The organism is Pseudomonas sp. FP1740 (assembly GCF_030687165.1).
Lineage (GTDB): Bacteria > Pseudomonadota > Gammaproteobacteria > Pseudomonadales > Pseudomonadaceae > Aquipseudomonas.
The window spans coordinates 1,120,001-1,177,671 of the sequence record NZ_CP117461.1 but is presented as its reverse complement, the minus strand read 5'-3'; the positions used below and the strand labels follow the sequence as shown (position 1 = coordinate 1,177,671).

At 58.8% G+C, this 57,671-nt stretch carries 49 protein-coding genes, 1 tRNA gene, 2 rRNA genes and 1 pseudogene (2 of these 53 running past the window's edge); 25 read left to right on the top strand and 28 right to left on the bottom strand.

What is annotated here, in order from left to right:
- The 5 genes and pseudogenes from PSH69_RS05105 to PSH69_RS05085 all read right to left on the bottom strand — a co-directional run.
- Positions 1-934, bottom strand: partial view of a protein-glutamate O-methyltransferase CheR gene (locus PSH69_RS05105; RefSeq protein WP_305411252.1) — the 5' portion only. 341 nt of this gene lie to the left of the window's left edge; only the first 934 of its 1,275 coding nucleotides appear in the window; its start codon is at positions 932-934; the stop codon falls past the left edge of the window.
- Positions 931-1,467, bottom strand: coding sequence for a chemotaxis protein CheW (locus tag PSH69_RS05100; protein ID WP_305411251.1), 537 nt, complete (start codon positions 1,465-1,467; stop codon positions 931-933). Before PSH69_RS05100 ends, PSH69_RS05105 begins: the two co-directional genes overlap by 4 nt.
- Positions 1,467-3,089: a methyl-accepting chemotaxis protein gene (locus tag PSH69_RS05095; protein ID WP_305411250.1), complete on the bottom strand. Its 1,623-nt coding sequence runs from the start codon at positions 3,087-3,089 to the stop codon at positions 1,467-1,469. The genes PSH69_RS05100 and PSH69_RS05095 overlap by 1 nt, the downstream gene beginning before the upstream one ends.
- Positions 3,090-3,471: 382 nt before the next feature.
- Entirely contained in the window at positions 3,472-5,886 is a 2,415-nt protein-coding gene (locus PSH69_RS05090) for a hypothetical protein (protein ID WP_305411249.1), read from the bottom strand.
- Between the two features lie 284 nt (positions 5,887-6,170).
- A pseudogene (locus tag PSH69_RS05085) lies at positions 6,171-6,293 on the bottom strand (DUF533 domain-containing protein); the annotation flags it as partial.
- Between the two features lie 214 nt (positions 6,294-6,507).
- On the opposite strand from PSH69_RS05085, the gene ydcS reads away from it, so the two are divergent.
- From ydcS to PSH69_RS05060, 5 genes are all read left to right on the top strand, one after another.
- Positions 6,508-7,659, top strand: a complete 1,152-nt coding sequence (gene ydcS / locus PSH69_RS05080; protein WP_305411248.1) for a putative ABC transporter substrate-binding protein YdcS — start codon at positions 6,508-6,510, stop codon at positions 7,657-7,659.
- Positions 7,660-7,815: 156 nt separating this feature from the next.
- Positions 7,816-8,853: an ABC transporter ATP-binding protein gene (locus PSH69_RS05075; RefSeq protein ID WP_258613162.1), complete on the top strand. Its 1,038-nt coding sequence runs from the start codon at positions 7,816-7,818 to the stop codon at positions 8,851-8,853.
- A gap of 1 nt (position 8,854) precedes the next feature.
- Positions 8,855-9,799 carry an ABC transporter permease gene (locus PSH69_RS05070; RefSeq protein ID WP_258613161.1) on the top strand — a complete coding sequence of 315 codons (945 nt, stop codon included), beginning with the start codon at positions 8,855-8,857 and terminating at the stop codon, positions 9,797-9,799.
- Positions 9,789-10,613 (top strand): ABC transporter permease, encoded by an 825-nt coding sequence (locus PSH69_RS05065; RefSeq protein ID WP_138866860.1) that lies wholly within the window; start codon positions 9,789-9,791, stop codon positions 10,611-10,613. The genes PSH69_RS05070 and PSH69_RS05065 overlap by 11 nt, the downstream gene beginning before the upstream one ends.
- Before the next feature lie 80 nt (positions 10,614-10,693).
- Positions 10,694-12,118, top strand: a complete 1,425-nt coding sequence (locus PSH69_RS05060) for a gamma-aminobutyraldehyde dehydrogenase (RefSeq protein WP_305411247.1) — start codon at positions 10,694-10,696, stop codon at positions 12,116-12,118.
- Positions 12,119-12,206: 88 nt separating this feature from the next.
- On the opposite strand, the gene PSH69_RS05055 is transcribed toward PSH69_RS05060, so the two are convergent.
- The gene (locus PSH69_RS05055; RefSeq protein ID WP_007940616.1) at positions 12,207-12,392 is read right to left on the bottom strand and encodes a hypothetical protein; all 186 of its coding nucleotides are present in this window, start codon (positions 12,390-12,392) and stop codon (positions 12,207-12,209) included.
- A 412-nt stretch (positions 12,393-12,804) separates the two neighbouring features.
- Here PSH69_RS05055 and PSH69_RS05050 point away from each other — a divergent pair, with 412 nt between their 5' ends.
- Positions 12,805-14,430 carry a glucan biosynthesis protein D gene (locus PSH69_RS05050; RefSeq protein ID WP_305411246.1) on the top strand — a complete coding sequence of 542 codons (1,626 nt, stop codon included), beginning with the start codon at positions 12,805-12,807 and terminating at the stop codon, positions 14,428-14,430.
- Positions 14,431-14,533: 103 nt separating this feature from the next.
- Here the strand turns inward: PSH69_RS05050 and PSH69_RS05045 are convergent, their stop codons facing one another.
- The 3 genes from PSH69_RS05045 to PSH69_RS05035 form a co-directional block, all read right to left on the bottom strand.
- A complete protein-coding gene (locus PSH69_RS05045; protein ID WP_305411245.1) occupies positions 14,534-15,640 on the bottom strand; it encodes an NADH:flavin oxidoreductase/NADH oxidase in 1,107 nt (368 codons plus the stop codon).
- 357 nt (positions 15,641-15,997) lie between these two features.
- Entirely contained in the window at positions 15,998-17,707 is a 1,710-nt protein-coding gene (gene recJ, locus PSH69_RS05040; RefSeq protein WP_064616237.1) for a single-stranded-DNA-specific exonuclease RecJ, read from the bottom strand.
- A gap of 67 nt (positions 17,708-17,774) precedes the next feature.
- Complete coding sequence (locus PSH69_RS05035) at positions 17,775-18,317, bottom strand: YaeQ family protein (RefSeq protein WP_007940622.1); 543 nt, start codon at positions 18,315-18,317, stop codon at positions 17,775-17,777.
- Positions 18,318-18,466: 149 nt separating this feature from the next.
- Between PSH69_RS05035 and PSH69_RS05030 the strand changes: the two genes are divergently transcribed.
- Both PSH69_RS05030 and PSH69_RS05025 read left to right on the top strand, forming a co-directional pair.
- Entirely contained in the window at positions 18,467-19,666 is a 1,200-nt protein-coding gene (locus PSH69_RS05030; RefSeq protein WP_007897613.1) for a CaiB/BaiF CoA-transferase family protein, read from the top strand.
- The gene (locus tag PSH69_RS05025; protein WP_305411244.1) at positions 19,647-20,573 is read left to right on the top strand and encodes a TIGR02285 family protein; all 927 of its coding nucleotides are present in this window, start codon (positions 19,647-19,649) and stop codon (positions 20,571-20,573) included. The genes PSH69_RS05030 and PSH69_RS05025 overlap by 20 nt, the downstream gene beginning before the upstream one ends.
- Before the next feature lie 171 nt (positions 20,574-20,744).
- Here PSH69_RS05025 and PSH69_RS05020 read toward each other — a convergent pair whose 3' ends face one another.
- The 12 genes from PSH69_RS05020 to queA form a co-directional block, all read right to left on the bottom strand.
- Positions 20,745-21,032, bottom strand: a complete 288-nt coding sequence (locus tag PSH69_RS05020) for a DUF3509 domain-containing protein (RefSeq protein WP_019581629.1) — start codon at positions 21,030-21,032, stop codon at positions 20,745-20,747.
- A 343-nt stretch (positions 21,033-21,375) separates the two neighbouring features.
- Positions 21,376-22,731 (bottom strand): transporter substrate-binding domain-containing protein, encoded by a 1,356-nt coding sequence (locus PSH69_RS05015; RefSeq protein ID WP_305411243.1) that lies wholly within the window; start codon positions 22,729-22,731, stop codon positions 21,376-21,378.
- A 133-nt stretch (positions 22,732-22,864) separates the two neighbouring features.
- On the bottom strand, positions 22,865-24,274 hold the full coding sequence (thrC, locus tag PSH69_RS05010) for a threonine synthase (RefSeq protein ID WP_019651847.1): 1,410 nt from the start codon (positions 24,272-24,274) through the stop codon (positions 22,865-22,867).
- A gap of 66 nt (positions 24,275-24,340) precedes the next feature.
- Positions 24,341-25,645, bottom strand: a complete 1,305-nt coding sequence (locus tag PSH69_RS05005) for a homoserine dehydrogenase (protein ID WP_018926703.1) — start codon at positions 25,643-25,645, stop codon at positions 24,341-24,343.
- 134 nt (positions 25,646-25,779) lie between these two features.
- Complete coding sequence (gene dsbC / locus PSH69_RS05000) at positions 25,780-26,511, bottom strand: bifunctional protein-disulfide isomerase/oxidoreductase DsbC (RefSeq protein WP_019581632.1); 732 nt, start codon at positions 26,509-26,511, stop codon at positions 25,780-25,782.
- A gap of 263 nt (positions 26,512-26,774) precedes the next feature.
- Positions 26,775-27,671: a site-specific tyrosine recombinase XerD gene (gene xerD, locus PSH69_RS04995; RefSeq protein WP_007934017.1), complete on the bottom strand. Its 897-nt coding sequence runs from the start codon at positions 27,669-27,671 to the stop codon at positions 26,775-26,777.
- Between the two features lie 137 nt (positions 27,672-27,808).
- Positions 27,809-28,357 carry a glycine zipper 2TM domain-containing protein gene (locus PSH69_RS04990; protein WP_018926705.1) on the bottom strand — a complete coding sequence of 183 codons (549 nt, stop codon included), beginning with the start codon at positions 28,355-28,357 and terminating at the stop codon, positions 27,809-27,811.
- Positions 28,358-28,477: 120 nt separating this feature from the next.
- The gene (gene secF / locus PSH69_RS04985) at positions 28,478-29,392 is read right to left on the bottom strand and encodes a protein translocase subunit SecF (protein WP_018926706.1); all 915 of its coding nucleotides are present in this window, start codon (positions 29,390-29,392) and stop codon (positions 28,478-28,480) included.
- Between the two features lie 9 nt (positions 29,393-29,401).
- Positions 29,402-31,270, bottom strand: coding sequence for a protein translocase subunit SecD (gene secD, locus PSH69_RS04980; RefSeq protein WP_018926707.1), 1,869 nt, complete (start codon positions 31,268-31,270; stop codon positions 29,402-29,404).
- A 63-nt stretch (positions 31,271-31,333) separates the two neighbouring features.
- Positions 31,334-31,669, bottom strand: coding sequence for a preprotein translocase subunit YajC (yajC, locus tag PSH69_RS04975; RefSeq protein ID WP_007934009.1), 336 nt, complete (start codon positions 31,667-31,669; stop codon positions 31,334-31,336).
- 43 nt (positions 31,670-31,712) lie between these two features.
- Complete coding sequence (gene tgt, locus PSH69_RS04970; RefSeq protein ID WP_019651852.1) at positions 31,713-32,828, bottom strand: tRNA guanosine(34) transglycosylase Tgt; 1,116 nt, start codon at positions 32,826-32,828, stop codon at positions 31,713-31,715.
- A 14-nt stretch (positions 32,829-32,842) separates the two neighbouring features.
- A complete protein-coding gene (gene queA / locus PSH69_RS04965) occupies positions 32,843-33,892 on the bottom strand; it encodes a tRNA preQ1(34) S-adenosylmethionine ribosyltransferase-isomerase QueA (protein WP_305411242.1) in 1,050 nt (349 codons plus the stop codon).
- Between the two features lie 107 nt (positions 33,893-33,999).
- Here queA and PSH69_RS04960 point away from each other — a divergent pair.
- From PSH69_RS04960 to PSH69_RS04920, 9 genes are all read left to right on the top strand, one after another.
- Positions 34,000-34,084 (top strand) — tRNA-Leu (locus PSH69_RS04960).
- Positions 34,085-34,293: 209 nt separating this feature from the next.
- Positions 34,294-35,499: an integrase arm-type DNA-binding domain-containing protein gene (locus PSH69_RS04955; protein ID WP_305411241.1), complete on the top strand. Its 1,206-nt coding sequence runs from the start codon at positions 34,294-34,296 to the stop codon at positions 35,497-35,499.
- A gap of 93 nt (positions 35,500-35,592) precedes the next feature.
- Positions 35,593-36,423 carry a DUF6387 family protein gene (locus PSH69_RS04950; RefSeq protein WP_305411240.1) on the top strand — a complete coding sequence of 277 codons (831 nt, stop codon included), beginning with the start codon at positions 35,593-35,595 and terminating at the stop codon, positions 36,421-36,423.
- Between the two features lie 117 nt (positions 36,424-36,540).
- Positions 36,541-36,750, top strand: a complete 210-nt coding sequence (locus tag PSH69_RS04945) for an AlpA family transcriptional regulator (protein ID WP_305411239.1) — start codon at positions 36,541-36,543, stop codon at positions 36,748-36,750.
- A gap of 562 nt (positions 36,751-37,312) precedes the next feature.
- Positions 37,313-38,107 (top strand): phage antirepressor protein, encoded by a 795-nt coding sequence (locus PSH69_RS04940; RefSeq protein WP_305411238.1) that lies wholly within the window; start codon positions 37,313-37,315, stop codon positions 38,105-38,107.
- A complete protein-coding gene (locus PSH69_RS04935; protein ID WP_305411237.1) occupies positions 38,104-38,973 on the top strand; it encodes a helix-turn-helix domain-containing protein in 870 nt (289 codons plus the stop codon). Before PSH69_RS04940 ends, PSH69_RS04935 begins: the two co-directional genes overlap by 4 nt.
- Positions 38,960-39,745: a hypothetical protein gene (locus PSH69_RS04930; protein ID WP_305411236.1), complete on the top strand. Its 786-nt coding sequence runs from the start codon at positions 38,960-38,962 to the stop codon at positions 39,743-39,745. Before PSH69_RS04935 ends, PSH69_RS04930 begins: the two co-directional genes overlap by 14 nt.
- Positions 39,738-40,961, top strand: a complete 1,224-nt coding sequence (locus tag PSH69_RS04925; RefSeq protein ID WP_305411235.1) for a site-specific integrase — start codon at positions 39,738-39,740, stop codon at positions 40,959-40,961. Before PSH69_RS04930 ends, PSH69_RS04925 begins: the two co-directional genes overlap by 8 nt.
- A 347-nt stretch (positions 40,962-41,308) precedes the next feature.
- Complete coding sequence (locus PSH69_RS04920) at positions 41,309-41,899, top strand: terminase small subunit (RefSeq protein WP_305411234.1); 591 nt, start codon at positions 41,309-41,311, stop codon at positions 41,897-41,899.
- On the opposite strand, the gene PSH69_RS04915 is transcribed toward PSH69_RS04920, so the two are convergent.
- Positions 41,896-43,046, bottom strand: a protein-coding gene (locus PSH69_RS04915) for an IS3 family transposase (RefSeq protein WP_305409271.1) whose coding sequence is annotated in 2 segments (ribosomal slippage) — positions 41,896-42,812 and positions 42,812-43,046 — 1,152 coding nt in all. Because the reading frame shifts where the segments join, the coding sequence is not laid out codon by codon here. The two genes, PSH69_RS04920 and PSH69_RS04915, sit on opposite strands and share 4 nt — an antisense overlap.
- Positions 43,047-43,559: 513 nt before the next feature.
- Between PSH69_RS04915 and PSH69_RS04910 the strand changes: the two genes are divergently transcribed.
- The 6 genes from PSH69_RS04910 (at position 43,560) to PSH69_RS04885 (ending at position 50,006) form a co-directional block, all read left to right on the top strand.
- Positions 43,560-43,889, top strand: coding sequence for a hypothetical protein (locus tag PSH69_RS04910; protein WP_019651854.1), 330 nt, complete (start codon positions 43,560-43,562; stop codon positions 43,887-43,889).
- A gap of 343 nt (positions 43,890-44,232) precedes the next feature.
- Positions 44,233-44,541 carry a hypothetical protein gene (locus tag PSH69_RS04905; RefSeq protein ID WP_305411233.1) on the top strand — a complete coding sequence of 103 codons (309 nt, stop codon included), beginning with the start codon at positions 44,233-44,235 and terminating at the stop codon, positions 44,539-44,541.
- 326 nt (positions 44,542-44,867) lie between these two features.
- Positions 44,868-45,344 carry a formate dehydrogenase subunit gamma gene (locus PSH69_RS04900; RefSeq protein ID WP_018926718.1) on the top strand — a complete coding sequence of 159 codons (477 nt, stop codon included), beginning with the start codon at positions 44,868-44,870 and terminating at the stop codon, positions 45,342-45,344.
- A complete protein-coding gene (locus PSH69_RS04895; protein WP_305411232.1) occupies positions 45,341-46,903 on the top strand; it encodes an NADH-quinone oxidoreductase subunit NuoF in 1,563 nt (520 codons plus the stop codon). The genes PSH69_RS04900 and PSH69_RS04895 overlap by 4 nt, the downstream gene beginning before the upstream one ends.
- Positions 46,900-49,788, top strand: a complete 2,889-nt coding sequence (gene fdhF / locus PSH69_RS04890) for a formate dehydrogenase subunit alpha (protein WP_305411231.1) — start codon at positions 46,900-46,902, stop codon at positions 49,786-49,788. The genes PSH69_RS04895 and fdhF overlap by 4 nt, the downstream gene beginning before the upstream one ends.
- Complete coding sequence (locus tag PSH69_RS04885) at positions 49,785-50,006, top strand: formate dehydrogenase subunit delta (RefSeq protein WP_018926721.1); 222 nt, start codon at positions 49,785-49,787, stop codon at positions 50,004-50,006. Before fdhF ends, PSH69_RS04885 begins: the two co-directional genes overlap by 4 nt.
- A gap of 109 nt (positions 50,007-50,115) precedes the next feature.
- Here PSH69_RS04885 and PSH69_RS04880 read toward each other — a convergent pair whose 3' ends face one another.
- Together PSH69_RS04880 and PSH69_RS04875 are read right to left on the bottom strand one after the other, a co-directional pair.
- Positions 50,116-51,468 (bottom strand): ATP-binding protein, encoded by a 1,353-nt coding sequence (locus PSH69_RS04880; protein ID WP_305411230.1) that lies wholly within the window; start codon positions 51,466-51,468, stop codon positions 50,116-50,118.
- Positions 51,465-52,175, bottom strand: coding sequence for a response regulator (locus PSH69_RS04875; RefSeq protein WP_305411229.1), 711 nt, complete (start codon positions 52,173-52,175; stop codon positions 51,465-51,467). Before PSH69_RS04875 ends, PSH69_RS04880 begins: the two co-directional genes overlap by 4 nt.
- Before the next feature lie 165 nt (positions 52,176-52,340).
- On the opposite strand from PSH69_RS04875, the gene PSH69_RS04870 reads away from it, so the two are divergent.
- Positions 52,341-53,132, top strand: a complete 792-nt coding sequence (locus tag PSH69_RS04870) for a VacJ family lipoprotein (RefSeq protein ID WP_305411228.1) — start codon at positions 52,341-52,343, stop codon at positions 53,130-53,132.
- On the top strand, positions 53,122-53,385 hold the full coding sequence (locus tag PSH69_RS04865) for a hypothetical protein (RefSeq protein ID WP_305411227.1): 264 nt from the start codon (positions 53,122-53,124) through the stop codon (positions 53,383-53,385). Before PSH69_RS04870 ends, PSH69_RS04865 begins: the two co-directional genes overlap by 11 nt.
- Positions 53,386-53,503: 118 nt before the next feature.
- Here PSH69_RS04865 and PSH69_RS04860 read toward each other — a convergent pair whose 3' ends face one another.
- From PSH69_RS04860 to PSH69_RS04845, 4 genes are all read right to left on the bottom strand, one after another.
- Positions 53,504-53,788, bottom strand: coding sequence for a gamma-glutamylcyclotransferase family protein (locus PSH69_RS04860; RefSeq protein WP_305412785.1), 285 nt, complete (start codon positions 53,786-53,788; stop codon positions 53,504-53,506).
- Positions 53,789-53,870: 82 nt separating this feature from the next.
- Entirely contained in the window at positions 53,871-54,536 is a 666-nt protein-coding gene (locus PSH69_RS04855) for a M24 family metallopeptidase (protein WP_305411226.1), read from the bottom strand.
- A gap of 153 nt (positions 54,537-54,689) precedes the next feature.
- A 5S ribosomal RNA gene (rrf, locus tag PSH69_RS04850) occupies positions 54,690-54,805 on the bottom strand.
- Between the two features lie 155 nt (positions 54,806-54,960).
- Positions 54,961-57,671, bottom strand: a 23S ribosomal RNA gene (locus PSH69_RS04845) (it continues 179 nt past the right edge of the window).

Below are 57,671 nucleotides of genomic sequence, written 5' to 3'. Positions count from 1 at the left end.
CCGAAGGGGTGGCGGCAGCCTGAGGTATCGGCACGACCGTCGCAAAAGGCCGACTGCGCACAGGCGGCGGAGTCACGCTGCGCAACGGTTGCTGCACGGGCAGCGACATCGGCGCGAAGGTCGCAAGCGGCTCGGGCGCGCTCTGGCGACTGAAGGCAAACGACTGCGGGATACCGATCGAGCGCATGCCGAAACGGCCGAGCAGACTGCCCTCGGCCGGGCCGATAAATAGCACGCCGTCGATGTGAGTCAGACGCTTGAGCACTTCGAACACTTGCTGCTGGGTCGGCTGGTCGAAATAAATCAGCAGGTTGCGACAGAACACGAAGTCATAGGGCGGCTCGTTGACCAGCAAGGTCGGATCCAGCAGGTTACCGACCTGTAAACGCACTTGTTCAAGCACGCGCCCGCTGAGGCGATAGTTATCGTGTTCAGCGGTGAAATGGCGCTCGCGAAACTCGAGGTCCTGGCCACGAAACGAATTTTTGCCGTACAGCGCGAGCCTGGCCTTTTCCACCGACAGCGGGCTGACGTCCATGCCGTCGACCTTGAACTGGTGCGGCGCCAGCCCCGCATCAAGCAATGCCATGGCGATCGAGTACGGTTCTTCGCCGGTAGAACACGGCAAGCTGAGAATCCGCAGGGCGCGCATGTTGTTGATCGCCGCCAGCCGCTTGGCCGCCAGCTTCGCCAGCGTGGCGAAGGATTCCGGGTAACGGAAAAACCAGGTTTCGGGGACGATCACCGCTTCGATCAGCGCCTGCTGTTCGTCGCGCGAGCCCAGCAAAGTGTGCCAGTACTCATCGGCCGTCCGCGCCCGAACCGCCGTGATGCGCTGGCGCACCGCGCGCTCGATGATCGCCGGGCCGACCGAGCCGACATCCAGGCCGATACGCTCCTTGAGGAAATCGAAAAACCGTTGATCGCTGCTCATCCCTGCTCCTCAAACTGCGCCAGGTCCAGCGGCGGCGAGGGAAACAATAAGGCGCGAACCTGTGCATCCAGTAAATCGGCAACCCGCACCCATTGCAGTAGCCCCTGGGCATCTTCGCGCACCGGGCCGAGGTAGGGCGCCTGGCGATTGTCCAGGCCATAAGGCTGAAAGTCCGCCGGGTTGCAGCGCAACGTGTCGGTGACCTGCTCCAGAATCAGCCCGAGCAATTGTGCAGGCGTCGCCTCATCCGGCCGATAGTGCACCAACACCAGCCGCGTGCTGGTGCGCGCCTGGGCCGGTTGGCCAAACGTCAGCGCGCTGAGGTCGATCACCGGCACGACCGCGCCGCGCCAGGCGAACACCCCCGCCACCCAGTCTGGCGCCCGGGGAATGGGTTTCAACGGCAGTTGCGGCAGCACTTCGACCACCTCGATGGCCTGCAAGGCGTAGCGCTCGCTGCCGATGCGGAACACCAGAAACAACGACTGCTTCACCGGCATCGCCACGCCGCGCCTGGCCGTAAGTTCGCTCATCAGACTTTGAATCGCGAGACACCGCCACGCAGCCCCACGGCCACCTGGCTCAATTCGTCGATGGCGAAACTGGCCTGACGCAAGGACTCGACCGTCTGGCTGCTGGCGTCGCCCAACTGCACCAACGCGTGGTTGATCTGCTCGGCGCCGGTGGCCTGGGCCTGCATGCCTTCGTTGACCATCAACACCCGCGGCGCCAGCGCCTGAACCTGATGAATGATCTGCGACAGCTGCTCGCCCACCTGCTGCACCTCGGACATGCCGCGGCGCACTTCCTCAGAGAACTTGTCCATGCCCATGACCCCGGCCGACACCGCCGACTGGATCTCGCGCACCATCTGCTCGATGTCGTAGGTGGCCACGGCGGTCTGGTCTGCCAGACGTCGCACTTCGGTGGCGACCACGGCAAACCCGCGACCATACTCGCCGGCCTTCTCGGCTTCGATCGCGGCGTTCAGGGACAACAGGTTGGTCTGGTCGGCGACTTTGACGATGGTCACCACCACCTGGTTGATGTTGCCGGCCTTCTCATTGAGGATCGCCAGTTTGGCATTCACCAGATCTGCCGCGCCCATCACCGAGTGCATGGTGTCTTCCATGCGCGCCAGGCCTTGCTGACCAGAACCGGCCAGCACCGAAGCCTGGTCGGCGGCGGTGGAGACTTCGGTCATGGTACGCACCAGGTCGCGCGAGGTGGCGGCAATTTCACGGGACGTCGCACCGATTTCGGTGGTGGTGGCCGCGGTTTCGGTGGCGGTGGCCTGTTGCTGTTTGGAGGTCGCGGCGATTTCCGTGACCGACGTGGTGACCTGCACCGAGGAGCGCTGGGCCTGGGACACCAACGAGGTGAGTTCGGTCATCATGTCGTTGAAGCCGGTTTCCACCGCGCCGAACTCGTCCTTGCGATCAAGATTCAGGCGACTGCTGAGATCGCCAGTGCGCATGACTTCGAGGATATCCACAATGCGATTCATCGGTGCCATGATCGCGCGCATCAGCAGCAGGCCGCAGAGGCCGGCGGCGATGATTGCCACCAGCAAAGAGACGCCCATGCTGATTTTGGCGGCCGTCACCGCGTCACTGATGGCCAGCGTGGATTGTTCAGCCAGAGCGTGATTATTTTCAAGAAGGCTGTTCAATTGCTTGCGCCCATTGACCCAGGCCGGCGTCAGTTTTTGCTCCAGGGCAAGAACCGCCTGGTCGTACTCTTTGCGCTGATAGAGATCGAGAACGTTGGTCATTTCTTTGTTGTAGAGCTGATGACGCACTTCGAACTCGTCGAACAGGACCTGGTCGTCCTTCGTGAAAATGGTTTTGCGGTAGTTGGCTATTTGCTCGTTCAAGCGCTCTTCGAAGCTTTTGTACATGGTCTGGTCGGCGACGGTCATTTCGCGATGCCCGGAAAGGCCGACAAGCTGTTGGGTGAGGTTAAAACTGTCGACCCACGCACCGCGGATCATCGAACTGAAATACACCCCGGGGACCGCATCGGTGCGGACCGATTCTGCGCCGGCGTCGATCTTCATCAGCCGAGAAAAAGACACCACGACCATCAGCAGCATGATCGCGATAATTACCGCAAAGCTCGCCAAAATGCGTTGGCGCAACGTCCAGTTCTTCACAGTCAGTCCTCGGTGCGGATCAAATTGCGGGGGAGTATAGCCGAGGCTCTGTGGGAGCGGGCTTGCTCGCAAAGAACGATAAGGCGGTTCCTGACGAACATTTGTGGCGAGGGGCTTGCCCCCGTTCGGCTGCGCAGCAGTCGCAAACCCGGCCAATGCGGTTTGTCTGAATAACCGCATCTGTAAATTTTGGGGCGGCTTCGCCACCTAATGGGGCAAGCCCCCTTCGCCACCGACGTAGCCTCCAGGACGGCGTCGTTTGTAAGCAAAAAGATCGCAGCCTTCGGCAGCTCCTACGCCGATCGCGTGCACCCGTTCCTAACGGATAAACGCGATCTGAAGGTGCTGCCGAAAAGCTGCGCCCCGTTAAAGCCGCTGGCGCTCACTGCCAGTTAACGGCATGGACGTTAGAGGACAGATTCGACTCGATATCGACCAAACGGTGGTAGCGATATCCGCGACCAAGCCAGGCGAGTTGATTCCAGGTCGTATGATTGGCCGGTATGCCAAACTGGTATCCACCACCTGCCTCAGTAGTCAGTAATACTGTTCGCGCATAGGGACGAGCATCGCAAGTACCGAAGAACGTGACCCAATTATTCGCGTTACCCCCCGAAGGAACGTAATTTCCTTGAAACAGAACGTAAGAGATGGTTGGAGCTTTCAACGGAGCCAGCACTGTAAACGTACGAGGGGCAGACTCCGGCTGAGGCCCGTAAATAGTTCTGGCCACAAGACGATGGCTCGTCAAACCCAACCCCGTGACGGTATGGGTCGAAATACCCTGGTCATTGGCAAACTGCCTGCTGACAGACGTTTTGCCATCCAGAATCTGCACTTCAAGTTTCGGACTCGACGCGACAGTCACGGTGACGCGAATATCGGTGGTGTAGCCCCCTTCTTTGATCTCCCCCTTGCTGTCCTTCAGTGACGTGATATACGGCGTCTGCAGTGCCAGGGTAGTGACCACGTAACTTTGCAGCGGGAAGGTCACGATCGTCTGGTCGTTTTCGTTGGGGTGCAGGTCGACTTTTGCCCGAATCGTCAGCTCACTGCCGTTCCTGAGTTTCAGCAGTTTTTGACGCAACAAAGGTATTTGCAAGCCCTTTTCTACCTCCGTCGCCGTTGTTTCTTTTCCACTGGCAATCGGGATCGTGACGGAGTTGCCATTGCTGTCGGTTCCGCTGGCATCCAGCGTATACGATTGGCCGATATCGATAAATGACCAGGACTCGAGCGCAACATGAGCATCCCCGACGAACGAACGGGTATCCAAATCGCGTCCATTCGCCTCTGTAACTTCAGGCGCCGGAAAGTTCGGATCCTGTTCTTTGTACTTTTCTACGGTGACAATCAATGACTCGGATACGGTCTCGTTGCCGTTGCGCAGCAGAGTCCATGAGAATTCGACTTGGCGCCCGATATTGGCACTGATGAATTTTGTGTCGAGCTTGAAGTTGGCCCGTGAGTTGGAATTGAACGGCTTAAATCCAAACTTGGGTGACCCTGCGCCCGACGCGCCCTTGACCACCAGTTTGGCCTGATCTCCCGGAAGAAACCCGATCAGCTCGACACGCCCGTTGGCGCCTTCGAGGTTTTTACCCGGTGAAAGCATACCGCTCTCGACCACTTGTACCGTCGGCACAGGCAAAACACCCTCGCCTCCCCTGAGCACACGCGCTTTGGTTTTATAGGAGCTGGCGATAACCATGCCGTTTCTGATCAGTTCGCAAGTCATTTGTACCTGCCCGCCCGGGAAAACCTTGCTCGCGGGTATTTTCAACAAATAAGTCGATGGCACTCTGCCGACAGTCACCTGCGGATTATCTGTCACCGACGAACCTGTAGGTGGTACGCAAACATAATTGCCCTGGATGATGTCCTTGGCTTCAAAAAGCCCTTTGAACGCGTGTACCCGTGCATGGAGAAACTGTGTTCTGTTCACTTTGACGGGGTCGATGGTGTCAGCGTCGTCGCTCTCGTCATTGGGGTCTTCAATCAAGTCCGGCCCCGCCAGTTGTTTCTCCATAAGGTCAATGTCCCGCTCAACCCCCTTGGACCAGAGCGATCTTTCAGTGTAGTTTTCCAACTGATCCCTGACCGTGTACACAAACAGAAAAGCCGGATGACTCCCGGCCTCTTCGAACACGTCCTTGCTGACCCGAATCTTGATAGGGCTGCCAACCACATCCGGTTCTTGTGGATCGTCCGAAACACCGACCACGCGTCTGACTTCAACCCCATTGCACTTGAGAGTGATGACATCGTGGAGCTTCATGAAAAGGTAAGAAACAGTGACCCAAACACCCTTCTTGACTTCATTTGGCCCAATGTCTTCTGGCACTTCGATACCCAGGCCGTCGTGGTAGTTATCGCGAGGGTCGACGTCCCTCCCGGCGGGGCGATGCTGACTGTATTCACAAAAGAGCGCCGCTGACTCACCGCTATTACCACTCAGACGCGTTACTGAATAAGTGAACCGCTGAAGCCCCTCACGCAGTAGTGCTTTAGGCACCCAAAAACTACGCCGAAGTTGCTCATCAATCTCAGCCTCGACATCAACTTTCACCCCATTGAGAAAAAGAATGACTGCCGTAACAGGGTTGCCTGGCTGATCGATAGGGGGATCAACGACAACACGAAGCCTCCCGCTCTCGGTCAGCCTGAGGGGAACACCGACCAGAGGTTTCCCCGCATCAGAGTTTTCGCTTTTAACATCCGCTGTAGCCCCCGGAATAGACGGTGAATAATCTTGCAGGACATTATTTTCAGCTGTCATCGAGAGATCGTCACCCATCACACGCGCTCCTAGTCTGCTGGTCGCGAACAGCGGCCTGATAAGCGACATCAGGCCATTGAGCCGTAGATTTGGCTACTGTCAGAAATAATAGGTAAAGGTCTATTCCAGACAAACGGTAAATCGGAGCGGCATCCGAAAAAAGTGCTGCAACAACAAACCCGCCACTTCAACAAGAGGTGGCGGGTTTTGTTTGAGGATCGTTAAAGGTGCTGCTTACGCTTACATAGAAGCCTGCCGCACCTGCGTCTCCAACTCGGCCTTCAACCCCGGCTCCAGCTTCAACTGCCGCCGAGCAAACCGCCCAATCCACCGCTGGATGATTTGTTCTGCGCGCCACCGGCCTTGTTCTGCAACAGATCCCGACCGGACTTGAGCAGTTGATCGAGCAATCCACGGGTATTCATTTTGCCGCCTCCACGAAATCGGGTTAACCGGATCATCAAGGCCACCAGCCTGGATTTGTCGACCTTGGCATCGGGCACTAGTCTGGATAAACCCATGACACAGCCCGGCCTCAGTCAACCTCCCACAAAGCGCACTACGCTAATAACAAGCCACTCGTGGCGAACGACCCCGTTCAACGCTGTCCCGACCCTAATTAAAGAAGAGGGAAACCCCATGTTCGAACACAAGACCGCACTGCTCAGTGCAATCGCCACAGCGCTCCTGGCCAGCGCCAGCCTGCAGGCCGCCGAACAGCTGAAAGCCGTTGGTGCCGGCGAAGGTCAGCTGGATATCGTTGCCTGGCCCGGCTATATCGAACGGGGCGAAACCGATAAGGCTTACGACTGGGTCAGCGCTTTCGAGAAGGAAACCGGCTGCAAGGTCAACGTCAAGACGGCCGGCACGTCCGATGAAATGGTCAGCCTGATGGCCAAGGGCGGTTACGACCTGGTGACGGCGTCCGGCGATGCCTCCCTGCGCTTGATCGCCGGCAAGCGTGTCCAGCCAATCAACACCGCATTGATCCCCAACTGGAAGAATCTCGATCCGCGCCTGAAGGATGGGCCGTGGTACGTGGTCGACAAGCAAACCTATGGCACCCCCTACCAATGGGGTCCGAATGTACTCATGTACAACACCAACGTGTTCAAACAGCCGCCGACCAGTTGGAGCGTGATACTCGAAGAGCAGAAGCTGCCCGACGGCAAATCCAACAAGGGCCGCGTGCAGGCGTATGACGGCCCGATCTACATCGCGGACGCGGCGCTGTACCTGAAAACCGCCAAGCCGGAACTGGGCATCAAGGACCCTTACCTGCTCGACGAAAAACAGTACAAGGCCGTTCTCGACCTGCTGCGCGCCCAGCAAAAGTTGATCCACCGCTACTGGCACGACACCACCGTGCAGATGAGTGACTTCAAGAACGAAGGCGTGGTGGCTTCCAGTTCCTGGCCGTATCAGGTCAACGGCCTGATGAACGAGAAACAGCCAGTCGCCTCGACCATCCCCAAGGAAGGCGCCACCGGGTGGGCCGACACCACCATGCTGCACGCCGAAGCCAAGCACCCGAACTGCGCCTACAAATGGATGGACTGGTCGCTGACGCCGAAGGTCCAGGGCGATGTATCCGCCTGGTTCGGCTCGCTGCCGGCGGTTCCGGCGGCGTGCAAGGCCAGCGAACTGCTGGGGGCCGAGGGGTGCAAGACCAACGGTTTCGACCAGTTCGACAAGATTGCCTTCTGGAAAACCCCGCAGGCTGAGGGTGGCAAGTACGTGCCTTATAGCCGCTGGACCCAGGACTACATCGCGATTATGGGAGGGCGTTAAGCGGTTTAAGCAAGATCAAAAGATCGCAGCCTTCGGCAGCTCCTACGCCGACGGCATGCACCGCAAATGTGGCGTCTTCTACGAATCCCGTAGGAGCTGCCGCAGGCTGCGATCTTTTAACGGCACACCCCCCGTTTTTTTTGGAGCACCGTATCCATGACGCTTGCAGTCCAGTTCACCAACGTTTCCCGTCAGTTCGGTGAGGTGAAGGCCGTTGACCGGGTTTCCATCGACATCCAGGACGGCGAGTTCTTTTCCCTGCTGGGCCCTTCTGGTTCGGGTAAAACCACCTGCCTGCGCCTGATCGCCGGTTTCGAACAGCCGAGCACCGGCTCCATCCGCATCCATGGCGCCGAAGCCGCCGGGCTGCCGCCGTATCAGCGCGACGTGAACACCGTGTTCCAGGATTACGCGCTGTTCCCGCACATGAACGTACTCGACAACGTCGCCTACGGTTTGAAAGTCAAAGGCGTCGGCAAGACCGAACGCCACAAACGCGCCGAAGAAGCCCTCGACATGGTCGCCCTCAACGGCTACGGCGAGCGCAAACCGGTGCAGCTGTCGGGCGGCCAACGCCAACGGGTGGCCCTGGCCCGCGCATTGGTCAATCGCCCTCGTGTGTTGTTGCTCGATGAACCCTTGGGCGCCCTCGACTTGAAGCTACGCGAGCAAATGCAAGGCGAACTGAAGAAGCTGCAACGCCAGCTAGGCATCACCTTTATCTTCGTCACCCACGACCAGACCGAAGCGTTGTCGATGTCCGACCGCGTGGCGGTGTTCAACAAAGGACGCATCGAACAGGTCGACACGCCGCGCCACCTCTATATGAAACCGACAACCACCTTCGTCGCCGAATTCGTCGGCACGTCCAATGTGATACGCGGTGATCTGGCCCGGCAGTTGAGCGGCAATCCTCAGCCGTTTTCGATCCGCCCGGAACATGTGCGTTTCGCCGAAGGGCCGCTGGCCAGCCATGAAATAGAAGTCAGCGGCCTGCTCCACGACATCCAGTATCAAGGCAGCTCCACCCGCTATGAACTGAAACTGGAAAACGGCCAGACCCTGAACATCAGCCAGGCCAACGTCCAGTGGCTGGACGTCAGTGCGCAACATCAGCCCGGGCAACGCATCAGCGCTCGCTGGGCGCGCGAGGCGATGATCCCGCTGCACGACAATGTTGTAGGCGGGGTATGAGATGGACAGTGTGATCTCTCGCCCCCCGGCCAACGGCTCGCCGCTGCGCCGGTTTTCCAACCTGCTGTACCGGCGGCCGAACCTGTATCTGTCGCTGCTGCTGGTGCCGCCGTTGCTGTGGTTTGGCGCGATCTACCTCGGCTCGCTGCTGACTCTGCTGTGGCAAGGCTTCTACACCTTCGATGACTTCACCATGACGGTCACCCCCGACCTGACCCTGGCGAACTTCGCAGCGCTGTTCCAGCCATCGAACTTCGACATCATCCTGCGCACCCTGAGCATGGCCATCGTCGTGTCGATCGCCAGTGCAATCGTGGCCTTCCCGATCGCCTACTACATGGCGCGCTACACCAGCGGCAACATCAAGGCGTTTTTCTACATCGCGGTGATGATGCCGATGTGGGCCAGTTACATCGTCAAGGCCTATGCCTGGACCTTGCTGCTGGCCAAGGGCGGCGTGGCCCAGTGGTTCGTTCAGTACCTGAACCTGGAGCCGGTGTTGCAGTTCGTACTCGGGATGCCGGGAGTGGGTGGCAGCACCCTGTCGACCTCGCATCTGGGGCGGTTCATGGTGTTTGTCTACATCTGGCTGCCGTTCATGATCCTGCCGATCCAGGCGTCACTGGAACGCCTGCCGCCGTCCTTGCTGCAAGCTTCGGCGGACCTGGGCGCCAAGCCGCGTCAGACCTTCATGCAAGTGATTCTGCCGCTGTCGATTCCGGGGATCGCGGCCGGTTCGATTTTCACCTTTTCACTGACCCTGGGCGACTTCATCGTGCCGCAACTGGTGGGCCCGCCGGGCTACTTCGTCGGCAGCATGGTCTACGCCCAGCAAGGGGCGATCGGCAACATGCCGATGGCGGCGGCCTTCACGCTGGTGCCGATCGTGCTGATCGCCATTTACCTGTCCATCGTCAAACGCCTGGGGGCTTTCGATGCGCTCTGACGCTTCCGCTCAAGACCGGGCATCCCTGGGCCTGCGCATCGCCGCCTGGGGCGGGTTGCTGTTCTTGCATTTTCCGATCCTGATCATCTTCCTCTATGCCTTCAACACCGAAGACGCGGCGTTCAGCTTTCCGCCCAAGGGCTTCACCCTGAAGTGGATCGCCGTGGCGTTCTCGCGGCCCGACGTACTGGAGGCGATCAAGCTGTCGCTGCAGATCGCCGCCATCGCCACCCTGATTGCGCTGATCCTCGGCACCCTCGCCTCGGCGGCGCTGTACCGGCGGGACTTTTTCGGCAAGCAAGGCATCTCGCTGATGCTGATCCTGCCGATTGCCCTGCCGGGGATCATCACCGGGATCGCGCTGCTGGCGACTTTCAAGACCTTGGGGATCGAGCCGGGGGTGTTCACCATCGTGATCGGTCATGCGACTTTCTGCGTGGTGATCGTCTACAACAATGTCATCGCCCGATTGCGCCGCACGTCCTACAGTTTGATCGAAGCGTCGATGGACCTCGGCGCCGACGGCTGGCAGACCTTCCGCTACATCGTCCTGCCGAACCTCGGCTCGGCATTGCTGGCCGGTGGCATGCTGGCGTTCGCCCTGTCGTTCGACGAAATCATCGTCACCACCTTCACCGCCGGCCACGAACGCACCTTGCCGTTGTGGCTGCTCAACCAGCTCAGCCGCCCTCGGGACGTGCCGGTGACCAACGTCGTAGCGATGCTGGTCATGATGGTGACCATGTTGCCGATTCTCGGCGCGTATTACCTGACCCGTGGTGGCGAGAGTGTCGCCGGTAGCGGCGGAAAATAACTGACCACTGGAAACCGGATCCTGTGGGAGCAGGGGCCAGCTCCCACAAAAAGAAAACAACAGCTTCGGAGGACAAAGCCATGCAAACCAAACTCTTGATCAATGGCCAACTGGTCGCCGGCGACGGCCCCGCCCAAGCCGTGTTCAACCCGGCCCTCGGTCGTGTACTGGTGGAAATCAACGAAGCCAGCGAAGCCCAGGTCGACGCCGCCGTGCGCGCCGCCGATAGCGCCTTCGAAGGCTGGTCGCAAACCACGCCGAAAGAACGCTCGCTGTTGCTGCTCAAACTCGCCGATATCATCGAAACCCATGGCGAAGAGCTGGCCAAACTCGAGTCGGACAACTGCGGCAAACCCTACAGCGCCGCGCTGAACGACGAGATCCCGGCGATTGCCGACGTGTTCCGATTCTTCGCCGGGGCCAGCCGTTGCATGGGTGGTGCGCTGGGCGGTGAATACCTGCACGGCCACACCTCGATGATCCGCCGCGACCCGGTGGGCGTGATTGCCTCCATCGCGCCGTGGAACTACCCGCTGATGATGCTCGCCTGGAAAGTCGCCCCGGCCCTGGCCGCCGGTAATACCGTGGTGCTCAAGCCGTCGGAACAAACCCCGCTGACCGCCCTGCGCCTGGCCGAACTGGCGTCGGAGATTTTCCCGGCGGGAGTGCTTAACCTGGTGTTCGGTCGTGGTCCTACGGTCGGCACTCCCCTGGTCACCCACCCGAAAGTGCGCATGGTGTCGCTGACCGGTTCCATCGCTACCGGCTCGAACATCATTTCCAGTACCGCCGGCAGCGTCAAACGCATGCACATGGAACTGGGCGGCAAGGCGCCGGTGATCATCTTCGACGATGCCGACATCGACGCCGCCGTGGAAGGCATTCGCACCTTCGGTTTTTACAACGCCGGCCAGGACTGCACTGCCGCTTGCCGCATCTACGCTCAGGCAGGCATCTACGACACCTTCGTCGAGAAGCTCGGCGCCGCAGTCAGCAGCCTCAAGTACGGCTTGCAAGATGATCCATCGACGGAGCTGGGCCCATTGATCAGCGCCCAACATCGTGACCGCGTGGCCGGGTTTGTCGAGCGGGCCATGGCGCAACCGCACATTCGTGTGATCACCGGCGGCAAGCCAGTGGAAGGCAATGGCTTCTTCTTTGAACCGACGGTGCTGGCCGACGCACAACAGGACGACGAGATCGTGCGCCGCGAAGTATTCGGGCCGGTGGTATCGGTGACCCGATTCACCGATGAAGCGCAGGCCCTGGCCTGGGCCAACGACTCGGAGTACGGCCTGGCATCGTCAGTCTGGACCTCGGATGTCGGCCGCGCCCATCGACTGTCTGCACGCCTGCAGTACGGCTGCACCTGGGTGAACACCCACTTCATGCTGGTCAGCGAAATGCCGCACGGTGGTCAGAAACTGTCCGGTTATGGCAAGGACATGTCCATGTATGGGTTGGAGGATTACACGGTTGTGCGGCATGTGATGTTCAAGCATTAAAAGCGAAAGGATCGCGGCCAGCGGCAGTTCTCCTGTAAGCGCTGCCGCAAGCCGCGATCCTTTGCTCAACGGACAAATCCTTTACACCTCAAAACCGCGAAACACTCCTCATCGCATCCACCAGATAGCGCATCGCAATCCGGTCACTCTCCGACAACTCGCGATAGCGCTCCACCAACTTCAACTCCTCCGAACTGAGACGACGCCTTCGCCGCCCGGTGGCCAGGCAGGGAAAGAGTCCTAACATTTCAGTGATGCCTTGTACTTTCGACATGGACGATGTCCTTCTATACGTCAGAGAAAACTGCAAAACCGCATCGCCCTATCACTTTCAGCGGCCGTCTTGTGTGCACTGAACCCACCGGTCTGAAGGGCCGAAACCGGTCATGACCATAGAATAGAAATTAAATCGACGCTGAAAAGCGGTTTTTAGAGTAATTAGTCGAAAAAAGCAGATATGCCCTATAAATCAGAAACCGCTGTGAGAAACGTTACCTGACATGTCTTGTTTCATTGCCGCGCTGTCGCGGTGTTATCAATCATTTTTGCTCTACAACTGAACGGTTTAAGCTTATTGGCATCTGCTCTAAAGTCCGTTGCGTTTGGCCGAAGGCATGTCCGAACCGTTATTTCTGATCCAGCACGTGCCAGGAACGGCGCGGGATTGTTCACGACAGGTTGTACTTATGCACCGCAGGAATTTGCTCAAAGCCTCCATGGCCATCGCGGCTTACACCGGTCTCTCGGCCACCGGCCTGCTGGCCGCAAACGCCTGGGCCGGCAGTGGCACTGCCGATGGCGACGCCCAGGCGTTCGACTTCGAAACGCTGAAGAGCCAAGCCAAACAGCTCGCCGGCAAGCCGTATCAGGACACCAAACAGGTGCTGCCGCCGACGCTGGCAACCATGACGCCGCAGAACTTCAATGCGATCCGCTACGACGGCAATCATTCGCTGTGGAAGGACCTGAAAGGTCAGCTGGACGTGCAGTTCTTCCACGTCGGCATGGGTTTCAAGCAGCCGGTGCGCATGTACAGCGTCGATCCCAAGACTCGACTGGCGCGCGAGGTGCATTTCCGCCCGTCGCTGTTCAACTATGAAAAAACCACCGTCGACACCCAGCAGCTCAAGGGCGACCTGGGGTTTTCCGGGTTCAAGCTGTTCAAGGCCCCGGAGCTGGATCAGCACGACGTACTGTCGTTCCTCGGCGCCAGCTATTTCCGTGCGGTAGACGCCACCGGCCAGTACGGTTTGTCGGCCCGCGGCCTGGCAATCGACACCTACGCCAAGAAGCGTGAAGAATTCCCGGACTTCACCAAGTTCTGGTTCGAGACACCGGACAAGAACAGCACCCGTTTCGTGGTCTACGCCCTGCTCGATTCGCCGAGCGCCACCGGGGCCTACCGTTTTGACATCGATTGCCAGGCCGAGCGCGTGGTGATGGAAGTCGACGCCCACGTCAATGCCCGCACCGCCATCGAACAACTGGGTATCGCACCGATGACCAGCATGTTCAGCTGCGGTACCCACGAGCGCCGTATGTGCGACACCATTCACCCGCAAATCCACGACTCCGATCGCCTGGCCATGTGGCGCGGCAACGGCGAGTGGATCTGCCGTCCGCTGAACAACCCGGCCACCCTGCAATTCAATGCCTTCGCCGACACCGACCCGAAAGGCTTTGGCCTGGTGCAGACCGACCATGAATTCGACAGTTATCAGGACACCGTCGACTGGTACAGCAAGCGCCCGAGCCTGTGGGTAGAACCTACGACCGCGTGGGGCGAAGGCTCTATCGATTTGCTGGAAATTCCTACGACCGGCGAAACCCTGGACAACATCGTCGCGTTCTGGACGCCGAAGAAACCGGTCGCCGCCGGTGATTCCCTGAATTACGGCTACAAGCTCTACTGGAGCGCCCTGCCACCGACGGGTACGCCGCTGGCACGGGTCAATGCGACCCGTTCGGGCATGGGCGGCTTCATCGAAGGCTGGGCACCAGGCGAGCATTATCCGGAAGTATGGGCACGCCGCTTCGCCGTGGACTTCACCGGCGGCGGCCTGGACCGCTTGCCCGAAGGCGCGGGGATCGAACCGGTGGTGACCTGCTCGAACGGTCAGGTGAAGGATTTCAACGTGCTGGTGCTCGATGACATCAAGGGCTACCGAATCACCTTCGACTGGTACCCGACCAATGACAGCGTGGCGCCGGTGGAACTGCGGTTGTTCATTCGCACCAATGACCGCACGTTGAGTGAAACCTGGCTGTACCAGTATTTCCCGCCGGCGCCTGATAAGCGCAAGTACACTTGAGGTATTAGACCGGGTCCGGGCCGAACAACCGCCTAATATCCCGAACCAGAAATCAAAAAGCCCCGGTCAACCCGACCGGGGCTTTTTGGTTTTACAGCGGCCTTCAGTCACGCAAATCCGATTCATGAATCGGCTGGTCACGATGGGTGGCCCGTTGGTATTGCGCCGGCCAGACAGCCTTGTGCCCACCCAGATCGTCATCGGCATGCAGCGGCCAATACGGATCACGCAACAACTCCCGGGCGAGGAAGATGATGTCGGCCTGACAGGTACGCAGAATATGCTCGGCCTGGGCTGGCTCGGTGATCATTCCTACAGTACCGGTGGCAATGCCCGACTCTTTACGTACCCGCTCAGCAAATCGGGTCTGATAACCGGGCCCTGTAGGAATCTCGGCATTTACCGCCGTACCGCCCGACGAAACGTCGATCAGGTCCATACCCAGATCTTTCAAACGTCGCGCCAGCTCCACGGTTTCGTCGGGGTTCCAACCGTCTTCCACCCAGTCAGTGGCCGATACCCGCACAAACACCGGTAACTCTTCAGGCCACACGGCCCGCACCGCTTCGGTGACTTGCAGCACCAGCCGAATACGATTCTCGAATGAGCCACCGTACTGATCGCGCCGTTGATTGCTCAAGGGCGAAAGAAATTGATGCAGCAGATACCCATGGGCGGCGTGTACTTCGACCACTTTGAAACCGGCGATCAATGCCCGTTTGGCCGAATCGACGAAAGCCTGGACGACCTCGGCGATCTCACTTTCATTAAGCTGCTTGGGTGGTGTGTGCTGGGGGTCGAAAGCGATCGGCGAAGGGCCGACCGGGATCCAGCCGCCGTCTTCCGGCTTGACGCTGCCATGCTTGCCCAGCCACGGCCGATGCGTGCTGGCCTTGCGCCCGGCGTGGGCCAGCTGGATGCCGGCAACGGCGCCCTGAGCGGCAATGAAACGCGTAATACGTTGCAAGGGTTCGATCTGTTGATCGTTCCAGAGACCAAGGTCCTGGGCGGTGATACGCCCATCGGCGGTGACCGCCGTGGCTTCGGTGAATACCAGACCCGCGCCGCCGATCGCGCGGCTGCCGAGATGGACCAGATGCCAGTCATTGGCCAGCCCATCGACGCTGGAGTACTGGCACATCGGTGACACCGCGATGCGGTTAAGCAGGGTCAATTGACGAAGGGTATAGGGTTCAAGCAGCAGACTCATGGGGCACCTCTCAAATCAGTGGGCAGGCTCCAGGGTTCTGTTTGAATAGTCGACGAGTGACAGGAAAAAGGTGCAGCACCCGCCCCCGCGGGCAAAAAATTCGACAAGACGTCACAAGGATAATCAAGCAGTGCTTAGAGCCTAGTCGACATCGCGGGATCAGGGAGGGTTCAAGAAATGAAACACCGCCAATTTGAGGTCCGGGCGATACCTGTGGCGAGGGAGCTTGCTCCCGCTCGGCTGCGCAGCAGTCGTCAACCAACCGACGCGGTACCACAGGAAAAAAGCGTTTAAAGGTTTAGGACCGCTTCGCGGCCCAGCGGGAGCAAGCTCCCTCGCCACAAAAGCATCGTGCCGTTATCGCGGTTCGATGTGGGCAATCATCAACTGCACTGTCTCGTTCCCACGAAACTCGTTGAGGTCGAGTTTATAGGCCAATTCGACCCACTTGATGGTCGGATTCGGCCAGATGTCCCGGTCGATACCAAAGGCGATGCCATCCAGCTTCACCGAGCCGCATTCACTCTTCAGCACCACTTTAAGGTGCCGCTCGCCAACGACTCGTTGCTCGACCAACTGGAACACCCCGTGAAACAGCGGCTCCGGAAAGTGTTGCCCCCAAGGTCCGGCGTGGCGCAGGGCGCGGGCCAGTTCCAGGTGAAACTCCTCGACCGCCAGGGTGCCGTCCGACAGCAGTCGCCCGGTCAGGTCTTCTTCGCGCATTTGCCTGCGCACTTCGGCGTCGAAGGCTTGCGCGAACAACGGAAAATTCGCTTCCGGCAAGGTCAGGCCGGCCGCCATGGCGTGGCCGCCGTATTTGCTGATCAGGTTCGGATGTTGCGCCGCGACCACGCTCAAGGCATCGCGAATGTGAAAGCCCTGAACCGAACGCCCCGAGCCCTTGAGCAGGCCATCGCCGGCATCGGCAAAGGCAATGGTCGGACGGAAATAGCGCTCTTTCATACGCGAGGCGAGGATACCGATCACACCCTGGTGCCACTCGGGATCGAACAGGCACAGGCCGAACGGCATCGATTCCACCGGCAGATCCTTGAGTTGGGCCAGCGCCTCGCGCTGCATACCCTGCTCGATGGATTTGCGGTCCTGGTTCATGCCATCCAGCTGAGCGGCCATTTCACGGGCGGCGCCCGCGTCTTCGGTGAGCAGGCATTCGATGCCCAGGCTCATGTCGTCCAGCCTTCCTGCCGCGTTCAGGCGCGGGCCGAGGATAAAGCCCAGGTCAGTGGAGGTGATGCGCGAATGATCACGCTTGGCCACTTCAAGGATCGCCTTGATCCCCGGCCGCGCGCGCCCGGCGCGAATTCGCTCCAGGCCCTGATGCACCAGAATCCGGTTGTTGGCATCCAGCGGCACCACGTCGGCGACGCTGCCCAGCGCCACCAGGTCCAGCAATTCACCAATGTTCGGCTGCGGCTTGCTCTCGTACCAGCCCAGGCTGCGCAGGCGCGCGCGCAAGGCCATCAGCACATAGAAAATCACCCCGACACCGGCCAGGGCTTTGCTCGGGAACTCGCAACCCGGCTGGTTCGGATTGACGATGGCATCGGCCAACGGCAGCTCGTCGCCGGGTAAGTGGTGATCGGTGACCAGCACCTTGAGCCCGGCCTTTTTCGCCGCTGCCACGCCTTCGACGCTGGAAATGCCGTTGTCCACAGTGATCAACAACTGCGGCTCGCGGGTCAGCGCCACTTCGACGATTTCCGGGGTCAGGCCGTAGCCGTACTCGAAGCGGTTTGGCACCAGATAGTCGACATGCGCCGCGCCCAACAAGCGTAACCCCAACATGCCCACGGTACTGGCCGTCGCGCCATCGGCATCGAAGTCGCCAACGATCAGAATCCGCTGACGCTGCTCCAGCGCCGTTACCAGCAAATCCACCGCCGCCTCGATGCCCTTGAGCTGCTGGAACGGAATCAGCCGCGCCAGGCTCTTGTCCAGTTCAGCCTCAGACTGCACGCCCCGCGCCGCGTAAAGGCGGGTCAGCAGCGGCGGAATATCACCGAGGAATGGCAGGGTGTCGGGCAACAGGCGAGGTTCGATGCGCATGGGGTGACAGGTGCTTCTCTTGAATACGTAGGATAAAACCGGGGGGACGCGGCCAAGCGGCGAATAATCAGCCGCGTTCGCCGGCCAGCCATTGCAACTGGACTTCATGCTGACCACGGTCGTCGGTGACGAAAATCGTTCCTTCGCTGATCATCACGTCCCACTTGATAACGCGCGGCATGTCCTTGGCCAGGGTTTCCAGCACTTCCTGGGGCACGGCGGCGATGTTGACGTTTTTCAGGGTCTTGATCGCCGGGATCACTTTGCCTTCCCAGACACGCAGGCTGCCGTAGGCCAGCAGGCTGGTGCGTTCGGTGCGGCGCGAGCACCAGGTCAGGCGGTCGGCGTCTGGCTGGCCGACTTCGATCCAGTGCAGGACACGGTCGTCCAGGCTCTTTTCCCACAGCGCCGGCTCATCCACGTCTGACAGACCGCGGCCAAAAGACAGCTGCTCGTTGTACCAGAAGGCGTAGGCCAGCAGCCGCACGGTCATGCGCTCTTCGGTTTCCGAAGGGTGACGGGCGATGGTCTGCTTCACGTTCTCGTAGACGCTGCGGTCGAGGTCGGTGAGGTTCAGTTCAAACTTGTAGGTCGTGGACGGCTGGGCCATGAACGGGCTTCTTGATACGGGGAAAGGCGGCAAGTCTAACCGATGCAAGAGGGCAATCAACGAATTGAAGGCGAATCAACTTTGGGCGATGGATGGCGGCCTATGATAAAACGCTGTATTCGCTCAGCCTTTGTCCTACAGGATTTCGCATGCCGTTCTCCAATAAACCGCTCTCGGGTCTGAAAGTCATCGAATTGGGTACGTTGATTGCCGGGCCGTTTGCCTCGCGTATTTGCGGCGAATTCGGCGCCGAAGTGATCAAGATCGAGTCACCGGACGGCGGTGATCCGTTGCGCAAATGGCGCAAGTTGTATGAAGGCACCTCGCTGTGGTGGTTCGTTCAGGCACGCAACAAGAAATCCCTGACCCTGAACCTGAAACACCCCGATGGCCTGGCGATCCTGAAACAGCTGCTCAGTGAAGCGGACATCCTGATCGAGAATTTTCGCCCCGGCGTGTTGGAAAAACTCGGCCTGGGCTGGGAAGTCCTGCACGCACTGAACCCGAAACTGGTGATGGTGCGGCTCTCGGGCTTTGGCCAGACCGGCCCCATGAAAGATCAGCCGGGCTTCGGTGCGGTCGGTGAGTCCATGGGCGGCCTGCGCTACATCACCGGGTTCGAGGACCGGCCGCCGGTGCGCACCGGGATTTCCATCGGCGACTCGATTGCCGCGCTCTGGGGCGTGATCGGCGCACTGATGGCCTTGCGTCATCGCGAGGTCAACGGTGGATTGGGGCAAGTGGTGGATGTGGCGCTGTACGAAGCGATCTTCGCCATGATGGAAAGCATGGTGCCGGAGTTCGACGTGTTCGGCTTCATCCGCGAACGCACCGGCAACATCATGCCGGGCATCACGCCCTCCTCCATTCACACCAGCGCCGACGGCAAACACGTGCAGATCGGCGCCAACGGCGATGCGATCTTCAAGCGATTCATGCTGATCATCGGCCGCGAGGACCTGGCCAACGACCCAGTGCTGGCCAGCAACGACGGGCGTGACAGCCGTCGCGACGAGATTTACGGGGTGATCGATCGCTGGGTCAACTCACTGCCGCTGGACGCGGTGATCGAGCAATTGAACCAGGCCGACGTTCCCGCCAGCCGGATCTTCAGCGCCGAAGACATGTTCAGCGATCCGCAGTACCTGGCCCGGGAAATGTTCCTGCAAGCCAAGCTGCCCGACGGCAAGGACTTCAAGATGCCCGGCATCGTACCGAAGCTTTCCGAGACACCCGGCTCCTCGGAATGGGTCGGGCCGCAGTTGGGTGAACACAATGCGCAAGTCCTCCACGATCTGGGCTACGACCCGGCACAGATCGCACGGCTGCGTGAAGACGGGGCCATCTAAGCTGAATCGCCTGCTTTCATCTGTCCTCGATTACGCCGGCATCGGGCGCCTGCTGGCGGCGCTCGGGCTGTTGTCGGGCCTGATATCCCCGGCCCTGGCGCAACCTAAGGAGCATTTGTTCTGGCTGTTGCGCGACCTGCCGCCACTGACGGTCTTCGAAGGTCCGAAAAAAGGCCAAGGCGTCATCGACCAACTGATGCCCCTGCTGATCGCCGATATGCCGCAGTACGAACACACCCTGATACGGGTCAATCGCGCCCGCGGCATGCAGATGCTTCACGAAGAATCCTTTACCTGCGACCCCTCGCTGGTCTGGAGCAAGGAGCGCGAACAGTGGATCACGTATTCCATTCCGGCCTTCCGGGTGGTCAGCAATGGGCTGGTGATCCGACGTGAAGACCGGTCGGTGCTGGAGCCGTTTCTTTCCAACGGTGAAGTCGATCTCGCGGCCCTGTTGGCCAGCGGTCGACAGAAAGTCGGGGTGATCGCCGAGCGCCGTTACGGTGAGTTCCTCGACACACTGCTGCAACAGGCGCCAGCCGGCGCGCTGACGCCCCACTATGGCAATGACGCCCTCGGCAGCCTGCTGCAGATGCAACGCTTGGGTCGTTTGCAGGTGGTATTGGGTTACTGGCCGGAAATCCGCTATCAGGCCCATCAGGAAAATCTGACCGATGAGCAACTGGAGTTCTACCCGGTCAAAGGCACGGGCAACTACATGCCCGTGTACATCGGTTGCTCGAATACGCCTCAGGGTCGACAGGCGATCAGTGAAATCAACCGACTATTGCGCGCCCTGCCCCGCGAGCACCTGGGCCCGTTGTATGCCGACTGGCTCGACCCGCAAAGACGCAAGGATTACCTGGAAGAAACCAGGGCCTTTTTCGAGCATCAGGTCACGCAATGACAAATCGCAGGCAAAAAGAAACCCCGAGAAGTGGGGAGACAACTCGGGGTTAAACGTGGCCTGTATTACAGACCCGTAGCAGCAAGCTACAAGCACCGGAGCACAATGCTTGATCCTGCCGTTACATGATCTGACTGACCTTGGCGCAGGAAGGTTCCCACAAAAAACACTTCAATTTCGGCTGGCCAGGCGCTTGTCCTGAGCAGCATTGCGCAACGCCGCGATGACACAGGGCTCCAGGCGTCCTTCAGCGATCAGCACGTCGCGGTGCAAACCGTCGACGACATCCGTCAGCAGACGTTTATCGGTTAACTGGGCCTGATTGAACAGCCGTTCGACCACGATAGCGCCGGTTGCACTCTTGAGCGTCACCAGGCATTCGCCATGGGCACCCGATGGGGTCAACGTGACTTGGTACGGGCTCAGAGCCTCGCCGAGCAATAGACTGATACTTTCCATCTCGATCACCACTCAATAGTCCGCAAACAAAGTGCCTGGGGCGTATCCACAGTAATTGACCCCAGGCCCGAGAAGAAAGTTCTGGATTCCAACGGCAGGCGCACCGGCGCCTCTGGTGGATAAAGCATGCCCGGAAAAGATGACAGTAAAAAAACAGCCGCTTTTAAACCCTTTCACCCGAGACGCATTCCTTGTAGCAGCTGCCGAAGGCTGCGTTCGGCTGCGCAGCAGTCGTGAATCCAGGCCACGCGGTGCTTCAGTCAGACCTTGCAAGCAGGTTTTACGACTGCTGCGCAGCCGAACGCAGCCTCGCAGGCTCGGCAGCTGCTACAGGCATTGCGCTTCACGCCTGCCTTGTCCGCTTGGCCAGATCGGTCCATCCGCCCAGCAGCCCTCGCAATTGACCGTCCGCACTATAAAACGGCACCGTCCACTGATAGATGTCCCTGACACCGTCCTTGAACATCAACTGACGTTCGCTGAAGCGGGTCTTGCGCGTACCGAGCTGGGCCATGAACTCGGCGTGCAGTTGCTCGGCGGTTTCTTTGGGCAAGACATCGAGCTCGATCAGTCGACGCCCCTGAATCTGGTCGAAACGGGTCGACAACCCCTCTTCATAACTCTTGTTGCACATGATCAAGCGCCCCTCCAGATCACGCACGAACATCGGATCGGGCATGGCGTCTATCAAGGCATGCTGGAAGGCGAGCTGGTCATTGAGGTCTTTTTCGGCGTCCCGACGTTGCTGGATCAACACCGTGAGTCGCCGGTTCCACAGCAGGGATAGCAGCGCAAAAACACTGGCGAAAAAAACGCTCCAACAGCCCCATTCGGTTATTTGCTGCCAGGTCGAAGGCGTCTGTACAGGAACAATGCCATCGAGCCACTTCAAGCGAATCGCGCGTAATTCGGCAGGCGGAAACGCTTCGAGCGCCTTGTTGAGGATGCTCAACAATTGCGGCTGCCCTTTGCGTAGCGCCAGATGATCAGCCTCCCATTTACCCTCCACCGTATCGCCCACCTTGAGCTGCCCGGACGGATAGAGCTGCGCCCCGGTTTCGTTCTCGATGGTGGCGTAGGCTTCGCCGCTTTCGACCAGCGCCCTGGCCTCCGCGTAGGTTTTGACCGAACGTAGCTCGATGGACGGATAGTCGCGACGAATGGTCGCCTCCAGCGCATGCCGGGCTGGCAGCACCAGTACTCTTTTCGACAGCTGCTGCATGGATTGCACCGCTGGCGCGCCCGCTCGCCCGACGAACACCCAGCCCGCACCACCGAACGCATGACTGAAATCCAGGAACTCCTTGCGCTCCTCACTCATTGCCAGTGTGGTGCTCATGTCTGCCGCGCCACTTTCCAGCCGCTCCAGCAACTGATCGGTGGAAAACGTCTCTTCATGGAGGAACTTCAGCCCTGTCATGGCGCTGATGCGGTTGAGCACATCGTTGTTCAACCCGCTCCAGTGTCCATGCTCATCCTTGAACAAATACAACGGGTACTGCGTCGACGCGACGGTGACCGTCGGATGTTCCGCAATCCATTGCAGCTCCTGAGCGTCTAGCCCGATAGCGGCCTCGGCGACCGCCCCCCGGGGCTCATAAGCCGCCAATTGCGCCGCCAGCCCCCATTGAGCAACGCTCATGGTGCCGACCAGAAATATCCAGCACGCAGCTGGTTTAAACCCTCTAAAAAACAGCATTGCCACTTCCTTGGTGATCGTCTCGCCCGCCCTTCATGGGCGGCTCTTCATTTACGAAACCCGACAAGTGTGGCATGCAGAAATGAGAAAGCCCGTCAGGAGACGGGCTTCAAAATGTGACAGTTTTTACCGGTTACAGTGGCTTGCCGCGGTTGCCATGCTGACTGACAAAGGCCTGCACGGCTTTCAGGTCATTCGGCAACACGGTGCAACGCTCGTCTCGCTCAAACAAATCAGAAAGATGTGCAGGTAGTTCGAGTGCTTTTCCTACACCAGCTTTTTCCACCGCGTCCGGGAATTTGACCGGATGAGCCGTGCCCAGGATCACCATCGGGATATCCAGGCTGCGACGGCATTCGCGCGCGGCCTTCACGCCGATGGCGGTGTGTGGGTCCAGCAGCTCGCCGGTTTGCTCGAAGACTTCGGCAATGGTTTCGCAGGTTTGGGCGTCATCCACGGCCAGCGAATCGAATAGCTTGCGCGCCTCGGTCCAGCGTTCCTGTTCGACGCTGAAACCGCCGCCCTGCTTGAAGGTGTCCATCAAACCGGCAATCGCCGCGCCGTTGCGACCGTGCAGGTCGAACAGCAGGCGTTCGAAGTTCGACGAGACCATGATGTCCATGGACGGCGACAGCGTGGCGTGCAGGGTTTCCTTAACGTACTGATTGCCGCTCATGAAGCGGTGCAGGATGTCGTTGCGGTTGGTGGCGACGATCAACTGGTTGATCGGCAGGCCCATGTTGCGCGCCAGGTAACCGGCGAAGATATCGCCGAAGTTGCCGGTCGGCACCGAGAACGATACCGAACGCGCCGGGCCACCCAGTTGCAGGGCTGCGTGGAAGTAGTAAACGATCTGGGCCATGATCCGCGCCCAGTTGATCGAGTTCACCGCTACCAGGCGAGTGCCCTTGAGGAAGCTCTGGTCGGCGAAGCTCGCCTTGACCATTTCCTGGCAGTCATCGAAGTTGCCTTCGATGGCGATGTTATGGATGTTCTCGCCGAAGATGGTGGTCATCTGGCGACGCTGCACTTCGGACACGCGGTTGTGTGGATGCAGGATGAAGATGTCAACGTTTTCGCAATGCTTGCAGCCTTCGATGGCCGCCGAACCGGTGTCACCGGAGGTAGCGCCGACGATCACCACGCGCTCACCGCGTTTTTCCAGTACGTAGTCGAGCAGGCGACCGAGCAGTTGCAGGGCGAAGTCCTTGAACGCCAGGGTCGGGCCGTGGAACAGCTCCAGCACCCATTCGTTGCTGTTCAGCTGACGCAACGGCGCCACGGCGTTGTGGGAAAACACGCCGTACGTTTCTTCAAGAATCTTTTTGAAATCGGCATCGGGGATGCTGCCGGTGACGAACGGGCGCATCACCCGGAAGGCCAGTTCGTGATACGGCAGGCCGGCCCAGGAAGCGATTTCTTCCTGAGTGAAACGTGGCAGGTTTTCCGGGACGTACAGACCGCCGTCGGTGGCTAGACCGGCCAGCAGGACGTCTTCGAAATTCAGGGCCGGTGCCTGGCCGCGGGTACTGATGTAACGCATGACTGACTCCAATGGACAGTGTTCGCAATGCCGGGCCCGCGTGCGGGCCCGGTGAACGATAACGGCTTAGTTCAGGTGCTCGACGCGGATCCGTACAACCGGACCGACCACGCCCGCCAAGGCTTCCAGGGCAGCGATCGCATCGTTGATGTGCTGTTCCAGCACGCGATGGGTCAGCAGGATCATCGGCACCAGGCCGTCGTGTTCCTCGACTTCCTTCTGCATGATCGATTCGATGTTGATGCCGCGCTCCGACAGGATGCTCGCCACCTGGGCCAACACGCCCGGATGGTCCTTGGCCTGAATGCGCAGGTAGTAAGCGCTTTCGCAGGCTTCGATCGGCAGGATCGGGTGGGCCGACAGCGAATCCGGCTGGAAGGCCAGGTGCGGTACACGGTTTTCCGGGTCGGAGGTCATGGCGCGAACCACGTCCACCAGATCGGCGATTACCGACGAAGCGGTCGGTTCCATACCGGCGCCAGCACCGTAGAACAGGGTCGAACCGGCAGCATCACCGTTGACCATCACCGCGTTCATCACGCCGTTGACGTTGGCGATCAGGCGATCGGCCGGGATCAGCGTCGGGTGCACGCGCAACTCGATACCGGCCGCGGTGCTGCGCGCCACGCCCAGGTGCTTGATGCGATAGCCCAGCGCTTCGGCGTAGTTCACGTCAGCGGTGGTCAGCTTGGTGATGCCTTCGGTGTAGGCCTTGTCGAATTGCAGCGGAATGCCGAACGCGATGGACGCCAGGATCGTCAGCTTGTGGGCTGCGTCGATGCCTTCGACGTCGAACGTCGGGTCGGCTTCGGCGTAACCCAGGGCCTGCGCTTCGGCCAGCACGTCTTCGAAGGTCCGGCCTTTTTCACGCATTTCGGTAAGGATGAAGTTACCGGTGCCGTTGATGATGCCGGCCACCCAGTTGATACGGTTGGCGGACAGGCCTTCACGGATCGCCTTGATCACCGGAATGCCGCCGGCCACGGCCGCTTCGAACGCAACGATCACGCCCTTCTCGCGAGCCTTGGCGAAAATTTCATTACCGTGAACGGCAATCAGTGCCTTGTTCGCGGTGACCACATGCTTGCCATTCTCGATGGCCTTGAGTACCAGCTCGCGGGCAACGGTATAGCCGCCCATCAGCTCTATGACGATGTCGATCTCAGGGTTCGTGGCCACTTCGAAGACATCGTTGGTAATCGCAATACCGGTCGTCTGGAACTGAGGCTTTGGCGTGCGCATGGCAATTTGTGCCACTTCGATTCCACGCCCGGCACGACGAGCAATTTCCTCGGCGTTGCGCTGAAGTACGTTGAAGGTACCGCCACCGACGGTCCCTAACCCACAGATGCCTACTTTGACCGGTTTCACTGTGAACTCCCCATAAAACGGCCGACTCGAGGCCGGCCGTGAAAACAGCCGCAGGTTCGCGGCTCTCTATTGATGGCCCGGCAAATGCTGCCGCCGGACCACGCTCGTCAAAGGCTGGCCGTGACGATGCGAATTTACTTCGCGCCCAGTGCCAGTTTGGCGACTTGTGGCGCAGGCTGGTAGCCCGGAATGACCTGACCGTCAGCCAAAACGATGGCCGGTGTACCGTTCACGCCAATCGACTGACCGAGGGCAAACTGCTTGGACACCGGGTTATCGCACTTGGCGGCCTTGATTTCCTTGCCATCGACCATTTTGTCCATGGCGGCTTTCTTGTCTTTCGAGCACCACACAGCTTGCAGTTGCTCGTCACCCGGCGAGCCCAGGCCCTGGCGCGGGAACGCGACATAACGCACTTCAATACCGAGTTTGTTCAGCTCAGGCACTTCGGCGTGCAGCTTGTGGCAATACGGGCAAGTGGTGTCGGTGAACACGGTGATGTGCGACTTGGTTTCGCCGATGGCCGGGTAGACCACGGTTTCAGCCACTGGAATGCCATTGATCAGTTTGGCAATGCCCAGGCGTTCGGTCTTTTCGGTCAAATTGACCGGTTTGCCGTCCTTGAGCTGGAACAGGTAGCCCTGAACCACGTATTGACCGTCGGCGCTGGCGTAGAGCACGCGGCTGCCCTTGAGTTTGACCTCATACAGGCCTGGCAACGGGCTGGCGGTGATAGTTTCGACCGGCACGTCGAGCTGGAGGTTTTCCAGGCTTTTACGAATGGCTTTGTCGGCCGCGTCATCGGCGACGGCAAAGGTGCTGACCAACGCAATGGCTGCGGCGGCGAAAATCTGGGTCAGACGCATGAGAACTCCTGAAGGCGGACAAATGGAACGATCAGAACGCCCGTGCCGAAACACCGGGTCATAACCGCCCATCGTGCAAACCGGCAAAGCCTACCACATAAGGCCCGTGTGGCGAGGGGGCTTGCCCCCGTTGGGTTGCGAAGCAGCCCCTCTTTGGCGATCCCTATCCGACATATGGACCGAGGCGTGAGGCTTGACGACTGCTGCGCAGCCGAACGGGGGCAAGCCCCCTCGCCACAGGGTTTGTAACCATCCCGCATTGATTAGCCTCTGGGGTGATGCTTGGCATGCAGATCCTGCAAGCGTGCCCGGGCGACGTGAGTATAGATCTGGGTGGTGGAGAGATCGCTGTGGCCGAGCAACATTTGCACCACCCGAAGGTCGGCACCGTGGTTGAGCAGGTGCGTGGCGAAGGCATGACGCAAGGTATGCGGCGACAGCGACTTGCCAATCCCGGCGACCTTGGCCTGGTGCTTGATGCGATGCCAGAAGGTCTGGCGGGTCATCTGCTCACCGCGCTGGCTGGGGAACAGCACATCGCTGGGACGCCCGCCCAGCAACTCGCCACGGGCATCGCGCATGTAACGTTCGACCCAGACAATCGCCTCCTCGCCCATCGGCACCAGCCGTTCCTTGCTGCCCTTGCCCATCACCCGCAGCACGCCTTGGCGCAGGTTGACCTGTTCCAGCGTCAGGCTGATCAGCTCCGTCACCCGCAAGCCACACGCGTAAAGCACCTCAAGCATGGCGCGATCACGCTGACCGATGGCCTCGCTCAGGTCCGGAGCGGCCAGCAAGGCTTCGACATCGGCTTCCGACAAGGATTTAGGCAATGGCCTGCCCAATTGCGGCATATCCACGCGCAGGGTCGGATCGACCGCGATCAGCTTTTCCCGCAGCAAATAGCGATAGAAACCACGCACACCGGAGAGAAATCGCGCCGTAGAACGGGGTTTGTAGTTTTGCTCCAGGCGCCAGGCCAGGTGATCGAGGATCAACTCCCGCCCGGCGTTGATCAGCTCCAGGCCCTTCTCCTGCAGCCAGCCGTTGAACAAGGCCAGGTCGCTGCGATAGGCATCGCGGGTGTTATCGGAAAGGCCTTTCTCCAGCCACAGGGCGTCGAGGAACTGGTCTATCAGGGGATGATCGATGGCAGGCATGGGGGCTCAGAACTGGCGGACAAAAGGCCGCAAAAATGAAGAGTCTTTCATAACACGTTGAGGGTGACACATGAAATTCGGGCACAAAAAAAGCATCCCTTGCGGGATGCTTCTTTTTGAGTAAGACGCTCAGCTCATTACCGGGCCGGTTCGTTCTGCCCCAGGATCAGCTTGCCATCCTTGTCGACCGGAATCTGATTGCCCGGATCGCGATCCATCCGCACTTTGCCTTCCTTGCCGTCCAGCGAATAACGAACGTCGTAGCCTACGACCTTGTCGCTGATGTCATTGACCGTGTTGCAACGAGTCTGAGTCGTGGTGTAGGTGTCACGCTCCTGCATGCCTTCCTGCACCTTGTTCCCCGCATAACCGCCGCCGACCGCACCGGCCACTGTGGCGATTTTCTTGCCTGTACCGCCGCCGATCTGGTTGCCCAACAGGCCGCCAGCCAGCGCGCCGACCACCGTACCGGCGATCTGGTGTTGATCTTTCACCGGCGCTTGCCGGGTTACCGTAACGTCCTTGCACACTTCACGTGGAGTTTTGATTTGTGTCTTGACCGGTTCAACGGCCAGCACTTGTGCATACTCAGGGCCGCTTTTAACCAGTTTGTAGGTGGCAACAGCACCACCGGCAGTCACACCGACAGCACCCAATACCGCACCAACCAGCAACGACTTGTTCACATGAACCTCCTGGCTATAACAGACGGGACATACCCGCGCTTCTCCCAGCCTTGGAGCATAAAAAAAGGCGCGAGTTCAACACTCGCGCCTTCTCGGCTTGCAGCAGGAAAACGATAACCGTTATGGACGGTCGTCGACTTCCTTCTCGCTCGTCGCCACAGGAATCAGGTCTTCGCTGTTCAGGTTCAGCCAGATCAGCACCACGTTCGCGATGTAGATCGAGGAGTAAGTACCCGCCAGAACACCGATGAACAGGGCAATGGAGAAACCGAACAGGTTGTCGCCACCGAAGAACAACAGGGCCGCGATCGCCAGCAAGGTGGAGATCGACGTCGCCATGGTCCGCAGCAGGGTTTGCGTGGTCGAGATGTTGATGTTCTCGATCAGGCTGGCCTTGCGCAGGACGCGGAAGTTCTCACGAACCCGGTCGAATACCACGATGGTGTCGTTGAGCGAGTAACCGATGATCGCCAGTACCGCCGCCAGCACCGTCAGGTCGAAGGTGATCTGGAAGAACGACAGGATACCGACGGTCACGATCACGTCGTGGATCAGGGACACGATCGCACCGACCGCAAACTTCCACTGAAAGCGGAACGCCAGGTAGATCAGGATGCCGCCCAGCGCCATCAGCATGCCGAGGCCGCCCTGGTCGCGCAGTTCTTCACCCACCTGCGGGCCGACGAACTCGACACGCTTGACCTGAGCCGGGTTGTCGCCGCCAACTTTCTGCAGCGCTTCAGCCACTTGGTGACCCAGTTGCGGGTCTTCGCCAGGCATGCGCACCAGAAGATCGGTAGTCGCACCGAAGTTCTGCACGATGGCTTCGTGATAACCGGCTGTAGCCAGTTGCTCACGCACCTTGGTGACATCGGCCGGACGCTCGTAGGTCAGCTCGATGAGCGTACCACCGGTGAAGTCCAGGCCCCAGTTCATGCCCTTATGAAAGACACTGAACATTGCCAGCGCGGTAAGGAACAATGTGACGCCGAACGCAAAGTTGCGAACGCCCATGAAGTTGATTGTACGTAACATGGCAGCCCCTTAAATCCACAACTTCTTGAAGTCACGACCGCCGAAGATCAGGTTGACCATCGCGCGGGTCACCATGATGGCCGTGAACATCGAGGTAAAGATCCCGAGGGACATGGTCACGGCGAACCCTTTGACCGGGCCGGTGCCCATGGCAAAGAGAATCCCGCCCACCAACAAGGTTGTCAGGTTGGCGTCGAGAATCGCGGTGAATGCCCGGCCGAAGCCTTCGTTGATTGCCCGTTGTACGGTCATGCCGGCCGCGATCTCTTCACGTATCCGCGAGAAGATCAGGACGTTGGCGTCGACCGCCATACCCATGGTCAATACGATACCGGCGATACCCGGCAGGGTCAGCGTTGCACCCAGCAGCGACATCAAGGCCAGCAGCATCACCATGTTCACTGCCAGCGCGACGGTGGCGATGAGGCCGAAGAAGCGGTAGATGGCCATGATGAACAGCGAGACAAACAGCATGCCCCACAACGATGCATCAATACCTTTGGTGATGTTGTCGGCACCCAGGCTTGGGCCAATGGTGCGCTCTTCAGCGAAGTACATCGGAGCCGCCAGACCACCGGCACGCAGCAGCAGCGCCAGCTCGGACGATTCGCCCTGACCGTTCAGGCCAGTGATGCGGAACTGGGCACCCAGCGGCGACTGGATGGTCGCCAGGCTGATGATCTTCTTCTCTTCCTTGAACGTCTGGACCGGCACGTCTTTCTCGACGCCGTTGACCACTTGCTTGACGTAAGTGGTGACCGGACGCTGTTCGATGAAGATCACCGCCATGCTGCGGCCGACGTTGCTGCGAGTCGCACGACTCATCAGCTCGCCACCGTGGCCATCCAGACGGATGTTCACTTCTGGCGTACCGTGCTCGCCGAAGCCGGCCTTGGCGTCAGTCACCTGGTCGCCGGTGATGATCAGGCCACGCTCGATCAGAGCCGGAGGACGCTTGCCTTCACGGAACTCGAATTCCTCGGAAGTGGCTTTCGAAGCACCAGGCTCAGCGGCCAGACGGAACTCCAGGTTGGCCGTCTTGCCGAGGATACGCTTGGCTTCTGCGGTGTCTTGCACGCCCGGCAGCTCAACCACGATGCGGTTGGCGCCCTGGCGCTGAACGATAGGTTCGGCAACACCCAGCTCGTTGACGCGGTTACGTACCGTGGTCAAGTTCTGCTTGATGGAGTATTCACGGATTTCCGCCAGCTTGGCCGGGGTCATCGCCAGACGCAGTACCGGTTGGCCATTGAGGTCGGCCGGAACAATGTCGAAATCGTTAAAGTTCTTGCGGATCAGCGCACGGGCCTGTTCGCGGGAGTCTTCATCAGTGAAGCCCAACTGAATGGCACCGCCCAGTTGCGGCAGGCTGCGATAGCGCAGTTTCTCTTTACGCAACAGGCTCTTGACGTCGCCTTCGTAGACTTTCAGGCGTGCGTCGAGGGCTTTGTCCATGTCCACTTCCAGCAGGAAGTGCACACCACCGGACAAGTCCAGACCCAGCTTCATCGGGTGCGCGCCCAGGCTGCGCAGCCATTGCGGGGTGGTTTGCGCCAGGTTCAGTGCAACGACGTAGTCATCGCCCAATGCCTTGCGCACAACGTCTTTGGCTGGCAACTGGTCTTCAGCCTTGACCAGGCGAATCAGACCGCCCTTGCCGTTTGCCGCCAGCGTGGCCGCCTTGACGTTGATCCCGGATTCCTTGAGCGCGGTGCTCACACGGTCCAGATCAGCCTGATTGACTTGCAGCGCAGTGCTTGCACCGCTGACCTGAATGGCCGGGTCATCAGGATATAGATTGGGAGCGGAATAAATCAGACCGACCGCCAGCACCGCCAGGATCAGAATGTATTTCCACAGAGGGTATTTGTTCAGCATCACGCCGCCCGCTTATGACGCGGGGCGCCTTGCGCGCCCCGTCGATTGAGTAGAAGTTGTAACTTAGATCGCTTTGAGCGTGCCTTTTGGCAGCGTGGCGGCGATGGCGCCTTTCTGGAACTTCATTTCAACGGTGTCGGACACTTCCAGAACCACGAAGTCGTCGGACACTTTGGTGATTTTGCCGGCGATACCACCGGTGGTCACAACTTCGTCACCTTTTTGCAGGCTGCTCAGCAGGTTCTTCTGCTCTTTGGCGCGCTTGGCCTGTGGACGCCAGATCATCAGGTAGAAGATGACCAGGAAACCGACCAGGAAAATCCACTCAAAGCCGCCGCCCATCGGGCCTGCCGCAGGTGCAGCAGCGTCAGCCATGGCATTAGAGATAAAAAAGCTCATTTAGCACTCCAGTTGCAAATGTTGAATCTTGGGGTCAGAAAACTCAGTCCAAAGGCGGAACAGGCAACCCGCGTTTGGCGTAGAAGGCATCGACAAAGGCGGCCAATGTACCCTGTTGAATAGCCTCGCGCAAACCAGCCATAAGCACTTGATAATGGCGCAAGTTATGGATGGTATTGAGCATGCTTCCCAGCATTTCGCCGCACTTGTCCAGGTGATGCAGATAAGCGCGGGAGAAGTTCTGGCAGGTATAGCAATCGCAGGTCGGATCCAGCGGCGAATCATCATGGCGATGGAACGCGTTACGGATCTTCAGCACGCCTGTATCAATGAACAGATGCCCGTTGCGGGCATTACGGGTTGGCATCACGCAATCGAACATGTCCACACCGCGGCGCACACCCTCAACCAGATCTTCCGGTTTGCCAACGCCCATAAGGTAACGAGGTTTGTCAGCCGGCATCTGACCCGGCAGGTAATCGAGTACCTTGATCATCTCGTGCTTGGGCTCGCCCACCGACAGACCACCGATGGCCAGGCCGTCGAAGCCGATCTTGTCGAGGCCTTCCAGGGAGCGCATGCGCAAATCCTGGTGCATGCCGCCCTGCACGATGCCGAACAATGCCGCCGTGTTGTCGCCATGGGCGTTTTTCGAACGCTGAGCCCAGCGCAACGACAGCTCCATCGATACGCGAGCGACGTCTTCGTCGGCCGGGTACGGGGTGCATTCGTCGAAGATCATCACGATGTCCGAGCCCAGGTCACGCTGGACCTGCATCGACTCTTCCGGGCCCATGAACACTTTGGCGCCGTCAACCGGAGAGGCGAAGGTCACGCCCTCCTCCTTGATCTTGCGCATGGCGCCCAGGCTGAACACCTGGAAACCGCCGGAGTCGGTCAGAATCGGGCCTTTCCACTGCATGAAATCGTGCAGGTCGCCGTGCTTCTTGATCACTTCGGTGCCAGGACGCAGCCACAAGTGGAAAGTGTTGCCCAGAATGATTTCCGCGCCGGTGGCGACGATATCCCGCGGCAGCATGCCCTTGACCGTACCGTACGTGCCCACCGGCATGAACGCCGGGGTCTCGACGGTACCGCGCGGGAAGGTCAAACGACCGCGACGCGCCTTGCCGTCAGTAGCAAGCAACTCAAACGACATACGACTTTGGCGACTCATTCTTTGTCCTCAGGGCCACGTGGTGCGGGATTACGGGTGATAAACATCGCATCACCGTAGCTGAAAAAGCGGTATTCGTTGTCGACGGCGGCTTTATAGGCGGCCATGGTCTCGGGATAACCGGCGAACGCCGAAACCAGCATCAACAGCGTGGATTCGGGCAAATGGAAGTTGGTGACCAGGGCATCGACCACATGAAACGGCCGGCCCGGGTAGATAAAGATGTCGGTGTCGCCACTGAACGGCTTGAGCACGCCATCACGCGCGGCGCTTTCCAGCGAACGCACGCTGGTGGTCCCCACGGCCACCACACGACCGCCGCGAGCGCGGCAGGCCGCAACGGCATCGACCACGTCCTGGCCGACTTCCAGCCATTCGCTGTGCATGTGGTGATCTTCGATCTTCTCCACGCGCACCGGCTGGAACGTGCCCGCGCCGACGTGCAAGGTCACGAATGCGGTCTCGATGCCCTTGGCGGCAATCGCCTCCATCAGCGGCTGATCAAAATGCAGCCCCGCCGTCGGCGCCGCCACCGCGCCCAAACGCTCGGCGTACACCGTCTGATAACGCTCGCGGTCCGAGCCTTCATCCGGGCGGTCTATATAAGGAGGCAACGGCATGTGCCCGACGCGATCGAGCAGCGGCAACACCTCTTCGGCAAACTTAAGCTCGAACAACGCATCGTGACGCGCCAGCATCTCGGCCTCGCCACCGCCGTCGATCAAAATCTTCGACCCCGGCTTGGGCGACTTGCTGGAGCGCACATGGGCCAGCACGCGATGACTGTCGAGCACCCGCTCCACCAGAATTTCCAGCTTGCCGCCGGAAGCTTTCTGGCCAAACAGCCGCGCCGGAATCACCCGGGTATTGTTGAACACCATCAAATCGCCTGGGCGCAAATGCTCAAGCAAATCAGTGAATTGACGGTGTGCCAGGGCGCCGCTGACCCCATCCAGGGTCAACAGGCGACTACCGCGACGCTCGGCCAAAGGATGGCGAGCAATCAGCGAATCAGGGAGCTCGAAGGTAAAGTCAGCAACGCGCATGATGGGGTTCGTCTAGCAGGGCCGGGAAGTCTAGCGGAAATATCAAAAATTCTCCATGTACCTGATTGACCAGCGGTATTCACCTCTCTATACTTCGCCGCCATTGAGCCCTGATGGCGGAATTGGTAGACGCGGCGGATTCAAAATCCGTTTTCGAAAGGAGTGGGAGTTCGAGTCTCCCTCGGGGCACCATGTACAGATATCCAGCGGTCCCTACCAGACCCTGGAAAGCAGATAAACCGGCCCTTGTGCCGGTTTTTTTGTGTCCGCAATTCCCGAGCACTCCCTTGTCAGCCCAAGGTTATGTGAGTAGATTCGTGAGTAGATTGAGTTTGGTCTAAAAATCTACTCACACAAGTCGGGTACTCACTCCCGCCAGCGCTAGCGCTGAGGGGGTTGCCATGGCACTTACCGATACAGCTGCTCGAACAGCCAAACCGCGCGAAAAGCTTTACCGCATGGCAGATGCCGCAGGCCTGTGCCTCGAAGTAACGCCTGGCGGATCAAAGCTATGGCGATATCGATATCGCTTCGGTGGCAAAGCCAAAATGATGGGACTAGGTACCTATCCCACCGTCACCGTTGCCAAGGCCAGGGAGCGCCGCGAAGATGCCCGTCGCCTACTGGCAGACGGCATAGACCCCACCGCTCACAAACAAGCTGAAAAAACCGCCCAAGCCATCCTTGCTCACACCTTCGAGGAGTTGGCACGTGAGTGGCACGCCTACAACTCACCACGCTGGGCAAGTTCGACAGCGGCCAAGGCGCTGCAATATCTGGAAGCAGATATCCTCCCTGTTATTGGCCAGCACCCGGTGCGAGAAGTCACTCGGCCTGAGCTGGTCGCCTTGGTGCGCAGGGTCGAAAAGCGCGGCGCGCTCAACGTCGCTGGAAAGATTCGCCAGTGGTTGAGCCAGATCTTTCGTTACGGCCTCGCCAAGGGGTCAGTAGAGTCAAACCCCGCTACCGACTTGGACGTGGTCGCAGCAATCGCCCCCCGGACCAAAAACCATCCACACGTCCCTCTCTCAGAAATCCCCTTTCTTCTGGCCAAGCTAGATGCCGCCAAATGCGATGTGATGACTCGCATAGCAGTGCGCTTGCTTCTATTGACGGGCGTACGGCCGGGAGAGCTGCGTCACGCGCCTTGGAGCGAGATCGATTTGGAATCTGCCACCTGGACGATTCCGGCCTCTAGGATGAAGGCGCGCCGCGCCCATATAGTCCCACTACCCCGCCAGGCGGTGACTAGTCTGTTGGAGCTCAAGGAAATCACCGGGAGTTACTCCATCGCATTCCCGGGTCGGAACAATCGGGAACGCCCGCAGTCGGAAAACACTGTTAATAAGGCACTGCACCAGATGGGCTACGAAGGTCGGCAGACAGGACACGGATTTCGCCACTTGCTCAGCACGGAGCTGAACAGCCGCGGGTACAACCGGGACTGGATTGAGCGCCAACTGGCACATGGTGACCAAGACGAGATTCGCGACACTTACAACCATGCCCACTACCTCGAGCAACGCCGACAAATGATGCAAGCATGGGCTGATTCGATTGATGCTCTTTGTGCGGACCTATATGTGACGAGCAAGACCAACCCATGACAACTTGAACTGGCCTCACCAATGCGATGAGGGTGGAATCGCCCTCCTCCTGACCGGCTGGTTTAAAAAGGGAGCAATCAAAGGCGAATCACGATGGCGAAAAATGATGGTTTTAAAGGAATGCCAGATTGGTACGGGCTCGAAAATTACTTGTCTGCCGTTACATTTGATGAGAAGGAGTGGTACAGACAACTAGCTTTACGGATGTACCTGCTCACGCTTTTGAAAATTCGCAAAGATGACCCGGAGCTAGCCCAAGAAGTCACTGAAATATTCGCTCGGGATGTTCAGAATATGAGGGGGTGTGCTGTCGAGCATGCTCATATTCCCGATTTTTTCGGTCATTTGGGTTTTGAACAGCACCTTGCGGAAAAAAAATCCGGCGTTCGATCACTGACATATCATCGGTTGCTGAAGAAAGCCGCCCGGCCGACCATTTTTGAAGATCCGAAACAATGGCTAGCTGCCAACTCAAAAGATTCGGAATTCCGGCCATCCACTACGGATCCTCAGCTTCTCTTCATTCGCAGCCTGACTGGCAGCAATCGAAGGTTTGCCTACGTCGAAATAGATATGGATCTTCCCGACAAGCTCTTGGTGGACAGTTTCACGGCAGAGCTTCAAAAGATACGCACCCATTTGTCCAACCGCCCAGATAAAACAAAATATCATCGTCCCAAAATTCAAAACTGGGCACGCTACGGGCTACTGCCCTATCTGGACTTGCTGATCTGGGAACTGGAAACAAGGACCAACATTCCTACTGAAATGATGGCGTTTGCCATCAAAACCGGATACGTCGCTGACACCCGGCAACTGACGGATACCGTCATTCCGTTGGCTAAAAGATTGATGAACGGCGGCTTGGAAGAACTTCTGGACATAATTGCCATCGAGGCCGGAGCGCCACCTAGCACCATTTGAAAAAAGCTGCTCACAGTATTCACCCGAAAATTTCGACCCCAAATTTTCGGATGAACTGACTCACTAACACGCTTTAAATTAAAGCCATGCCCCAGCAAACCCCAGGAGGTGCTCGGAATGGCTACTCAAGAACTCCGTCGTTTTATCCGCATCAAAGAAGTCCTGTCCATCACCTCGCTGAGCCAATCGGAGCTGTATCGCCGGATCAAGACCGGCACCTTTCCAGCTCAGGTAAAACTGGCGCCAGGCCATTCGGTTTGGGTGCAGTCCGAAGTCGACGCATGGGTGGCCGAGCGCATTGCCGAATCTCGTACCGAGGTGGCGTAATGATCAATTGTCCGAACTCTCACATCCTTGTACGTCACTCTTGCGCCTGCTTTACACGAAACACAACCGATGGAGCGTTACCACCGGTACAGGAGTGCAAATCAACTCCGCCCTTGAATACAGATGAAGCCGCCCTGCATCGCGAAACGGCCATTCGTGCTCTGCGCGGAAACGAATCTTTATTCGTCCGCCTCGCGCGCTACAACAGCCACATGACATCTGCGCGCCAATCGGCATCCGGTCAACATCTTGAAATATCGGAATGCCCCCCTCCCTCACCCAGCCCAAGCTTTGGGGGGCGATTTGATGTGCTCCCTTCGAATCTCAATGGAAGCTCTAATACTTCGGATACGCCTCAACAGCTGAAGGCTTCTGCCCCAGATTCCTGATTGCACGACCAGCAGTTTCCTTTCGGCATTTCGCCATTAAGAGAAGGGCTAATCATGACGACCTTGCAAAGCTACCTAACGGCGGCGACACCGAAGGCTTGCCCGAAATCCGGGAAATCGATTCCAGATCGCGCTTGGGCAGATTTGTCGGAAACTTGCTCGAGGGCTGCCAAATGACCAGCGTGCCGTTCAATGGCGGCGATGCGGTCACCATGATCAGTCTGGAACTGGTCGATTTCATCAACAGCCACCGCGCCGAAGGTGCCCCCACTTTGGCGCACAACGACTTCCTCAAAAAGGTCCCCAGGGTTCTGAAAAAAGATGCGGGAAAATTTTCTCACATCTATCTCGACTCAATGAACCGCCGACAAAGATGCTACCGCCTACCCAAGCGTGAGTGTTGCCTCATGGCGATGTCGTACAGCTACGATTTGCAGGCGGCCGTGTTTGACCACATGAGCGAGCTGGAACTGCAATTGGCGCAACGAGCCGCTTTCCCCATCCCGCAGACTCGTGCGGACGCGTTGCGCCTGGCGGCAGACCTCGACGAACACAATGCCAGACTCGTTCTGGAGAACAGGGAACTCCGACTGAGACTCGAACATCTCGGGCCGACTTTCCAGGCAGGGCTAACGCCCGTGCAGTTCTGTCGCACCCTGAACGGGGTCAACAGTCAGAAAATCAATCACTTCCTTCTGGAGTCGGGCTGGATCTACAACGCCGAAACTGATCCTGATCGCTCGCCGAAATATCGAACCCGAAGCCGTGCCCGCGACAAATATCTGGCGGAAGATGTCCGCCGCATTTCCCGGCCTGGCCAGACGCCAATCCTGACGTTCTCGTTGACGCTCTTGCTGGCGGGTTCCATACGCCTCCACGAGTGGTATTTGGAGCAAAAGCTGCCGATGAAGTCCACCTGGAATGGCTCACTGATGCAGCGTCCGGCCAGCTGGGAGGATCTTCAATGAGCACTATGATCATGAGTGCTTGCTGGCCATTGCAGGGCATGAGCGCGACGCAAAAGGCCGTGTTGATATCGCTGGCAGACAATGCCAATGACGAAGGCTTCTGTTGGCCCTCAGTCCCCAAGATTGCGATGCGCACCTGCCTGTCAGTACGGGCTGTTCAGGGCAGCATCAAGTGGCTGTGTTCCACCGGGATTTTGTCAACGGCCGAGCGCGTGGGTCGCTCTACTCTCTATACCCTGACTCCCGCAGCCTATGCGCCCCCGCAGCAGGCACGCCCCGTAAATGATGCGCCACCTCCCCAGCAGGATCTGCCCCCTTCCCCCGTACAAACTGCACCAGCCCCCCGCAGCAGCTGCACCCAGAACCGTAATAGAACCTGCAAAGAACCGTCAGCAGAACCGCCAGCTTTTTTGCCGGCCCTGATCGGGCAATCCATCCTCGAACCAGGTGAAAAGGTTTCCGTGAAGACCCAGAAGGAGCCGGACGATGAAGATCGCAAACAGGCCTGCCGAAATATCTGGCAGGCGTACTCGATCGCCTATTTTGATCGCTACCAGACCGAGCCCGTTCGCAATCAAAAAGTGAATGCGCAAGTCAACGACCTGCTCAAGCGCCTGGGAAAAATCGAGGCACCGCGAGTCGCCGCCTATTTTGTCGGCATTAACGACTCATATCTGATCCGTGAATGCCATGCATTCGGCGCGTTGCTGACCAAGGCCGAAGCGTTCCGTACCCAATGGGCGACCAATGCCCAGGTCAATTCCGTCACTGCGCGACAGATCGAAAACACCCAGGCCAACCTCAACACCGCCGAGCAAGCCAAGGCCATGATCCGCAAGGAGGGCTCAAAGAATGCTTTCCTCTGACGAAAAATCCCAACTGGTCGACGCCTTGTGCGTCACCGCTGAAGCCATGGGCACCACCCTGAGTGCCGGCGCTGCGAAAATGATGGTCGATGATTTGGCCCGGTTTCCGGTGAGCGATCTGGTAACCGCGCTACGCGCGTGCCGACATGAGGTGAGCGGCCGCCTGACCCTGGCAGCGATCATGCAACGGGTGCAGACCGCCGACGGTCGACCGGGCAAGGACGAAGCCTGGTCGATTGCGCTCGCTGGGTATGACCAGTTCGATACCGTGGTCATGACCGAGGAAATTTCGTTGGCCATGACCGCAGCTCAACCCCTGCTGAGCATCGGCGACAAGGTGGGGGCTCGCATGGCATTCATCTCGGCGTATGAACGGCTGGTCAACGATGCTCGCCTGCAATCTAGGCCTACCCAGTGGCGCGTGTCGATGGGCTTTGACCCTCAACGCCGAGTCGTGGCCATCGATCAGGCCGTCCTAATGAAGCGGCTGTCTGTGGACGCCGCCAGACAAAGCCTGATCAGTTTGGCCTGTGAGCCGCTAACCGAGAATGCAAAAGCAATTGCAGGTTTGATCACCGGTGAACTTGCAGCCCCCACACCCGAAGTCAGGGATCGATTGAGCCGTATCCGCACAGCGATGCTGCGCCAGCGTGAGCATCGGGAAAAAGAACGGCTCTCGCTGCTGCAGACCTCTCGCGATCTGCTGGCAGAGCGGGTGAATGACCAACTGTCCAAGGCCGCCCACCTGCAACGGGAGAATACCCATGACTGACCTATCTACGCCGAGTAAAACGCTCCACGTACTGGTGACCGACGCCGAGATTCGTAAATACGCGACAACACCGGTTCGTCAGTTGCGCGACCCGCGCTTCCCCGCCTTGCGCTTTCGCTACTCGTCCACCAATCGCGGCAAAGGTTCGTGGTTTGTCGTGATTGGAGAAAAATGGGGCAAGGCCGGCAACTACCCGGATATCAATGCGAAAGCCATGCAGGCTACGTTGCCGGCAATTCTGGTGCGCCGGGCTGCCGAGCCGGGGGCACGGTCGACGGCCAACAGCTGGCAAACGGTCGGTGATCTGCTGACGTGGTACTTGGAGTGCATGAGCCGCGATCACGGGTTATCGGCCAAGCGTAAAGCCAGTGCCAGATCGGCCGTGCGTCGTCAGCTGCAGCCCCGTCTGAGCACTTTGCCGCTGACGGAGCTGGACCGCGTCACGCTGGACCAGCGCTTGCTGTGGCCCATGCAGGAACAGTACGCCCTATCGTTTGTCCGCTCGGTCTACGGGGTGTTAACCGTGGCCTTCCGCCAAGCGACGCGACTCGGCTTGGTCCTGGACAATCCCATGGCCAGTTTGAAGTTCAACGATTTTGTGCAGACGCGTATCAAGCCCAAACCAGCCCATTTGCGCGCCGAAGACCTGGAAGAGGTGCTGGTGAACCTCGGAGCTGAATTCGCACAAGCGCCCGCTGGCTGCATGCTGGTATTGATGATGCTTTGCCACGGCACCCGCCTGGGGGAAAGCCGTGTGGCGCGCTGGAAACACATCAACCTTGCCAGCCGCCAATGGTTCATCCCCGCCGAGGAGACCAAAACCAAGCGCGAACTCACGCTGCCCCTGACCGATCAGGTGTGCGCGCTGCTGCTGCTGCGCTATCGAGAACAGCAGACGGCCGGCGGCTACGTCGGTGCCTACCTGTTTCCCGGCCAGAAACGCCACCCCTTGAGTGCGAACCAAGCCAGCCAGGTGTTCGTCCGTTTCGGTCAGGGCCACTGGACCAGTCACGACCTGCGTAAGGTCGCCCGCACCGCTTGGATGGACTTGGGCGTGGACTACCTGGTGGGCGAGATGCTGGTCAACCACGCAATGAAAAGCCTGACCGCCACCTACATTCACACCAGCGCCGACACGCTCAAGCGCAAGGCACTGGAGGACTGGCATGCATGGCTCGATTCGCGTGGATTTGCCGCGCTGCACAGCGGGACATAGCCGGGACAGACTGTTTCGACAACAGCGTTGCAGGTCCCTGAGCACGCGGCTTTTGTGCGATCTAGGGATCCATTGCCGAGGAGGATGTTTTGAGGTTCAACGAGAGTGGCCGTCACTTTCGTTCATCACACCTTTTGATGCCAACGACTGACGGTGGATGCCGATGTTATGACCGGCGAACCTCACGGTGCATCCCGAGCAGGGACGGTAAAAGCGCAGAAGTGAATCGAACGTCTCAAGAAGCTGCGAAGGCCAATCCAGTCGGAGTCGGAGCACCCAATCTGAAAAGGTACTCCTGACCCCCTCCCCCCATTGCGGGTAATTCGAGCCCCGACGTCGAACGATGTATGAGTTTTTTTGACGATCTCCGGTTCCGCTTTTACTTATGTATCTTTGAGGTAGTTATGGCGAATCAAAAAGAGCTTGCCCAACACCTGGACTTGACCGATCGACAAGTCCGCAACTTGCTTGCAGACGGCATCCTGCCTACCTCCCGGGGAAATGGCGGGTTGAACCTACAGGACTGTCGTCTGGCTTACATTCGATACTTACGCGGGCTCGGCAGCGGTCAGGTAAAAGCGGAAGCGGGTCATCTGTTTGGAGAGGATCTTGGCTCATCGCTTGATTACCTGCTGTTGCAGGAGAAAGTCAGGTTGACGACGGCGCAGGCCGTGGCTCAGGAAAGAAAAAATGAAGTCTTGGAGCGGCAATTGGTACCCGTCGGGTTCGCTACTTACTCTCTGAGTAAAATCGCATCGCAAATCGGTTCGGTGCTTGACACCGTGCCACTCAAACTTCGACGTAAACATCCCGAGATGGACCCCAGGCACCTTGAGTCCGTGGAGCGAGAAATTGCAGTGGCACGCAATTTGGCGGCTCAGGTCGGCGAGAAACTGGATGAGTATCTGGAAGAGTATGAATCGCCCCGGATTCTCTAGACACCTTGCAAGCTTATTGCGTAACGCTTTTCAAACTCTACCGGTGACAGCTGATTGTTGAAACCATGGCGGCGTTTTACGTTGTAGAACATCTCGATGTAATCGAACACATCACTCCGAGCATCTTCCCGCGTGGTGTAGATTTTTCGCTTGATCCGTTCCCGTTTCAGAAGCTGGAAAAAGCTCTCGGCCACGGCGTTGTCATGACAGTTGCCTCGGCGACTCATACTGGCAACCAAATTGTTTGCCTTTAAAAAGCTGCGCCAATCGGAGCTGCTGTATTGGCTGCCTTGGTCGGAATGAACCATCACCTCTTGCTTAGGTTTACGCCTCCAAACCGCCATCAACAAAGCGTCAATAGCCAAATCACTGGTCATCTGCGCTTTCATTGACCAGCCAACGACCTGACGAGAAAACAGATCAAGCACCACCGCCAAATACAACCAGCCTTCATACGTACGAATGTAGGTGATGTCGGTGACCCAAACCTTGTTGGGTTCCACGACATCGAACTGGCGCTTCAGCAAATTGGGTGAGGCGACCGCTGGCTTACCGCCGTACTTTCCAGGGCGGCGTCGATAACCTGTCTGAGAACGCAGACCTTCAAGACGCATCAGCCTCGCCACACGATGACGACCACAATCCTCACCGACCTCGCGCAGATCGTCATGGATTTTGCGATAGCCATAAACGCCGCCGCTCTCCAACCAGGAATGCTTGATCAAACCCAGTAATCGCTGATCGTCTTTAGCGCGTGCAGATTGCGGCTCAGACAACCAAGCGTAATAACCACTGGGATGGACTTTCAGCGTCAGGCAAAGCCGTCGAATGGAATAGTCGCCCGCTCGCTGCTTGATAAAGGCGTACTTCAACCGCACTCCTTGGCAAAGTACGCGGCGGCCTTTTTTAAGATGTCTCGCTCTTCGGTGACCCGCTTGAGTTCGGCTCGCAGACGACGCAGTTCAGCGTGCTGATCATCGTCTTGCTGCCGTTCTGCCTGAGGTTTGCTGTAGCGCTTTATCCAGGCATAGAGGCTATGCGTCGACACGCCAAGACGCGCCGCCACATCAGCGACGGGTAGCTTCTTTTCGGTCACTTGATTGACCGCTTGGATTTTGAATTCTTCGGGGTAATGCGGGTTGCTCATGGCACCTCCTAATTGGCCTCAGTTTAAGGCAAAGAGGTGTCTACGAAACCCGGGGCGATTCAGCATTTCATCAGCGCCTGCCTTCGACCAGACGCGATCTCGCGCGCATGTCTGCTATTGGCCGATCTCTGCCTGTGCTGACAGGCAGCTTCACGCCCTGAGGAAGTCCGTCAACCTCGGTCAAGATTATCGAGGCCCGCTTTCTGGTAACGTCAGCGTTATGAATTCTCCATAGTTAGCAAGCAGCGGCAACGGTTGTGAGTAGAAATGTGAGTAGATCTTCGCGACACAACCCCTCTCACAGCTTAATATGGCGCCTGCAAGCCAAAGTTCGAGTCTCCCTCGGGCACCAAAATTAAGAAAGGTCTTGCTTTGCAAGGCCTTTTTTTTCGCCTGCAGAAAAGTCATTGCCCACACCGCTGTCGTATGGGGGCTGCCGAGGGTTGCGATCTTTTGATATTGCTTCTCTCACGCACGTCCCGCACCGGTGGAACATTTCACAAGGATTCCCTCATGGAATTGCAGCTGGAAAGCGTCGCCCTCTTCTCCCTGAAACTGGCTTACGAGACGGAAGATTCAAGTCCGATTTTGCGTGATGATCTGGTCATGGGTGATTACCAGCGGGATGTGTTTGAGTTGCTGGTGCGGCGGGGGGATGTTGGGGCGATTCAGCTGAAGGTGGATGAGTGTGTGGGGTTGGCGCTGGACGCCATCGGTGGTGTGGATAAGCCGTTGGGGAGGGAGCTGCAGAGGTTGGCGGGTGAATTTGCCGGGCTTCAGACGATGGAGCAGCTTGATGGTCCGCTCGTTGCGCTCAAGGATTATTTGAAAGACATTCAATAAATTAAGGTTGGGCGACCCAAAAAGCAGTAGCGCTCGATAGCCGGACCGAGTTGGTCGCCACGTCTTATCCAATAATAAATCTGCCCCCTTTTCCCCAAGGTTTACACCTGTTTCACTCCAACGCCCGATGCATCGCATCGGGCGTTTTGTATTTCAAAGACGGACTCGGGTCGCTTTCTTCTAATCTTTCCTTTCTGCACAAACTTTCAGTTTGATATCTTCTCTGCCTCCCCAGTCCCGCGCAGTGGATCGTCCCTGGGGCATGTCATCAAGGAATGGATAAATGATGCAATTCGACTGAATTACTTGGCTCAGCGCAACTGCGGGGATATGGATTTGGGTAGTGCGTTCGCGTGGCACCTTGAACCTTTGGCTCGCGAATCTGGCGGGCTTTGCGGCCGCGATTATTGTCGGGATGTTGGTAGAGATTCTGTTCCCGTCCCCTGAAGCGCTTCACAGGCAAGAAGCTCCCTTTATGTTGTATTCGATCATGGCGGGGCTTGGCACACTGGTTGGGACATGGTTCTGGCTTGCCGCTCGGCTTCAACAGCCGGAGAACCTGTTTCTGCGCCATCTGTTCGCCGGGGCCGTCAGTTGCTTTGTGGGTTCGGTAGTGCTTGGGTTCGCGTGGTCGCATTTGGTTAGTCTGTGATCATGCAGAGATGTGAGTGCTGGGGTTTCGGCGCCTGGCCTGAGACGACGCCCCGCGCCCCACTCTTCTAGACTTAATAGGTAGTCGTAGAAAGAACCAAACACGTCGCTTTGGTGCGGATGAATCAAAGGCGGCGTGGCAAGCTGCGTGATATGCCTGAAGAGGTGCGGCAAAGACCGCGCCGGGCACAACAAGATGCCCACTCAGGGTGCCCTGGCCAACGGTCTGAAAATGCCACGAAACCGTGACGTGGCGTGAACGCCGCAGCCGACACTTTCGGACGACCGACAACCGCCTGGTTTGTCCGTGACCGTGAGGAATGCTGTATGTCTGATGAGATGTTGCACCTGCCTATGGTCAACAGCCTGCTGGAGCGCCACAAGGGTTTACCCGGCGCATTGTTGCCGATCCTTCATGAAATTCAGGAGGGCATCGGTTATATCCCCGATGCCGCTGTTCCCGAGATTGCCCACGCCCTCAACCTGAGTCAGGCCGAGGTTCGCGGGGTGATCAGCTTCTACCATGACTTCCGTACCGCGCCTCCTGCCCGACATATCCTGCGTCTGTGCCGGGCCGAGTCCTGCCAGAGCCGCGGCGCCGAGCAGCTCGCGGCGCAATTGCGCGACCGCCTGCAACTGGACGACCACGGCAGCAGTGCCGACGGCAACATCAGTCTGCGCCCGGTGTATTGCCTCGGCGCCTGCGCCTGCTCGCCTGCCCTGGAGCTGGATGGTCAGGTGCATGCGCGGCTCACTGCCGAACGCCTGGATGCCCTGCTCAACGCTTGCCAGGAGGACGCATGATGCCGACGCTTTATCTGCCCTGTGATTCTCTTGCCCGTGCCGTAGGCGCCGATGAGGTGGCCGTGGCCCTGACCACTCAGGCCCGGGAGCGCGGTCTGTCGTTGGACTTGCAGCGCACCAGCTCGCGCGGCCTGTACTGGCTGGAACCGCTGCTGGAAATGGACAGCCCGCAAGGTCGTATCGGCTTCGGCCCGCTGACCGCTGCCGATGTGCCGTCCGTGCTCGATGCGCTGCAAGGCGAGCCGTCCGCTCATCCGCTGGCCTTGGGGCTGGTGGAGGAGTTGTCTTATCTGAAAACCCAACAACGCCTGCTGTTCGCCCGCGCCGGCATTACCCGGCCGCTGTCGTTGGAGGATTACCGGGCTCACGGCGGTTTCGAGGGCTTGACCCAGGCCATCGCTCTGGGCGGCGAGCAGACTGCGACTGCAGTATTCGATTCGGGCCTGCGTGGCCGTGGCGGCGCGGCTTTCCCGGCCGGGATCAAATGGCGCACGGTGCGCGCTACCCAAGCGACGCAGAAATACATTGTGTGCAACGCCGACGAAGGCGACTCCGGCACCTTCGCCGACCGTATGTTGATGGAAGGCGACCCCTTCCTGCTGATCGAAGGCATGGCTATTGCCGGCATCACCGTCGGCGCCAGCTACGGCTACATCTATGTGCGCTCGGAATATCCACAGGCCGTGGCCACCCTGCGCGAGGCGCTGGACATCGCCCGGGCCGCCGGTTACCTCGGCGCCAATGTCGGCGGCAGCGGATTGGCCTTCGACATGGAAGTGCGGGTCGGTGCCGGCGCTTACATCTGCGGTGAGGAAACCGCACTGCTGGACTCCCTCGAAGGCAAGCGCGGGATCGTCCGCGCCAAGCCGCCGATCCCGGCCTTGCAGGGCCTGTTCGGCCTGCCGACCCTGGTGCACAACGTGCTGACGCTGGCCTCGGTGCCCATGATTATGGCCAAGGGCGCGCCGTTCTATCGCGATTACGGCATGGGGCGCTCCCTGGGCACCATGCCCTTCCAGCTGGCGGGCAATATTCGTCATGGCGGTTTGGTGGAGCGGGCCTTTGGCCTGACCCTGCGGGAATTGGTGGAAGACTACGGCGGCGGGACCGCCAGTGGCCGGCCGCTGAAGGCCGCGCAGGTGGGCGGCCCTCTCGGCGCCTGGGTGCCGCCGTCGCAATTCGATACGCCGCTGGATTACGAAGCCTTCGCCGCCATGGGCGCGATGCTCGGCCACGGTGGTGTGGTGGTGGCTGATGACACGTTGGATATGGCCCACATGGCGCGCTTCGCCATGCAGTTCTGCGCCGAAGAATCCTGTGGCAAATGCACGCCGTGCCGTATCGGCTCGACCCGGGGCGTTGAGGTGATAGACCGCCTGCTGGCTGCGCCTGACCAGAACGGTCGCGATGAGCAGGTAATCATCCTCAAGGACCTGTGCGACACAATGCAATACGGTTCGCTGTGCGCGTTGGGTGGCATGACCTCCTATCCGGTCGTCAGCGCCCTCAAGCACTTCCCCGCCGACTTCGGTCTGCAAGCCTCGGAGGCCGAGCAATGATCACTGTATTCGACCCGAAAACCGATATGGATCTGGGTACCCCGGCCCGCGAAAGCCAGGTGCAAGTCACCCTGAACATCGACGGCCAAAGCATCAGCGTGCCCGAAGGCACCTCGGTGATGCGCGCCGCCGCGTTGCTGGGCACCACCATCCCCAAACTGTGCGCCACCGACAGCCTGGAAGCGTTCGGCTCCTGCCGGATGTGTCTGGTGGAGATCGACGGCATGCGCGGCTACCCCGCATCCTGCACGACGCCGGTCAGCGAAGGCATGACCGTGCACACCCAGACGCCGAAGCTCGCGACCCTGCGCCGCAACGTCATGGAGCTGTACATCTCCGATCACCCGCTGGATTGCCTGACCTGCTCGGCCAACGGCAACTGCGAGCTGCAAACCGTCGCCGGCCAGGTCGGCCTGCGGGAAGTGCGTTACGGATATGAGGGCGAGAACCATCTGGACGACGTGAAGGACACGTCCAACCCGTACTTCGACTACGACCCGAGCAAGTGCATCGTCTGCAACCGCTGTGTGCGCGCCTGCGAAGAGACCCAGGGTACGTTTGCCCTGACCATTACCGGGCGCGGGTTCGAGTCCCGGGTCGCGGCCGCCGGTGGCGAGGACTTCCTCGACTCGGAATGCGTGTCCTGCGGCGCCTGCGTGCAAGCTTGCCCGACCGCGACGCTGATGGAAAAAAGTGTGGTCGAACTGGGTCAGCCCGAACATAGCGTGATCACCACCTGCGCCTATTGCGGTGTGGGCTGTTCGTTCCGCGCCGAGATGAAAGGCGACCAACTGGTGCGCATGGTTCCGGACAAGAACGGCCAGGCCAACCACGGCCACTCTTGCGTCAAAGGGCGCTTTGCCTGGGGCTACGCGACCCACCCGGATCGCATCACCAAGCCGATGATCCGTAAATCGATTCACGACCCTTGGCAGGAAGTCAGCTGGGATGAAGCGGTGACCTACGCCGCCAGCGAATTCCGCCGATTGCAGCAAAAGTACGGCCGTGACTCGATTGGTGGCATTACCTCCAGCCGCTGCACCAACGAAGAAACCTACCTGGTGCAAAAACTGGTGCGCGCCGCGTTCGGCAACAACAACGTCGACACCTGTGCGCGAGTCTGCCACTCACCGACCGGCTACGGCCTGAAACAAACCCTGGGCGAATCCGCCGGCACACAGAGTTTCGACTCGGTGATGCAGGCTGACGTGATCCTGGTGATGGGTGCCAACCCCAGCGACGCTCACCCGGTGTTCGCCTCCCAGCTCAAGCGCCGCCTGCGTGAAGGCGCGCGACTGATCGTCATCGACCCACGTCGCATTGATCTGGTGGACACGGTGCATGCCCGCGCCGAACTGCACCTGGCCCTGCGTCCGGGCACCAACGTCGCCATGCTCAACGCCCTGGCCCACGTCATCGTCTCCGAAGGCTTGCTCAACCAGGCCTTTATCGACGCTCGTTGCGAGGGCAACGATTTCGCCCACTGGAAAGAGTTCGTCAGCCGAGCGGAAAACTCGCCGGAAGCCCTTGGCCCCGTCTGCGGCGTAGAACCTGCCGACATCCGTGCCGCTGCACGCTTGTATGCCACCGGCGGCAACGCGGCGATCTACTACGGCCTGGGCGTCACCGAACACAGCCAGGGCAGTACCGCGGTCATGGGCATCGCCAACCTGGCCATGGCCACCGGCAACATCGGTCGCGAAGGCGTGGGCGTGAACCCGTTGCGTGGGCAGAACAACGTTCAGGGCTCCTGCGACATGGGCTCCTTCCCCCACGAACTGCCCGGTTATCGTCACGTCTCCAACGAAGTGGTACGGACGCAGTTCGAACAGGCCTGGAACGTCACCCTGCAACCCGATCCGGGCCTGCGTATTCCCAACATGTTCGAGTCTGCACTGGCCGGCAGCTTCAAGGGCCTGTACTGCCAGGGCGAAGACATCGCCCAGAGCGACCCCAACACCCAACACGTCACCGCGGCGCTGTCGGCCATGGAATGCATCGTGGTGCAGGACATTTTCCTCAACGAAACCGCCAAGTTCGCCCATGTGTTCCTGCCAGGCGCCTCGTTCCTGGAAAAAGACGGCACCTTCACCAACGCCGAACGGCGCATCTCCCGGGTACGCAAGGTCATGGAGCCTCTGGGCGGCAAGGCCGACTGGGAAGGCACCGTGGCTCTGGCTAACGCCTTGGGCTATCCGATGAACTACAAGCATCCGTCGGAAATCATGGATGAAATCGCCAGCCTGACGCCGACCTTCACCAACGTCAGCTACGCCGCACTGGATAGTCACGGCAGCCTGCAATGGCCATGCAACGCCGCGGCACCGGACGGCACGCCAACCATGCACATTGAGGAATTCGTGCGTGGCAAGGGGCGCTTCATGCTCACCGGCTACGTGCCGACCGAGGAGAAGGTCAACAGTCGCTATCCGCTGCTGCTGACCACCGGACGCATCCTCAGCCAGTACAACGTTGGCGCCCAGACCCGGCGTACTGAAAACGTCGCCTGGCACGACGAAGACCGCCTGGAAATCCACCCGACCGACGCCGAGAGCCGTGGGATCAACGAAGGCGATTGGGTCGGCATCGGCAGCCGCGCCGGTCAGACCGTACTGCGGGCACGAGTCACCGAACGGGTTGCCCCTGGCGTGGTGTACACCACCTTCCACTTCCCTGAGTCGGGTGCCAACGTGATCACCACCGACAACTCCGACTGGGCGACCAACTGTCCGGAGTACAAGGTCACCGCCGTGGAGGTCAGCCGCGTCTATCACCCTTCCGAGTGGCAAAAACGCTATCAGGCATTCAGCGACGAACAACAACGCCTGCTCAACGAACGTCGCCATGAACGTAGCGCCGGGACAAAAGCCGAGGTACGCCGATGAGTACGGAAAACTTGATCAAGATGGTCAACCAGATCGCCCAATACTTTGCCAGCGAACCGGATCAGCAACAGGCCGTGCTCGGCGTGCGCAATCATCTGCAGATGTACTGGACGCCCGGCATGCGCAAGGAGTTGCTGGCCTGGCAGACGACGCATCAGGGAGCAGACTTGCACCCGCTGGCGCAGGCGGCGGTCAGTGGGGCTGGCTGGGAGGCTTAGGTTCACACCATCCTTGGGGAAGATTGCCCCTTGGCCTGTTGACTGAAAACTGTGGAGAGGGAGCTTGCTCCCTCGCCACATGTGAGCATGTGTTGCGAGCCTTTCGGGACTAATGCACCGGCAACACCACCAATGCCTCCAACCCGCCCATCGACCGATTACTCAGGGTCAGCTCGCCTCCGTGTTCCAGTACAATCGCTCGCGCCGCCGATAACCCCAAACCAACACCCCCAGTGTTTTTGTTGCGCGAGCCTTCCATGCGAAAGAACGGTGCGAACACTTGTTCAAGGCAGGCATCTGGAATACCCGGTCCACGGTCCAGTATTTTGATCCGCACCTCTCCAGTACCGGGAATCAGTTCAATCTCCGGCTCACTACCGTACTTGATGGCGTTATCAAGCAAGTTGGTGATCACCCGTTTGAGCCCCAACGGTCGACCGAAATACACCAGCCGCAGCGGCCCGCTGAAGGCAATCTCGATACGCTGATCACGGTAATCATCGAGCAGGGTTTGCAGCAGTTCCGCCAGATCAAACTGGGTGGCCGGTTCAAGCCTGGCGTCGTCGCGGAAGAACTCCAGCGCCGAGTTGATCATCACCTGCATTTCATCCACGTCACGAAACAGCCGCTGCTGTTGCTCGGTATCTTCGATGAACTCGCCACGCAGGCGCATCCGCGTCAGAGGGGCGCGCAGGTCGTGAGAGATGGCGGCAAGCATTTGCGTGCGGTCGCGAATGAAGTGCTGCAACTGGGCCTGCATGGCATTGAACGCGAGAATCGCCTGACGGATTTCGTGGGGACCGAGTGGTTCGATCGGCGGTGCGCGGAAGTCCACACCGAAGCGGCGGGCGCCTTCGGCAAAGCGCTGCAAAGGTGTGGCGAGGCGCCGGGTGGCGATCAGCGCGACCAGGGCGGTGGAGATCAGCACCAGCAGGATCACGATCAGGTAGCGTGGCGTTTCGTCGAGCCCCCAACTGCGCGAGGGCGCGGAGAACATCAGCCACGATGCGTCGGACAACTCGATCAGCAGCGCGTAATGTGCGTCCGCCGTGTGCTCCTTCCAGTCGGCCGGTTCATAGGCTTCGATGCGCCGGTCAGGGGCTCTGAGCATCGGCTGCAGGATGCTCGAACCGATGTCGGACTTCGGATCTTCCACTGTCGGCAGATTGAGATCGTGCCGATCAGGGTGCCAAGTGATAGTGAAGCCGCTCTCGTTGGCGGCTTGCGCCAATGAGGGGCGCAGAGGCGCAGGAGCGGCCTCGATGACGCGGGTGATGGCGGCGGCTTTTTCCAGCAGGCCGATTTCGGTCAGCGGCGGACGCGCCCACACGCCGGCCAGTTGGATAAACAACCCGTTGAGCGCCAGTGAAATGAGCATGGCCAGAATGATCGTCAACGCAATCCAGCGCGCCACCGTATCTTGCGGCCAGTCACGGGCGCGAATCCGATTCAGCCTGCTCATCGCCGCGTCACGCTGGGCGTGAACAGGTAACCACCATTGCGCACGGTGCGAATCATTGCCGGGCGCTTGGTATCGGACTCGAGTTTGCGTCGCAAGCGGCTGACTTGAACGTCGATGCTGCGATCGAACGCCTCATGGCAATGCCCGCGCGCCAGGTCCAGCAACTGCTCGCGAGTGAGAATGCGCTGCGGCTGCTCGACGAAGACCAGCAGCAAGTCAAACTCACCGGCCGATAGCGGGATCATCACGTTGTCCGGCGAGCGCAACTCACGGCGAGTGACGTCCAGGTGCCAGTCAGCGAAATCAATCAGCGGCCGTGGCCGTTCCTGCGGCACCGGACGACGCTCGTCCACACGCCGCAGCACGGCGCGCACTCTGGCCAGCAACTCACGGGCGTCAAAGGGTTTGGTCAGATAATCATCGGCGCCCAGCTCCAGCCCGACCACCCGGTCACTGAGCTCGCCCATGGCCGTGAGCATGATCACCGGCATTGCATATCGAATCCGCAGTTGCTGACACAGGATCAGCCCGCTGTCGCCGGGCAACATCACGTCCAGAATGATCAGGTCCGGTGCCTGGCGCTCTATGGCCGCCCACAGCGACGCACCGTCTGTGGCGACCTCGACACTGTAGCTGTGCTGCACGAAGAATTTTTTCAGTAGATCGAGGACTTCAAGGTCGTCGTCCACAATTAAAAGGCTGTTCACCGAAGGTCACTTAAGGGGGCGAATGGAACCGCCATCTAAAACCATTCACGGCAGCGCGTCATATATTTCAATCTTGCAACAAAACGTCATCGCCGCAATAAACCAGACATCTTCGCGCAAGGCACGGGGCTCAGTATCTCGGCGAATTCCTCCCGAGACTCATCCATGTTGCCTTTCAAATGTGCTCCCTGGCTGGCCCGTAATGCTTCGATTGCTGTGCTGACCGCAGGGTTGACGGGTTGCAGCAGCCAACCGCCGTCTACCACCAACGTGAGCTGCGCCGACGTCGCCTATTCGGTGTACGACCCGGCGGAACCACTCAATCGCGGGGTCTTCGCGTTTAACCGGGTGCTCGATGACTACGCTCTGGCGCCGGTCGCTCGCGGCTATCGTTACATGCCGGACTTTTTCCAGACCGGTGTGCATAACTTTGTGGCGAACTTCGGCGAGCCCAAGGTCTTTATCAATGACCTGCTGCAAGGCAACCCGATGCGCTCGGTCAATACCATGGGGCGTTTCGTGCTCAACACCACAGTCGGGGTGGTGGGCTTGATCGACGTTTCCGGCATGGCCGGTATCCCGCGTCACAATGCGGACTTCGGCCAGACCTTTGGCGTGTGGGGCATCGGCAACGGTCCGATCGTCGAGCTGCCATTGCTCGGAACCTCCAACAGTCGCGACGCCGCCGGTCGCGTGCTCGACTTTGTGGTCGATCCGTTCGGCAGTAACAGCGATACCGTGGACACGCTGTCCACTATCAGCACTGTCGGCGGCATCGTCGATGGTCGGGCAGAAGCCTTACCGTTGACCGACAGCCTGCAAAAACTGCCGGACTATTACGGCGCTCTGCGTAACGTGGTTGCCGAGCGTCGTGCCGCTTACGTAGCCGATGGCAAACAAGGCTCGCCAGAGCACACTACCCCACAGTGCACAGGAGCAGCGGCCGATGGGTTCTGAAAGCAATAGCCTGACTCTGCAGAAACGGGTAATCCAGCAAGATCCGGCCAATCTGCATTGTCGGGAAATCACCCTGCGCCTGTCAGCGGACTGTCGCCAACTGGTGCTCAGTCGCTACACCGAACACTATGGCCAGGCAGTGGTGCGTTGGATCGAGCGTAGCCATACGGTGTCAGTAGCCGAACTGTTGCGCTGGCTCGTGGCCAATGGCGAGGCGGAGGTCACACGAGCGGATAGCCAGTCACTGTCTTGATTTCAGGGGGATGATATGGAGGATGCTAGCCTTCCGGTCGTCATCCCCTCCGAAGCCTACAGCGAAACTGAGACAAATCTGTCTACCCTCGCATAGTGACTGCCGCCCTTACCAGCAATCAGGCTCGCACATAGACCCAAGCGCTGATGCCGGACTTGAGGGGCACACTGACGCGTTTGTAGTCCGCCACCTCGTATTCGTCGGCCGCAACCAGCTCTTGGGCCGTGATCTCGAAAACCGTGCCGGCGATCTCGTCCGACAGGTCGCCACTCTCCTGCACGATGGGATGATGGGTTTTCCCACTAGCGGCCAACACCCCCGGATCGGTTATCTCGACCAGGTTCTGCTTGTAACCTGGCAGGCTGTCCAGGCGCCCTTTCAACTCGCGCCCGAAGGTGGACAGCTGAACGGCCCGGTCCTACAAAGTACCATAGGAGAACAGCAGAACCGGTTGCTCTGTTTGGTTTGGCATGAGATTTCCTCGATCAGATAAGCAAGTCTTCGTAGAACGCTCCGAAAGGGCGCTCAGGGTGGGCGATCTGGATTTCCAGAATCCACAGGCCAGTCGTCGGGCACTTGTCTAAATTCCCGAGGTCGCCACCACGGTGAATGGCATGAGGGAAATCGCTGACTCTGTGGCCCTTGATGTCCAGGTTGAGCTTCCATCCCATGGCTTGCGCCTGGTCGGCCGCATAGCGGTAAAGCTCCATGCCGGAAACCCGCTCGCTGCGCCAAAAGCCTTCGACTCTATTGAAAAGCTCCCGGGAGGCCGCAGCACAGGCGATCATTTCCGGGTCGGAACCGGTGGTGAAAGTCGCCCCCGCATCACCTTCGTGCCCTTGCCAGACCGCGCCCATGTCGACGAAGAAAATATCTTCGTCACCCAGCACAGGATCGCCATCGGAGCGCTGTTTGAACGTCTTGAGCGTATTGGCGCCAAAGCGGATCAGCAGCGGGTGCCAGATGCGATCCATGCCAAGTTCCGACAGAATCTGTTTACCCAGTGACTGGGCTTCGGACTCGCGCATGCCGGGAGAAATAACCCGGGCAATCTGTTCGATGGCCTTCCAGGTCATCTGCTGCGCATGGCGCATCGTTTCCAGCGTGTAACGCTCGCCTACTGCTTCTTTACCGCTCAGGGCCGTTGTCATCGATCATTCCTTTTGTACGAATTCTCGCTATATATTTTCATATACTGCGATATACGATAAAAAAGATATAGCCATGATCCAGGCTGAAGAAACTTTCCTGCGGGCAAAACAAAACCCCTACCTGCATACGCAGATAGGGGTTTCGGAATTTAATCTTGACGATGACCTACTCTCACATGGGGAAACCCCACACTACCATCGGCGATGCATCGTTTCACTTCTGAGTTCGGGATGGGATCAGGTGGTTCCAATGCTCTATGGTCGTCAAGAAATTCGGGTACCGAACCGTCTTTCGACGCTTCAGCAAATTGGGTATGCGATAGTTTGTGCGGCTTTTGTGAATGGTTGCGAACTTTCGGTTCATTGCGTCTTCACACACCGCAATCTGGTGTCCTTTCGGATCAGCAAATTGCTTGGGTGTTATATGGTCAAGCCTCACGGGCAATTAGTATTGGTTAGCTCAACGCCTCACAGCGCTTACACACCCAACCTATCAACGTCGTAGTCTTCGACGGCCCTTCAGGGGACTCAAGGTCCCAGTGAGATCTCATCTTGAGGCTAGTTTCCCGCTTAGATGCTTTCAGCGGTTATCTATTCCGAACATAGCTACCCGGCAATGCCACTGGCGTGACAACCGGAACACCAGAGGTTCGTCCACTCCGGTCCTCTCGTACTAGGAGCAGCCCCTCTCAAATCTCAAACGTCCACGGCAGATAGGGACCGAACTGTCTCACGACGTTCTAAACCCAGCTCGCGTACCACTTTAAATGGCGAACAGCCATACCCTTGGGACCGGCTTCAGCCCCAGGATGTGATGAGCCGACATCGAGGTGCCAAACACCGCCGTCGATATGAACTCTTGGGCGGTATCAGCCTGTTATCCCCGGAGTACCTTTTATCCGTTGAGCGATGGCCCTTCCATACAGAACCACCGGATCACTAAGACCTACTTTCGTACCTGCTCGACGTGTCTGTCTCGCAGTCAAGCGCGCTTTTGCCTTTATACTCTACGACCGATTTCCGACCGGTCTGAGCGCACCTTCGTACTCCTCCGTTACTCTTTAGGAGGAGACCGCCCCAGTCAAACTACCCACCATACACTGTCCTCGATCCGGATAACGGACCTGAGTTAGAACCTCAAAGTTGCCAGGGTGGTATTTCAAGGATGGCTCCACGCGAACTGGCGTCCACGCTTCAAAGCCTCCCACCTATCCTACACAAGCAAATTCAAAGTCCAGTGCAAAGCTATAGTAAAGGTTCACGGGGTCTTTCCGTCTAGCCGCGGATACACTGCATCTTCACAGCGATTTCAATTTCACTGAGTCTCGGGTGGAGACAGCGCCGCCATCGTTACGCCATTCGTGCAGGTCGGAACTTACCCGACAAGGAATTTCGCTACCTTAGGACCGTTATAGTTACGGCCGCCGTTTACCGGGGCTTCGATCAAGAGCTTCGCGTTAGCTAACCCCATCAATTAACCTTCCGGCACCGGGCAGGCGTCACACCCTATACGTCCACTTTCGTGTTTGCAGAGTGCTGTGTTTTTAATAAACAGTCGCAGCGGCCTGGTATCTTCGACCGGCGTGGGCTTACGCAGTAAATGCTTCACCCTCACCGGCGCACCTTCTCCCGAAGTTACGGTGCCATTTTGCCTAGTTCCTTCACCCGAGTTCTCTCAAGCGCCTTGGTATTCTCTACCCAACCACCTGTGTCGGTTTGGGGTACGGTTCCTGGTTACCTGAAGCTTAGAAGCTTTTCTTGGAAGCATGGCATCAACCACTTCGTGTTCTAAAAGAACACTCGTCATCAGCTCTCGGCCTTAGAATCCCGGATTTACCTAAGATTCCAGCCTACCACCTTAAACTTGGACAACCAACGCCAAGCTGGCCTAGCCTTCTCCGTCCCTCCATCGCAATAACCAGAAGTACAGGAATATTAACCTGTTTTCCATCGACTACGCTTTTCAGCCTCGCCTTAGGGACCGACTAACCCTGCGTCGATTAACGTTGCGCAGGAAACCTTGGTCTTTCGGCGTGGGTGTTTTTCACACCCATTGTCGTTACTCATGTCAGCATTCGCACTTCTGATACCTCCAGCAAGCTTCTCAACTCACCTTCACAGGCTTACAGAACGCTCCTCTACCGCATCACCTAAGTGATACCCGTAGCTTCGGTGTATGGTTTGAGCCCCGTTACATCTTCCGCGCAGGCCGACTCGACTAGTGAGCTATTACGCTTTCTTTAAAGGGTGGCTGCTTCTAAGCCAACCTCCTAGCTGTCTAAGCCTTCCCACATCGTTTCCCACTTAACCATAACTTTGGGACCTTAGCTGACGGTCTGGGTTGTTTCCCTTTTCACGACGGACGTTAGCACCCGCCGTGTGTCTCCCATGCTCGGCACTTGTAGGTATTCGGAGTTTGCATCGGTTTGGTAAGTCGGGATGACCCCCTAGCCGAAACAGTGCTCTACCCCCTACAGTGATACATGAGGCGCTACCTAAATAGCTTTCGAGGAGAACCAGCTATCTCCGAGCTTGATTAGCCTTTCACTCCGATCCACAGGTCATCCGCTAACTTTTCAACGGTAGTCGGTTCGGTCCTCCAGTCAGTGTTACCTAACCTTCAACCTGCCCATGGATAGATCGCCCGGTTTCGGGTCTATTCCCAGCGACTAGACGCCCTATTAAGACTCGCTTTCGCTACGCCTCCCCTATTCGGTTAAGCTCGCCACTGAAAATAAGTCGCTGACCCATTATACAAAAGGTACGCAGTCACCCAACAAAGTGGCTCCCACTGCTTGTACGCATACGGTTTCAGGATCTATTTCACTCCCCTCTCCGGGGTTCTTTTCGCCTTTCCCTCACGGTACTAGTTCACTATCGGTCAGTCAGTAGTATTTAGCCTTGGAGGATGGTCCCCCCATATTCAGACAAAGTTTCTCGTGCTCCGTCCTACTCGATTTCATGCCAAGAGATTTTCGCGTACAGGGCTATCACCCACTATGGCCGCACTTTCCAGAGCGTTCCGCTAATCTCAAAGCCACTTAAGGGCTAGTCCCCGTTCGCTCGCCACTACTAAGGGAATCTCGGTTGATTTCTTTTCCTCAGGGTACTTAGATGTTTCAGTTCCCCTGGTTC

Bases quoted from the DNA above. Each gene is read 5' to 3' on its own strand.
- thrC (WP_019651847.1), bottom strand. From the start codon at position 24,274: ATGCGTTACATCAGTACCCGCGGCCAGGCACCGGCCCTGAATTTCGAA.
- PSH69_RS04900 (WP_018926718.1), top strand. From the start codon at position 44,868: ATGTCTGATGAGATGTTGCACCTGCCTATGGTCAACAGCCTGCTGGAG.
- PSH69_RS05070 (WP_258613161.1), top strand. From the start codon at position 8,855: ATGGACAGTGTGATCTCTCGCCCCCCGGCCAACGGCTCGCCGCTGCGC.
- PSH69_RS05055 (WP_007940616.1), bottom strand. From the start codon at position 12,392: ATGTCGAAAGTACAAGGCATCACTGAAATGTTAGGACTCTTTCCCTGC.
- PSH69_RS04895 (WP_305411232.1), top strand. From the start codon at position 45,341: ATGATGCCGACGCTTTATCTGCCCTGTGATTCTCTTGCCCGTGCCGTA.
- PSH69_RS04870 (WP_305411228.1), top strand. From the start codon at position 52,341: ATGTTGCCTTTCAAATGTGCTCCCTGGCTGGCCCGTAATGCTTCGATT.
- PSH69_RS05030 (WP_007897613.1), top strand. From the start codon at position 18,467: ATGCCGTTCTCCAATAAACCGCTCTCGGGTCTGAAAGTCATCGAATTG.
- PSH69_RS04925 (WP_305411235.1), top strand. From the start codon at position 39,738: ATGACTGACCTATCTACGCCGAGTAAAACGCTCCACGTACTGGTGACC.
- PSH69_RS05090 (WP_305411249.1), bottom strand. From the start codon at position 5,886: ATGGGTGACGATCTCTCGATGACAGCTGAAAATAATGTCCTGCAAGAT.
- PSH69_RS04880 (WP_305411230.1), bottom strand. From the start codon at position 51,468: ATGAGCAGGCTGAATCGGATTCGCGCCCGTGACTGGCCGCAAGATACG.
- PSH69_RS04885 (WP_018926721.1), top strand. From the start codon at position 49,785: ATGAGTACGGAAAACTTGATCAAGATGGTCAACCAGATCGCCCAATAC.
- secF (WP_018926706.1), bottom strand. From the start codon at position 29,392: ATGTTACGTACAATCAACTTCATGGGCGTTCGCAACTTTGCGTTCGGC.
- PSH69_RS05060 (WP_305411247.1), top strand. From the start codon at position 10,694: ATGCAAACCAAACTCTTGATCAATGGCCAACTGGTCGCCGGCGACGGC.
- yajC (WP_007934009.1), bottom strand. From the start codon at position 31,669: ATGAGCTTTTTTATCTCTAATGCCATGGCTGACGCTGCTGCACCTGCG.
- tgt (WP_019651852.1), bottom strand. From the start codon at position 32,828: ATGTCGTTTGAGTTGCTTGCTACTGACGGCAAGGCGCGTCGCGGTCGT.
- recJ (WP_064616237.1), bottom strand. From the start codon at position 17,707: ATGCGCATCGAACCTCGCCTGTTGCCCGACACCCTGCCATTCCTCGGT.
- PSH69_RS05065 (WP_138866860.1), top strand. From the start codon at position 9,789: ATGCGCTCTGACGCTTCCGCTCAAGACCGGGCATCCCTGGGCCTGCGC.
- PSH69_RS04950 (WP_305411240.1), top strand. From the start codon at position 35,593: ATGGCGAAAAATGATGGTTTTAAAGGAATGCCAGATTGGTACGGGCTC.
- PSH69_RS04945 (WP_305411239.1), top strand. From the start codon at position 36,541: ATGGCTACTCAAGAACTCCGTCGTTTTATCCGCATCAAAGAAGTCCTG.
- PSH69_RS05100 (WP_305411251.1), bottom strand. From the start codon at position 1,467: ATGAGCGAACTTACGGCCAGGCGCGGCGTGGCGATGCCGGTGAAGCAG.
- PSH69_RS04955 (WP_305411241.1), top strand. From the start codon at position 34,294: ATGGCACTTACCGATACAGCTGCTCGAACAGCCAAACCGCGCGAAAAG.
- PSH69_RS05075 (WP_258613162.1), top strand. From the start codon at position 7,816: ATGACGCTTGCAGTCCAGTTCACCAACGTTTCCCGTCAGTTCGGTGAG.
- PSH69_RS05015 (WP_305411243.1), bottom strand. From the start codon at position 22,731: ATGCTGTTTTTTAGAGGGTTTAAACCAGCTGCGTGCTGGATATTTCTG.
- fdhF (WP_305411231.1), top strand. From the start codon at position 46,900: ATGATCACTGTATTCGACCCGAAAACCGATATGGATCTGGGTACCCCG.
- PSH69_RS05020 (WP_019581629.1), bottom strand. From the start codon at position 21,032: ATGGAAAGTATCAGTCTATTGCTCGGCGAGGCTCTGAGCCCGTACCAA.
- ydcS (WP_305411248.1), top strand. From the start codon at position 6,508: ATGTTCGAACACAAGACCGCACTGCTCAGTGCAATCGCCACAGCGCTC.
- secD (WP_018926707.1), bottom strand. From the start codon at position 31,270: ATGCTGAACAAATACCCTCTGTGGAAATACATTCTGATCCTGGCGGTG.
- PSH69_RS05050 (WP_305411246.1), top strand. From the start codon at position 12,805: ATGCACCGCAGGAATTTGCTCAAAGCCTCCATGGCCATCGCGGCTTAC.
- PSH69_RS05035 (WP_007940622.1), bottom strand. From the start codon at position 18,317: ATGGCCCAGCCGTCCACGACCTACAAGTTTGAACTGAACCTCACCGAC.
- PSH69_RS04865 (WP_305411227.1), top strand. From the start codon at position 53,122: ATGGGTTCTGAAAGCAATAGCCTGACTCTGCAGAAACGGGTAATCCAG.
- PSH69_RS04855 (WP_305411226.1), bottom strand. From the start codon at position 54,536: ATGACAACGGCCCTGAGCGGTAAAGAAGCAGTAGGCGAGCGTTACACG.
- PSH69_RS04920 (WP_305411234.1), top strand. From the start codon at position 41,309: ATGAGTTTTTTTGACGATCTCCGGTTCCGCTTTTACTTATGTATCTTT.
- PSH69_RS04910 (WP_019651854.1), top strand. From the start codon at position 43,560: ATGGAATTGCAGCTGGAAAGCGTCGCCCTCTTCTCCCTGAAACTGGCT.
- PSH69_RS04930 (WP_305411236.1), top strand. From the start codon at position 38,960: ATGCTTTCCTCTGACGAAAAATCCCAACTGGTCGACGCCTTGTGCGTC.
- queA (WP_305411242.1), bottom strand. From the start codon at position 33,892: ATGCGCGTTGCTGACTTTACCTTCGAGCTCCCTGATTCGCTGATTGCT.
- dsbC (WP_019581632.1), bottom strand. From the start codon at position 26,511: ATGCGTCTGACCCAGATTTTCGCCGCCGCAGCCATTGCGTTGGTCAGC.
- xerD (WP_007934017.1), bottom strand. From the start codon at position 27,671: ATGCCTGCCATCGATCATCCCCTGATAGACCAGTTCCTCGACGCCCTG.
- PSH69_RS04940 (WP_305411238.1), top strand. From the start codon at position 37,313: ATGACCAGCGTGCCGTTCAATGGCGGCGATGCGGTCACCATGATCAGT.
- PSH69_RS04935 (WP_305411237.1), top strand. From the start codon at position 38,104: ATGAGCACTATGATCATGAGTGCTTGCTGGCCATTGCAGGGCATGAGC.
- PSH69_RS05045 (WP_305411245.1), bottom strand. From the start codon at position 15,640: ATGAGTCTGCTGCTTGAACCCTATACCCTTCGTCAATTGACCCTGCTT.